Raw genomic sequence first — 56,759 nt, forward strand, 5'->3', positions numbered from 1 at the left:
GGGTGGGGCCCCGGGCGGACGGGAAGACCCCGTGATCGGGCACTGTTGTCACCGAGACACGACAGTGCCCGATCACGGAGGTCCCGCATGAGCCTGTACGACATCCCGCTGCACACCCTGTCCGGTGAGGAGACCACCCTCGACGCGTACCAGGGCAAGGCGGTGCTGCTGGTCAACGTCGCCTCCAAGTGCGGTCTGACGCCGCAGTACTCGGGCCTGGAGCGGCTCCAGCAGCAGTACGGGGACCGCGAGTTCACCGTGCTCGGGGTGCCCTGCAACCAGTTCGCCGGGCAGGAGCCGGGCAGCGCCGAGGAGATCCAGACCTTCTGCTCCACCACCTACGGGGTCTCCTTCCCGCTGCTGGAGAAGATCGACGTCAACGGCGAGTCCCGGCACCCGCTCTACGCCGAGCTGACGCAGACGCCGGACGCCGACGGCGAGGCCGGGGACGTGCAGTGGAACTTCGAGAAGTTCCTGCTGTCGCCGCAGGGCGAGGTGGTCGGCCGGTTCCGCCCGCGCACCGAGCCGGAGGCCCCCGAGGTGGTCGCCGCGATCGAGGCGCAGCTGCCGGCCTGACCCCTTGCGGTGCCCCGGCCCGGGCCCGGCCTAAGCTGGTGATCATGACGGATCATCTCTTCAGGCCGGCCGTGGTCGGGGACGTCCCGGCGATCGTGGCGCTGCTCGCCGCCGACCCGTTGGGCGCGGGCCGGGAGACCCCCGACGATCTGACGCCGTATCTGGCCGCCTTCGACCAGCTCGCGGCCGACCCCAACCAGCATCTGCTGGTCGCCGAACGCGGGGGCGAGGTCGTCGGGACGCTGCAGCTGACGGTGATCCCCGGCCTCTCCCGCGCGGGTGCGACCCGTACCGTGATCGAAGCGGTGCGGGTCCGCTCCACCGAGCGGGGCCTGGGGCTGGGCACCCGGCTGATGGAGCACGCCGTCGAGGAGTCCCGGCGACTGGGCGCGAGCCTGGTCCAGCTGACCTCCGACACCAGCCGGGTCGATGCGCACCGCTTCTACGAGCGGCTGGGCTTCACCGCCTCACATCTGGGCTTCAAGCTGGCGCTGGGTTGACTCAGGCTGCCCTTACGGAAAATATGAGCCAAGCTCTGCAATGTCGCCAGGACCCGCAGGAGACCCCGTGGCCGCCCCGAACCCCGTACCCGCCGAGGTCGACCTCGCGGACGCCGTCATGCGCGCGGCCAAGCGGATCAGGCGGGGCACCTTCAACCGGCTGGCGCCCTTCGGCATCACCCCCTCGCAGGGGCGCGCCCTGGACGTACTGGCGCGGGGCGCCCAGCGCGGCGGCCAGATGATCCGGCTGAACCAGCTGGCCGAGCGGCTGCACATCGCGCCCCGCTCGGTCACCACCGTGGTGGACGCGCTGGAGACGGCGGGCCTGGTCGGCCGGGTGCAGGACCCCGACGACCGGCGGGCGATCCTGCTGCAGCTGACCGAGGAGGGCGAGCGGATGGTCGCCCGGATCGGCGAGGTCCGCCGGGAGGTGGCCCGCGAGTACTTCGAACCGATCAGTCCGGACGACCGGACCGCGCTGCTGCGGCTGCTGCGACTGACGGACGAGGCGTACGAGCAGGCGCACCCGCATGCACATCCGCACGCGCACCCGCAATCGCAGCCGCACCCGCAGTCCGGGCCCGGCGGAACCGGCCGGGCGTGACCGAGGACAGCCCGATACCGGCGATGACCAGCAGCGCCGCAGCGCCCGCCACCGGGGTGACCGGCTCGCCGAGCAGCAGCCAGGACGAGGACATCCCGAAGACCGGCACCAGCAGCGAGAACGGCGCCACCACGGTCGCCTCGTGATGCCGCATCAGATAGCCCCAGGCGCCGAAGCCGAACAGGGTGGCGCCCCAGGCCACGTAGAGCAGCGCACCCACTCCGCCCGGGCTCAGCGAGCGCAGCGCGGCGAGGTCCGCCGCGCGGCCCTCGAACAGCAGCGACAGGCCCAGCAGCGGGAGCGGCGGCACCACGCTGACCCAGACCATCCAGCGGAACAGGTCCGGCGGCGCGGCCTTGCGGGTGAGCACATTGGACAGCCCCCAGGCCACCGCGGCGGCCACCACCAGGGCGAAGGCCCGCATCGGCCCGGAGCCGCCGCCCGCGGAGCCCTGGTCGAAGGCGGCGAGCACGATGCCGGCCACCCCGACGCCGAGACCGACCAGCCGCCGGCGGCCCGGCCGTTCACCCAGCAGCAGTGCGGCGAAGGCGGCGGTGAAGACCGCCTGGCTCTGCAGCACCAGCGAGCTGAGCCCGGCCGGCATCCCGGCGTGCATCCCGATGAACAGCAGCCCGAACTTCACCACTCCGAGCACCACCCCGACCGCCAGCACCCAGCGCCACGGCACCCGGGGCCGACCGACGAAGAAGACCGCGGGAACCGCCGCCACGGTGAACCGCAGCGCGGAGAACAGCAGCGGCGGGAAGTGCGCCAGGCCGATGTCGATGACCACGAAGTTGACGCCCCACACGGCTGCGACGGCGACGGCCAGGGCGAGATGACGGGGAGGCATGGACCGATCCTGACCCCGGGGATCGTTGAGCACCAGCGAATAGTTCTTCAGCGATCCCGTTAGCAGTGCTGAACGATTGGCTGATGCCCCGTCACCCGGCTGCGCTCCGACGGTGGCGGCCCACTGCAGCTGTCAGAACAATACGGTCATATGACGCATCGTTTCCCCGCGCTCGCGCCCCTGCTCGGTGTACTCGCCGCCGCCATAGCGGCCACCACCCTTGCGGCCCCCGCCCCGGCCGCGGCCTCGGCGCTACCCGCCTCCGCACGGCCCGCCTCGGCACGACCCGCCTCCCTGCTGCCCGCCTCCGTGGCCTTCGCCGGAGTGCCCCGGGTGGGCGCCCTGTTCAACTCCGCCGGAGGCACCCTGGGCGGGCACTACTGCACGGCCTCGGTCGTCGACAGCCCCGGGCACGACCTGCTGGTCACGGCGGCCCACTGCGCGGTGGCCCCCGGCACCGGCAAGGCCAGGAACGGCATGGTCTTCGTCCCCGGCTACCACGACGGGATCCAGCCCTACGGGCAGTGGTCGGTGAGCCGGGTCACCACGGACGTCCGGTGGTCCAAGCAGGGCGACCCGGACTACGACGTGGCCTTCCTGACGACCCGTCCGGGAGCGGGAGCCGGCGGCCGGCGGGTCCAGGACGCGGTCGGCTCGGAGGCCGTCGGCTTCGGCACCCCGCGCACCGCCGGCGCGGTGGCGGTGGGCTATCCCCGCCGGACCCAGCGCCCGGTGTACTGCGGGAACGGGCTGCGGGCCCGCAGCGCCACCCAGCTGGAGTTCGACTGCCCCGGCCTGCCGGGAGGCACCAGCGGCAGCCCGCTGCTGACCGGGGTCGGACCGACCGGGGCAGGGCGCGGCACCGTGGTCGGCGTCATCGGCGGCTACCAGGCGGGCGGCCTGACCGACGACATCTCCTACTCGCCCTACTTCGGCGCGGCCATCGCCGCCGTCTACCGGGCCGCGGTGCTCCAGGGCTGACCGGCCGCAGGTCCGCCGCACAGGGCGCCGCACGGGGGCGGCACACGGGACCGGCCCGCGGCCGATGCGCATAGGCTCGTCCGCATGATGGATCTCGGGCGCCTGCGGGCGCTGCACGCGGTCGCGGTGCACGGCTCGGTCGGCGCGGCCGCGGCCGCCCTCGGCTACACCCCCTCCGCGGTGTCCCAGCAGATCACCAAGCTGGAGCGGGAGACCAGGACCGAGCTGCTGGAGAAGCGCGGCCGGGGCGTGGTGCTCACCGACGCGGCCCAGGAGCTGGTCGGCGCCGCCCGCCAGGTGCTGGCCCTGGTGGAGCAGGCCGAGGTCTCGCTGGAGCAGCGCCGGGGCCGGGTCTCCGGGCGGCTGTCGATGGCGGCCTTCGCCACCGCGGCCCGCGGCCTGCTCCCCGGCGTGCTCGCCGACCTCGCGACCCGCCACCCGGAGCTGGAACTCAGCCTGCTGGAGAGCGACCCCTATCTGATGGCCGACCTGGTCGCCCGCGGCGAGATCGACCTGGCGGTGGTTCAGGACTGGCCCAACACCCCGCTCGGGGTGCCGGAGGGGGTGGCCAGGATGCCGCTGGGCGAGGACCCGGTGGATGTGCTGCTGCCGGCCGACGACCCGCTGGCCGCGCTGCCGGTGCTGCCGGTGGAGGCCATGGCGGGGCGCCCCTGGGTGAGCGTGCCGGCCGGCAACATCTGCCACGACTGGCTGGTGCGGACCATGCGCGAGGCCGGGCAGGAACCGGACATCCGCTACCACGTCGGCGAGTTCGAGACCCAGATCGCGCTGATCGCGGCGGGCCTCGGCCTGGGTCTGGTCCCCAGGCTGGGCCGCGGGACGCTGCCGGGCTCGGTGGTGGCGCGACCGGTGCACCCCGCGCCCAGTCGCCGGGTGTTCGCGCTCTGGCGGCAGCACGCCTCCCGGCGTCCGGCCATCGCCGCGGCCCTGGACACCCTCAAGGAGCACTGGCCGCAGCGGGTCTCGGCCGCCGAACCGGCGTCCGAGCCAGCATCGGAGCCGGCGTGCGAGCCGGTGCCGGAGGCGGCGCCCCGCTCCCGCTAGTTGGCCAGGCCGATGACCAGCCACATGAAGCCGGCGCCGGCGATGGTGCAGAGCAGGGTGGAGCGGGAGGGGTGCGGGCTGTGCGCCTCGGGGAGGATGTCCGAGGTCGCCAGGTACATCAGGAAGCCGGAGAAGAAGCCCAGGTAGAGCCCGACGACATGCTCCGGGATGGTGAACAGCAGGGTGATCCCCGCGCCCAGCACCGGGGCCACCGCGTCACAGCCCAGCAGGATCAGCGCACGGCGCCGGTCGTTCCCGTAGAGCCGGGTGATGGTGTACGTGTTGAAGCCGTCGGCGAAGTCGTGGGCGATCACCGCGATCGCGACCACGGTCCCGAAGGAGTCGCCGACCTGGAAGGCCGCGCCGATCGCGAACCCGTCCATCACGCTGTGCAGGCACAGTGCGGAGGCGGCGGCGAGTCCCAGCTTCTCGCTCCGGCCGTGGCTGTGCCCGGTGAAGTCGGAGGGCGCCGGCGCCGGTGCCGTTCCGTGCTGGTGCCCGTGCTGGTGTGCCGCGTACTCGGCCTCGTGGGCCCGGTGGATCGCCACCGAACGCTCCACCACGTGCAGCACCAGGAAGCCCAGCACGAACATCAGCAGTCCCTGCGGAACGCCCCACAGGTGGCTCGGCGCCGCGTCCAGCGCCTCCGGCAGCAGGTCGAACCCGACCACCCCGAGCATCAGTCCGGCCGCGAGGCCCAGCACCAGATGGCGCTTGTCGCCGACCTTCCCGGCCACCAGGCCGCCCACCAAGGTCATCAGGAAGGCCCCAGCGGCCACCAGAACCGGCATTCCCGCACGCTCGCTCTCATCGCGTCCCGCTGCGCGCAAGCGGGTGGTCCCGTGCGTCGTTCCCAGCAAGCGGTAATGATAATGCTTATCGTTAGTAGGATCGTACCTGGCCCCGGGAGCGCGCCCGCACCCGCGACCCGGCCGGTGTCCTCAGCTGCGTCCGCACGAGCGGGAGGCGTCCGCACGAGCGGGAGGGCGGCGGCGCCCTGCCCAGTCGCCGCCGCCCTCGGGAGTGGCCCAACCCGCGCCCTCACCGCAATCGTGCGCGACCCCGCACTCCCGCGCGCCCCGAACTGCGCCGGACGGGTCACCGCCGACGTACTTACCGGACCGTACGGTGCTGCGTACGCTGTCGGGGGGCATCAACCGCAGGGGGGCGGGGGCCATGGTCGGGGTTGCGCCAGAGGGAGCAGGGCGGGGACGGCGGCACGGACGGGCGGGGGCACGGTTGCTGACGCCCGGTCTGCTGCTGGGCCTGGCCATGGCGGTGCTGACGCTGGGCGCCGGCTGCGCGGTCGGACATGTCGGCGGCACCGGGGCGGGTTCGTCCCGGGTCGAGGTGAGCCTGGTACCGCAGGGACCGTCGACCGGCTCCGACCGGCCCGGCGCGGCGCGCTCCGGTTCCGGCAGGCGCGCGTCGGCCTCAGGCGCGGCCTCCGGGCAGCGCACCGCCGGAGCACGTCCGTCGCCCGGCGCCTCGACCCGCCGTTCCACGACCGCCGTCTCCCGGGGCGCCCGGCTCAGCGACGCCGCCACCAGCGCCTCCGCCGCCCGCTCCGGCGCGGATTCCGCGACCTCGGCGGCCCCCGCCGCCTTCCTCCCGGTCGGCGCCTGCGTCGCGGCCGTCACCGGGTCCGCGGGCGCCTCCTACAGCCAGGTCGACTGCGGCAGCGGTGCCGCGTCCGCCGTCGTGATCCGGCGGCAGGCAGCGGGAACGCCCGCAACCTCCTGCCCGAGCGGCACCGACTTCGCCCTGCAGATCACCAGCATCGGCACCGACGCCGCGGCGACCACCGGCTCGAAGGCCCAGGTCACCGGTGTCGCCTGTCTGCGCAACCTGCACGCACCGCATCCCGGGGACCCGGGCGGCGGGGGCGGCTTCGGGATCGTCGTCGGCGACTGCATGGAGGACACCGGCGGCGGCACCCTGCGGGAGACCGCCTGCGACGCCACCGGAGCCGATCGGCCCGACTACCGGGTCATCGGGCTGGTCGCCCGCAACGTCGACTGCCCGAACGGCACCACGGCGTACATCACGGTGCACAACCCGGGCTCCCCGGTCCAGGTGGCCTGCGCGGTGTCGGTGCGCAGCGGCGGGTAGCCGGGGCCCCGGCCGGCCCAGCCGCGCTCAGCCGCTGTCGAGTTCCGTGTAGACCGCCGACAGTTCGGGCGAGCCCTCGGCCGCCCAGCCCTGGCCCATCGCCACCACGTCCAGTTCGCGTCCGCTCGCCAGCACCACCACCGGTCGGCCGTCGGGCAGCTGCTGCCAGCGGGCGCCGTCGATGCTGTGGACGATCACGGTGCCGAGGTACAGGCCGGCGTCGTGGCCGAGCCCCTCGGAGGTCTCCGGGTCAGGGTCGTCCCGCCATCCGGGCATCAACTGGTCCAGCGCCTGCAGCGAGGCGGCCGAGTCGTCCAGCACCAGACCGGCGTCGGAGGCCTGCTCGCGCAGCATCGCGCACTCGGACAGCATCTCGTCCAGGGTGCCGGGGTCGGGCGCCCCGGAAGGACCGGCGGTCCCCGGGTCACGCCGTGTGCGCCAACGGTCCAGAAAAGCGAAGCCCATGGCTACAGCGTGACAGCCCCCGGGCCGACGAGCGATAGGACGGTCAACCGCCCAGCTCAGCGCCGAGATGCGCGCGGACCAGGGCGCGCAGTTCGCCGCCGTCGATCAGCCTGAGCTCGGGGCAGGCCGCTGCCGCGACCACGGCGTCCGCCTCGAAGCTGCCGGTGGTCGCCCAGATGCCGCCCGCGGCTCCCTCGTCCGCGACCACCTCGGCCACGTCCCGTACCGCGTCGGCCCCCACCGTCATCGGACGGCGGGCCGCGAACACCACGTGCCGCTCGGTGCTGAACCCGCGGCCGTCCCCCTGGGCGAAGGCCAGCAGCCCGTCCCTGCCGCGCAGCTGGAGCTCCCAGTCCTCCAGTCCCATCTGCTCGAACAGTTCGGCGATCAGCGCGGTGAACTCACCCGGGGACAGTTCCTCGGGAGCCGGAGGTCCGGAGCGGCCGATCGCGAACGGCGGCACCGGCACCGGGGCGAACGGGTCCGTGGAGAGCACGCAGGTCAGCTCGGACAGCCGCTCGACGGCCTCGGCGTCGGTGTCCGGCAGCAGCGATCCGGCGAACAGGTCCTCGCGCCGCGCGTCTACGCTGACCAGGCAGGACTCCCCCGCCTCCGCCGTCACCGCGCGGCCGTTGACGACGATCCCGTCCAGCCGGGACTCGGTGTCGGCGGCCAGCAGCGCGTCCAGTGCGCGCAGCACCAGACGGGCCGTCAACTGGCGGTAGCGGGCCAGGCACTCGTTCCGGGGCCGGGGCACGGCCTCCACGCCCCCGTCCGGCGCCACCTGGAACCGCAGCGCGGCGGGGACCACCGCGGGCCCGGGCAGTACCAGGTCGACCACGGCGGTCCGGGTCAGTTCGCGGTAGCTGACCCGGGCCGGGACCTCCAGCCCCGGCAGCCGGCCGGCCGCGGCCAGCGCCCGTTCCAGCACCGATTCGACGGCGGCGGGGTGGCCCTCCTCGTAGGACCTGCGGTAGCCCTCCAGGCGCTCGTTGTACTCGCGCACGCTGCGGGCGCGCTGCTGCTCCTCCTGCTCGTGCGCGAGCCGGGCCTGCTCCGCCTGGGCGCGCAGGTCCCGTTCCTGGTGCCGGTACTCGCGCAGGGCGCGCTGGTGCTTCAGCCGGGCCTCGGCCAGGATCTGCTGGTAGGGGCCGCTGAGCAGGGGGCGTCCTGGCGCCTCGGAGCTGACCTGACCCGGGTCCGGTGCGTAGTCGGCCCAGCGCGGCGGCTCGACCACGGCGTCGGCGGGCAGCGGCCGGGGCTCGTAACTGCGGCGCAGCGCGTCGAAGTCCACGGCCGGGGACGGCTCGGCGGCCAGCGCGAGCAGTTCCTCCAGGCGCTGCTCGGCGTCCTCGGCCACCTCGGTGTACTGCTGGGCGAGGTAGGCCCGCCCGCCGCTCCTCCCGGTGCCCGCGACCCCGCCGACCGGCCGGCCCTGCACTCCGTTCGCCCCCTGACCGTTCTGACCGCCCTGACCGCCCGACGCCATCGCCGCTCCCCCGTGCCCCGATCCCCGTTCACGCAAGGGGCCAAGCATCTCATCGGCCAGGCTGTTCATCGACTCAATCGCCACGTCCGCCGGGCACAGCAGTTGGTCCAGGGGCGTGAGCGGCCCCTCGTCGTCCTCCTCCATCCACCTCTCCTCCCCGGAGGGATCGCCCTCGAACCCGGGTCGGCCGCGGTCAACCGGACGCGGTGTTCTCGGAGTAGACCGCGATCAGGACGTTCAGCGGGATGCCGTCCGCATCGTCCTCCTCGTCCAGGTACTCGGCGATCAGCGCGGAGAGCCGGTCCCGGAACCGCGCCGCGCGCCCCGGCGAGACGCGTACGTCGCCGAGCATCATCAGCGGCCTGCGCAGGGCCTCCGTGCCCTGCGGGTCCAGGCGACCGCCGCGCGCCGCGGCCAGGTACTGCCGCCGGAAGCTGTCGATCGCGGCGCCGAAGGCCTCGGCCTGGTCGTCCCGGTCGGCCCGGGTGTCCAGGAAGTCCCTGCTGAACTCCAGGGTGGTCTGCCCGGCGACATAGCGCTGCTCGGTGATGCCGGAGACCACCCGGGTCTCGGCCACCCGGAGCAGTCCGCGCTCCTCCAACTGCTTGAGGTGCCGGTACAACTTGGTCTGCGGCTCCCTGAGTTCGGCCGCGAGATCCTTGGCGGTCCAGCCGCGCAGGCCCTGGGCCGCGCGGTCCATCATCACCCGCAGGATGGTGACCCGCAGCGGATCGGCGAGGGCCTTGAGGGTGTCGGTGTCGTCCACCACCCGCACGCCCGGCACCGCCGTGCGGGTCTCCTCCGCTGCTCCTGCTGCCGCGCGCGCTCCGTCCATGACCACATCTTGCCAGGGGCTCACGCCTGCGCAATCATTCACGCAAGAGTGAATGGTTTTGTGTGCGTGAGCGTTCACGCAGTCGGGAGGAGCTTCGTGTCCAGTACCAGCACCGCCGCCACCACCGCCCAGGCGCCGCCGTCGGTCCCACTGCTCCGCAACTGGCGCTTCCAGACCCTGTGCGTCGGCTCCGGAGCCGCCCTGATCGGCGTCTACGCGACCGATGTGGCCTATCCGCTGATCATCCTGGCGCTGACCGGCTCACCCGCCCTGGCCGGGGTGTTCGGCCTGGTCCAGGCCGCGGCGTCGGTGCTCTGCACGCTGCCCGCAGGACAATTGGTGGACCGTCACGACCGGCGCAGGATCCAGATCGCCGCCGAGAGCGTCCGGGTCGCCGCCACCGCGAGCGTGGCGCTGGCCTTCGCCCTGCACCACGTCACCTTCGTGCAGCTGCTCATGGTCGGCGCCCTGGTCGGCGGGGCGCAGCCGTTCGTCGGCGCGGCCAGGATGCTCACGGTCCGCGCCGTGGTGGAGCCCGAGCAGCTCAGCGCGGCGCTCACGCAGGACGAGGTCCGGGTCAGTACCGCCGAGCTGACCGGCCCGCCGCTGGGCGGACTGCTCTACGGCATCGCGCGGATCCTGCCGTTCCTGCTCAGCTCCCTGGGCTTCGTACTGTCACTGACCGCGGCCGTCGCGGTGCGCCCCGCCGGCGCCTCCGGCGCCCCGCGCGGCAGGGAGCACCGGGGCGGGATGTTCGCCGGGGTCAGGGCGTTGTGGCAGGACGCCACCCTGCGGCCGGTGGTGGTGCTGCTGTTCGCCTTCAATGTGGCCGGCGTCCCGCTGACCCTGGCCGCCGTCTACCAGCTGCACCGCCATTCCGCGCCGTCCTGGTCGATCGGCCTGGCGCTGGCCGGCTCCGCGGTCGGCGGGCTGATCGGGGCCGCCCTGGTGCGCCCGCTGCACCGCCGGTTCCGCCCGGGGACGCTGCTGCTGGCGGCCTCCGGCTGGGCCGCCCTGACGGTCGCGCTGCTCGGACTGGTGTCCGGGCCCTGGCAGATCGGCCTGGTGCTGCTGGGGACGAGCCTGGGCTCCCCGGCGATCATGGTGCTGCTGGACGTGCTGATCTTCCGTCAGGTGCCGGACGGGCTGCGGGGCCGGACCATCGCCGCGACGATGTCGCTGATGGGGCTGGGGGTGCCGCTCGGCAGCGGGCTCGGCGGTCTGCTGCTGCAGTACCTCGGCGGCACCGGGGCGCTGCTGGTGCTGGGCTCGCTGCTGGCCTGCGCCACGGCCTGGGCCGCCGGGCAGCGCGGGCTGCGGACCGCGGTCTGGCCGGCGCCGTGATCCCCGGCGGCGTGCACCCGGTCGCCGTGCACCCTGTCGCCGTGATCCGGGTCAGGCGGAGGGGTTGAGTGCCCGCGGCTCGGTGCCGCGGGCGACCACCGCCATCGGCAGCGCCACCAGCAGCAGCACCGCCGCGAGCACCAGTCCCATCACCGGGAATCCGGCGTCCACCGACAGCAGGGTTCCGGCGATCGGCCCGCAGGCGACGCCCAGGGCGGTGGCGGAGCCGATCATTATCGCCCAGCGGCCCTCCCCGTCCAGGCGTGCGGCGAGGCCGAACAGATGGCTCAGAACGAAGGGGTAGACGGCGTTCCAGGCGATCTCCCCCAGCGCGAAGGGGGCCGCGGAGTGTGCGGCCCCGCTGATCGCCACGAAGCCGGCGATGGCCACGGTGCCCACCCCGATCGGCAGGGTCCGCCCGAAGCGGTCGCCCAGCGAGCCCGCGGCGGCGATGCCGAGCAGCCCGGCCCCGAGGGCCAGGGCGAAGACCAGGCCGAGCGGCGCCTCGGCCAGGCCGACCCGGTTCAGCCCGATCCGTCCGCTGACCCCCCACAGGGCGTTCTGGGCCATCGACCAGAACAGGATGCAGCAGGCCAGGGTCACTCCGGCGGCACGCGCGGGAAGCGGTCCCGACCGGCGCACCGGTCCGGTCGCCGGGGAGGGCGGCCCGGCCTGGCGCTCGGCCAGCCCTCCGGTCCAGAGCAGGGCGAGCGCACCCCATCCCGCGATGCAGGCGAAGGGCAGCCAGTGGCCGCCGCCGAGTTGAGGCAGGATCAGGTAGAGGGCGACGGCCACGCTCGAAGCCAGCAGCAGCCCGTGGACCGAGATCCGGTGCGGGTCCCGCTGCCCGGCGATGCCCGCGGTGGCGACCGCGGCCACCGTCCCCGATCCGGCACCGCCCAGCAGGCAGCCGAGGACCAGCAGCGGCAGCGAGCCGGCCGGGGCGACCGCGGCCAGGCCGAAGCCGACGACGACCAGGGCCAGGCCGACCCGGGCCTTGCCGACGGCACCGTTCGCCGCGCCCCTGGACATCAGCGTCAGCCCGGCGACGGCCGAGGCCAGCAGCAGGGCGCTGCCGATGGCCCCGGCCGGGGTCGGCGCGAGCCGGTAGTCGGCCGTGAGTCGTCCGACCAGCGTCGGCAGCAGGTAGGGGGCCAGATAGCCGGCGGAGAAGAGCATGGTCAGTGAAGGCGTGACGGAGCGCGCAGACATGGACGGACCCTTGCGACGGGGGTTGACCGAGTGAAGCGCACGTTCGTCCGGCGACAGGAGATACGCCAGCATGCTTCACCGAACGGCAGTCCATCTGCCGAACAGGGGTTTGACCTGCCCAAACGCGCTCTTTTCAGCCAGCTCCCAGGTGACTGTCCGTCAGTGTGCCGCGGCGGGCTCCTCCTCGCCCGCGAAGGCGTGCCAGAGCCGGGCGTACGCCCCGCCCATGGCCAGCAGTTCCTCGTGCGGTCCGTCCTCGACCACCCGGCCGTGGTCCAGCACCACCACCCGGTCCGCCCGGGCGGCCGTGCTGAGCCGGTGCGCGATGACGATCGTGGTCCTGCGACCGCGGCCGTTCTCGCGCTGGGCCAGCCGGTCGGCGGCCCGGTTGACGGCAGCCTCGGTGGCCAGGTCCAGCGCCGCGGTCGCCTCGTCCAGCAGCAGCAGGTCCGGATCGACCAGCTCCGCCCTGGCCAGCGCGATCAGCTGGCGCTGCCCCGCGGACAGGTTGCGGCCCCGCTCGCTGACCCGGTGCAGGTAGCCGCCGGAGAGACCCGCGATCATCTGGTGCGCGCCCACCGAACGCGCGGCGGCCTCCACCTCGGCGTCGCTCGCGCCGGGACGGCCGTAGGCGATGGCGTCGCGGACCGTCCCGGCGAAGAGGTAGGCCTCCTGCGGGACCACGCCGAGGCGGTGCCGGTAACCGGTCAGGTCGAAGGCGCGCAGATCGGTCCCGTCCACCCGGACCGCGCCGCCGGTGACGTCGTAGAACCGGGCCAGCAGCTTGACCACCGTGGACTTGCCCGCCCCGGTCTCGCCGACGAGGGCGACGTTCTGGCCTGCGGGGATGTGCAGGTTGAGGCCGGCGATGACCTCGGGCTTGCGGGACCCGGCGGCGCGCCCTTCGGTGTTGTCGGCGCCGGCGTCCAGACCGGTGTAGCTGAAGTGGACGTCGTCGAAGTGGACGTCCCCGCGCAGCCGCCCGACCGGCCTCGGGTCCGCTGCCTGCGGGGTCGAGGTCGGCGTGCGCAGCAGCTCGCGGATCCGGCTGAGACCGACCGCTGCCTGCTGGTAGCCGTCGAACACCTGCGACAGCTGCTGCACCGGCGAGAAGAACAGGTCGATGTAGAGCAGGTAGGCGACCAGCGCGCCGGTGGTGAGCGTCCCGGCGTCCACCCGGTGCGCCCCGGCGATCAGCACCAGCGCCGCGGCGACGCTGGACAGGAACTGGACGAAGGGGAAGTAGAGCGAGATGTAGAGCTGCGCCCGGACCCTGGTGGTGCGGTAGTCGCTGCTGCGCTCGGCGAAGCGGGCCCGGTTGCGGTCCTCGCGCAGGAACGCCTGCACGATGCGCATGCCGGCGACGTTCTCCTGGAGGTCGGCGTTGACCGTGCTGACCTTCTCCCGGGCCAGCTTGTAGGTGGCCGAGGACTTCTTGCGGAAGACCAGCGTGGTGAGCACCAGGACCGGCAGCACGGCGAAGACGTACAGCGCCAGCTGCACGTCGAGCACCAGCAGCACGACGAAGATCCCGAAGAAGGTCAGCAGGCTGACCACCGCGGTGACCACACCGGTCTGCAGGAAGGAGCTGAGCGCGTCCACGTCGGTGGTCATCCGGGTCATGATCCGGCCGCCGAGCTCGCGCTCGTAGTAGTCCAGGCCCAGGCGCTGCAGATGCGCGAAGATCCTGATCCGCAGCGAGTACAGCACCCGCTCACCGGTACGTCCGCTGACCTGCGTCTCGGTGGCCTGCACCAGCCAGTCCAGCAGCACGATGGCCAGGGCGGTCAGCGAGGCCGCCGCGACCGCTCCGGAGGCCGCCTTGGTGACGCCCTCGTCGATGCCGTGGCGGATCAGGATCGGCAGCGAGAGCGAGGCCAGCGCGTCCAGGGTGACCAGCAGCAGGGCCAGCAGCAGCGGCCTGCGGAACGGGGCCAGCATCCGGCGGAGGTTGAACTGCGGGTCGGGGCGCCGGGCCTCGTCCAGGTCGATGTCGGGGACGCCGTCGGCGGGGGGCAGCGCGGCGACCCTGGCCAGCAGTTCGGGGGTGGCCGGCATGCCGCCCATGGCCCCGTGCACACCGCCGGCACCGCCGTGGCCGGCACCGGCCTGTCCCGCAGCTCCGGAACTGCGGCCCAGGGCGTCGGAGTCGGGCTCGGGGAAGCGCTCGCGGTCCCACAGCTCCGGGGTGACCGCGGCGACTGCGTGGACTCCGTGGTCGCCGTGGACTCCATCGGCTCCGGAGTCCGCGGCGGTGGTGCCGGGCTGGTCCCCGGCGTCCGCCACCTCGGCGAGCAGGCTGGCGACCGGGTCAGCCGTGCGGATGTCGCCGGCCAGCGCGTCGGGGTCGGTGAGCAGCGAGCGGTAGAGCGGACAGCGGGCGTCCAGCTCCTGGTGGGTGCCGATGTCGACCAGGCGGCCGCGGTCCAGCACCGCGATCCGGTCGGCGAGTTGGAGCGTGGACCGGCGGTGGGCGATCAGCAGTGTGGTGCGGCCGCTCATCACGGTCCGCAGGGCCTCGTGGATCTCGGCCTCCACCTGGGCGTCGACGGCCGAGGTGGCGTCGTCCAGGAGCAGGATCCGGGGGTCGGCGAGGATCGCCCGGGCCAGCGCGACCCGCTGGCGCTGGCCGCCGGAGAGGGTGAGGCCCTGCTCGCCGACCACGGTGTCGTAGCCGTCCGGAAGTTCGCGGATGAACCCGTCCGCCTGGGCCGCACGGGCGGCCGCCTCGACCTCGTCCCGGGTCGCGTCCGGGCGCCCGTAGCCGATGTTGGTGTGCACCGACTCCGAGAACAGGAAGCTGTCCTCGGGCACGATGCCGATGGCGGAGCGCAGCGAACGCAGCGTCAGGTCGCGGACGTCGTGGCCGTGCACCAGGACCCGGCCGGCACTGGCGTCGTAGAAGCGCGGGACCAGCATGCCGACGGTGGACTTGCCCGAGCCCGAGGCCCCGACCAGGGCCACCGTCTCGCCCGGGGCGAGGGCCAGGCTGAGGTCGCTGAGGACCGGCTCGGTGGAGCCGCCGTAGCCGAAGTCGACGTGCTCGAAGGCGAGCGCGGGGGTGACGGCGGCGGACCCGGCCGCGACCGGGCCGGGCTCCGTGGCCTCGATCTCGGCGGGGTCCAGTTCCACGGCGTCCGGGCGCTCGGTGACCACCGGGCGCTCGTCGATGAGCTGGAACACCCGCTCCACGCTGGCGCGGGCCTGCTGGCCCACGGTGAGCAGCATGGTGAGCATCCGCACCGGTGCGGTCATCTGCGCGACATAGGTGGAGAAGGCGACGAAGGTGCCCAGGGTGACCTCGCCGCGCACCGCCAGCCAGCCGCCCAGGGCGAGCACCGCGACCTGGCCGAGCGCGGGGATCGCCTGCATCGCGGGGCTGTAGCGGGCGCTGAGCCTGATGCTGCGCAGCCGCATCGCGAACAGCCGGCGGCTGGCCCGCTCCAGCCGGTTCAGCTCCTGCTCCTCCTGGCCGAAGCCCTTGACCACCCGCACGCCGGAGACTGCGCCGTCGACGGCGCCGGCGACCGCACCCGCCTCCTGCTGCGCGGTCCAGGTCGCCGGGAAGAGCTTCTTCCGGCTGAGCGTGGCGAACCACCACAGCGCCGGGGCCATCGCCAGGGCGATCAGGGTGAGCAGCGGCGACAGGAAGAGCATCACCACGATCGAGAGCAGGAAGAGCAGGAAGTTGCCGGTCATCATCGGCAGCATCGACAGCAGGCCCTGGATCATCTGCAGGTCGGAGGTGGCCCGGCCGACCACCTGGCCGGTGTCAAGGCTGTCCTGCCGGGTGCCGTCCAGGCGGGAGAGCGACTGGAACAGGTCCAGGCGCAGGTCGTGCTGAACGTCCAGGGCCAGCCGGCCGCCCCAGTAGCGGCGGACCAGGGTCAGCACGAAGACCAGCACAGCCGCCCCGATCAGGGCGAACGCCCAGGGGGCCAGCGGCTTGCTGTGGGTGGTGATCACATCGTCGATGATCAGACGCGGGATCAGCGGGACCAGGGCGCTGACCGCCATCCCGAGCAGCGAGGCGCCGAAGGAGAGCAACACGTTGCGCCGGTAGCGCCAGCAGTACGAGCTGAGCCGCCGCAGCCAGCCGGGGGCTATCGGTGCGGCCGGGGCAGCCGGTTCAACGGCAGGAGACTTTTGAGCCTTGGGCATATTTAGCGATGCTAACTGTATGGCGGTGGGTCGTCCACCAAGTTTCGACGTACGACGCTTCGACGGACGACCCGATCGCGACGGCCACTGCTGGTACTCACAGCATTCCCGGGGCGCCGTCTGTTCCCCGAGGTCACCCGGCGGACCGACGGCGGGCCGGCGACGGACCGACGGCGGACTGACGGCCGGTCAGGCCTCCGCCGCCTGCGCCGCCGCACCCAGCGCGCCCAGCGCCAGGCGGTGCAGCAGGGCCGCCATCGCGGTGCGGTCCGCGGCGTCGCCGCTCTGGCCCGCCGCACTGTGGGGCGTCGAGTTGAGCAGGCCGAAGACGGCGTGGACGGCGGCCCGGGCGTCCTTGCCGAGGCCGGGGAAGCTGTCCCCGGCGACGGTGACCCAGAGCTCCACGTACTGGCGCTGCAGACTGCGGACCCGGTGCCGCTCCTCGTCCGGCAGGTGCAGCAGCTCGCGGTCGTGCAGGGTGATCAGTGCGCTCTCGTCCAGGGCGAAGTCGATGTGGCCCTGCAGCAGCGCGTCCAGCGCGGCCCGGGCGTCCGCGGCCTCGTCGACCCGGCGGCGGCCCTCGTCCAGCAGCCGTTCGCTGATGCCGACGAGCAGATCGGCGAGCATGGCGTCCTTGCCGGCGAAGTGCCGGTAGAGGCCGGGCCCGGAGATGCCGACGGCGCGGCCGATCTCGTCCACGCCGACCCCGAGGAAGCCACGCGCGGCGAACAGACGTGCGGCTTCGCGCCGGATCTGCTGGCGGCGCGGGTTCTCGACGGGGCTCGGGGGTGTCGGCATCCCATCATCCTAGACAGCGGGGTTAGAGGTCGTTAACCTGGCCAGTGCTGTTAACAGTCGTTAACATGCGCCGGTGAGCAAAGGAGCTCGTGGCCATGACACCCGCGACCGCAGCGGCGACCGTGCCGGGTGCCGCTGCCCCGGCGCCGGTCCTCGGCACCGCCGTGGACCCGGCGTCCGAGACGTTCCGGGCCAACTCCGAGGCCCAGCAGGCGCTGGTCGCCGAGCTGCGGACCCGGATCGCCGGCGCGGCCCAGGGCGGCGGCGCCCGGGCCAGGGACCGCCACACCGCACGGGGCAAGCTGCTGCCGCGTGACCGCGTGGACACCCTGCTCGACCCCGGATCGCCGTTCCTGGAGCTCTCGCCGCTGGCCGCCGACGGCCTCTACGGTGGCGACGCCCCCGCGGCCGGGCTGATCACCGGTGTGGGGCGGGTGGCCGGCCGGGAGGTGGTGGTGGTCGCCAACGACGCCACGGTCAAGGGCGGCACCTACTACCCCATGACGGTGAAGAAGCACCTGCGCGCCCAGGAGGTCGCCCAGGACAACCGGCTCCCCTGCGTCTACCTGGTGGACTCCGGCGGCGCCTTCCTGCCCATGCAGGACGAGGTCTTCCCGGACCGGGACCACTTCGGCCGGATCTTCTACAACCAGGCCCGGCTGTCCGCCGCCGGCATCCCGCAGCTCGCCGCGGTACTGGGCTCCTGCACCGCGGGCGGCGCCTACGTCCCGGCCATGAGCGACCAGGCCGTGATCGTCCGCAACCAGGGCACCATCTTCCTCGGCGGTCCCCCGCTGGTGAAGGCCGCCACCGGCGAGGTGGTCACCGCGGAGGAGCTGGGCGGCGGCGAACTGCACGCCCGGACCTCGGGCGTGACCGACCAGCTGGCCGAGAACGACACCCACGCCCTGGCGATGCTCCGCACCATGATCGCCGGCCTGGGCCCGCGCGCACCGCGACCCTGGCCGGTGCTTCCGGTCGAGGAGCCGGCCGTCGACCCGGGCGGACTGTACGGTGCGGTGCCCGCCGACCCGCGCACCCCCTACGACGTCCGCGAGGTGATCGCCCGGCTGGTCGACGGCAGCCGCTTCGCCGAGTTCAAGGCCGAGTACGGGCCCACCCTGGTCACCGGATTCGCCCGGCTGCACGGCCACCCGGTCGGCATCGTCGCCAACAACGGCATCCTCTTCGCCGAGTCGGCGCTGAAGGGCGCCCACTTCATCGAGCTGTGCGACCAGCGCGGCATCCCGCTGGTCTTCCTGCAGAACATCTCCGGCTTCATGGTCGGCCGGCAGTACGAGGCCGGCGGCATCGCCAAGCACGGCGCCAAGATGGTCACCGCCGTGGCCGGGACCAGGGTGCCCAAACTGACGGTGGTGGTCGGCGGCTCCTACGGCGCCGGCAACTACTCGATGTGCGGCCGGGCCTACTCACCCCGCTTCCTGTGGATGTGGCCGGGGGCCAAGATCTCGGTGATGGGCGGCGAACAGGCCGCCTCGGTGCTCGCCACGGTCCGGCGGGACCAGCTGGAGCTGCGCGGCGAGGAGTGGTCGGCCGAGGCCGAGGAGGAGTTCCGCCGCCCGGTCCGGGACCAGTACGAGCAGCAGGGCAACGCCTACTACGCCACCGCCCGGCTCTGGGACGACGGCATCATCGACCCACTGGACACCAGGACCGTGCTCGGCCTGGCCCTCAGCGCCTGCGCCAACGCCCCGCTGCCGGAGCCCCGCCCCTACGGCGTCTTTCGCATGTGACCGACAGCATCTGACGGAGGATCATCCCCATGTTCGACAGTGTGCTGGTCGCCAACCGCGGCGAGATCGCGGTCCGCGTCATCCGTACCCTGCGGCGTCTCGGCGTGCGCTCGGTCGCGGTGCACAGCGGCGCGGACGCCGACGCGCCGCACGTCCGCGCCGCGGACACCGCGGTGCTGCTCGGCCCGGCCGACAGCGCCTCGGCGGCCGAGAGCTACCTCCATGTCGAGCGCATCCTCGCCGCGGCCCGGCGCACCGGCGCCCAGGCGGTGCACCCCGGCTACGGCTTCCTCGCCGAGAACGCCGGCTTCGCCCGGGCCTGCGCCGAGGCCGGGCTGGTCTTCATCGGCCCCTCTCCCTCCTCCATCTCGCTGATGGGTGACAAGATCCACGCCAAGGCGGCGGTCCAGGCCGCCGGGGTACCGGTGGTCCCCGGCAGCGAGGGCGACGCCCTGGACGACGGCGAACTGCTGGCCGCGGCCCGGTCGATCGGCCTCCCGGTCCTGCTCAAGCCCTCGGCCGGCGGCGGCGGCAAGGGCATGCGGCTGGTCCGGGAGGACGCGGCGCTCGCCGAGGAGATCGCCGCCGCCCGCCGCGAGGCCCGCACCTCCTTCGGCGACGACACCCTCCTGGTGGAGCGCTGGATCGACCGGCCCCGGCACATCGAGATCCAACTGCTGGCCGACACCCACGGGAACACCGTCCACCTCGGTGAACGCGAGTGCAGCCTGCAGCGGCGGCATCAGAAACTGATCGAGGAATCCCCCTCCGTCCTGCTCACGCCCGAACTGCGCGCGGCCATGGGCGAGGCCGCCGTACGGGCGGCCCGGGCCTGTGACTACGCCGGCGCGGGCACCGTGGAGTTCATCGTCCCCGGGGACGATCCCTCCTCCTACTTCTTCATGGAGATGAACACCCGGCTCCAGGTGGAGCACCCGGTCACCGAACTCGCCGTCACCGTCGACGGCGCCCGGATCGACCTGGTCGAGCAGCAGCTCCGCGTCGCCGCGGGCGAACCGCTCGCCTTCACGCAGGGGTCCGTCGCCTTCCAGGGCCATGCCGTGGAGGCGCGGATCTGCGCGGAGGACCCCGCCCGGGGCTTCCTGCCCACCGGCGGCCGGGTGCTGCTGCTGCGGGAGCCCGAGGGCGAGGGCGTCCGGGTCGACTCCGGTCTCGCCGAGGGGACCACCGTCAGCAGCAGCTACGACCCCATGCTGTCCAAAATCATCGTCCACGGCCCCGACCGCGCCACCGCCCTGCGAAGGCTGCGCGCCGCCCTCGCCGAGACCTGCGTGCTCGGGGTCACCACCAACGCCGGCTATCTGCGCCGGCTCCTCACGCATCCGGATGTGGTCGCGGGTCGCCTCGACACCGGCCTGGTCGAGCGCCACCCGGAACTGACCGTAGCAGCGGCCACCGACAATCCCGGCGCGGAGCCCGGTAGCGGGGCCGAGGCGGAGCCCGGCACGGGGGCTCTCGGGCCCGAGTCCGAGGTGCTGGTGGCCGCCGCGCTGGCCCGGCAGGCGGCGCTGGAGCCGGCGCCGGGCCGGGACGGCTGGGTCGACCCGTTCGCCCGCCCGTCCGGCTGGCGCACCGGCGGCCGGCCCGCCTGGACGCCGCACCACCTACGGATCGTCGGCGCCGAACCGGTGACCGTCCTGGTCCGACCCGTCCCCGGCGGCGCGGAGGCCCCCGGCGGGCCGGGCGGCTTCGAGGTCCTGCTGCCGGAGCGGGCCGCGTTCGCCGCACGCGCCGTCCAGGACGGCGACCGGCTGCTGCTCACCGTCGACGGGGTCACCCGCGGCTTCACCCACGCCGTCGACCGGCACGGCGCCGGCCCCGCCACCCACTGGCTGGCCAAGGACGGCGACAGTTGGGCCGTCCGTCCGCACGACCCGCTGGAGCAGCTGGCCCTGGGTGGCGCGGGCGGCGCCGGCGCCGCCCTGAACGCGCCCATGCCCGGCACCGTCACCGTCGTCAAGGCCGCCGTGGGCGACAAGGTGACCAAGGGTCAGCCGTTGATGATCCTGGAGGCGATGAAGATGGAGCACGTCATCACCGCCCCCTACGACGGCACGGTCGAACAGCTGCGGGTCGCCGCGGGCGGCACGGTCGCCATGGACGAGCTGCTCGCCGCCATCACGCCGGCCGGGGACGCCCCTTCCGGGAGCCCCGCGATCGAGGAGGATGCGCGATGACCACGCCCGAGCCGAGCACCACGCGGCCGGAGCCCGCCGAACCCACCGTCACCCAGCTGGGACTGCCCGACCGGGTGCCGCTGGGCGGACTGCCCGCGAGCGTGCGGATCCACGAGGTCGGCCCGCGCGACGGCCTGCAGAACGAGAAGGCCACCCTGCCGGTCGCCGTCAAGGCCGAGTTCATCGCCAGGCTGGCCGCCGCCGGGCTGCGCACCATCGAGGCGGCCAGCTTCGTGCACCCGAAGTGGGTGCCCCAACTAGCCGACGCCGAGGAGCTGTTCCCGCAGCTGGCGGAGCTGCCGGCGAAGTATCCGGTGCTGCGGCTGCCGGTGCTGGTGCCCAATGAGCGCGGCCTGGACCGCGCACTGGCCAACGGCGTCGGCGACATCGCGGTCTTCGCCAGCGCCACCGAGAGCTTCGCCCGACGCAACCTCAACCGCGGCGTCGCGGAGTCGCTGGAGATGTTCGCCCCGGTGGTGCGGCGCGCGACGGAGGCCGGGGTCCCGGTCCGCAGCTATGTGTCGATGGCCTTCGGCGACCCCTGGGAGGGCCCGGTGCCGATCGACCAGGTGGTCTCGGTGGGCTGCGCGCTGCTGGAGCTCGGCAGCACCGAACTGAGCCTCGGCGACACCATCGGCACCGGCACGCCGGGCCAGGTGGCGGCACTGCTGGCGGCGTTCGCCGACCGGGGCGTCGGTCCCGAACGGCTGGCCGTGCACTTCCACGACACCTACGGGCAGGCCCTGGCCAACACCCTGGCCGCGCTGCAGGGCGGGGTCCGCACCGTCGACGCCTCGGCCGGAGGGCTGGGCGGCTGCCCCTACGCCAAGAGCGCCACCGGCAACCTGGCCACCGAGGACCTGGTCTGGATGCTGCACGGACTCGGCATCGAGACCGGTGTCGACCTCGACGCGCTGGCCGCGACCAGCGCCTGGCTGGCCGGGGAACTCGGCCGTCCCAGCCCCTCCCGCGCCGTCCGCGCGCTCACCGGCTGACCCGCACATCCCGCGGGCCCGTCCCACCTTCTCCACACCCTCAGGAGACCACGATGCTCGACCACCGCCTCGCCCCCGAGCACGAGGAACTGCGGCGGACCGTCGCCGAGTTCGCCCACGACGTCGTCGCACCGAAGATCGGCGAGTACTACGAGCACGACGAGTTCCCCTACGAGATCGTCGCCGAGATGGGGCGGATGGGCCTTTTCGGGCTGCCCTTCCCGGAGGAGTACGGCGGCATGGGCGGCGACTACCTGGCGCTCTGCCTGGTCCTGGAGGAACTGGCCAGGGTGGACTCCTCGGTGGCGATCACCCTGGAGGCCGCGGTCTCGCTGGGCGCCATGCCGATCCACCGCTACGGCACCGAGGAGCAGAAGCGCACCTGGCTGCCCCGGCTCTGCTCGGGCGAACTGCTCGGGGCGTTCGGGCTGACCGAGCCGGAGGGCGGTTCGGACGCCGGGGCCACCCGCACCACCGCGCGCTACGACGCGGACACCGACGAGTGGGTCATCAACGGCTCCAAGTGCTTCATCACCAACGCCGGCACCGAGATCACCGGTCTGGTCACCGTCGCCGCCCTCACCCTTTCGAGCGAAAAGAACCCCGACGGCTCGACCCGGCGCGAGATCTCCACCATCATCGTGCCCACCGGGACCCCGGGGTTCTCGGCTTCCAAGAAGTACTCAAAGGTCGGCTGGAACGCCTCGGACACCAGGGAATTGTCCTTCGCCGACTGTCGCGTACCGGCCGCCAACCTGCTCGGGGAGGCAGGCCGCGGCTACGCGCAGTTCCTCCGCATCCTCGACGAGGGCCGTATCGCCATCGCCGCCCTGGCCACCGGCCTGGCCCAGGGCTGTGTCGACGAATCACTCAGCTATGCCGCGCAGCGGCGGGCCTTCGGCAAGCCCATCGGTGCCAACCAGGCCATCCAGTTCAAGATCGCCGACATGGAGATGCGCGCCCACACCTCCCGGCTGGCCTGGTACCACGCGGCCTCCCGGCTGCTGTCCGGCGAGCGCTTCAAGAAGGAGGCCGCGATCGCCAAGTTGCACTCCTCCGAAGCCGCGGTCACCAACGCCCGTGAGGCCACCCAGATCCACGGCGGCTACGGCTTCATGAACGAGTACCCGGTCGCCCGCTTCTGGCGCGACAGCAAGATCCTGGAGATCGGCGAGGGCACCTCCGAGGTCCAGCGCATGCTCATCGCCCGCGAGTTGGGCATGGAGGACAGCCGCCCCTGAAGCTCGGAGGACGAATTCAGGAGGACGAGTTCAGGGGATGACCACGACCGGTCGGTTGGCACGACGCGCCAGCCGGCCGGCCACCGAGCCGAAGAGCCTGCCCAGGAAGCCGTGGGTGCCACCGACCACGATGGCGTCCGCGGCATACTCCCGCGCGACCTCCTCCAGTTCGTGGCAGATGTCCCCGCCGCGCTCCACCAGCACCCAGGGGACGTCACCCAGGAAGTCCGAGCAGGCGAGTTCCAGGCCGAGCACCTCGGTGCGGTGGTCCGGGACGTCGACGAAGACAGGGGGTTCACAGCCCGCCCACACCGTGGCGGGAAGCCGGTTGGCCACATGCACGATCACCAGGCCGACCCGGGAACGCCGGGCCATGCCGACGGCGTAGGCCAGGGCACGCTCGCTGGAGACGGAGCCGTCGAAGCCGACGACGACTCCGTGCAGGAATGCCGGATCGCAGGGGCGGACAGTCTGCGACTGCAATTCGAAACTGGGCATGGAGGATGTGGATCCCGTCGGGGACGCGGGCGGGGGCAGGGAATTCGGCGCCGGGCTCTTCGATGGCTCGGACTTCGACGACTTCGACTTGGGCCAGGGCAGCCTGGGTTGCTGCGGCGCCGGCCCCGCGGGGCGCGCCGCCGGGTTGCCTTCACTGGGCTCTGGAAGGTCGTAACCGGCCATGACGATGGTCGTTTCGGCGAGGTGGGATACGGGGTGTGGTGCGTGGTCACACCCAGGGACTGTGGGACCGGGGAAACCATCACGGTGCGCCCGATCCTGATCGGATTAGGCCGGGTGACGGCTTGCGTGACCTCTTCCCTCCAGGGTACGGCGACAATCTGTCCGCGCCCAGATACGGAGCGCATGGATCGTGCGGTTACCGCTAACGGCGGACGCGCACGCGGAGGCGTTCGCGCCGCCGCAGCGCTTCAGCACGTCCGCGCTGCGCCCTGGGCGTGCATGGAGCATGCCTGAGGAGCCGCGCTTGTGCAACGGTGTCTGCAGGGTTCTGAGCTGTTGCTTATCTGATCTGCACATACCGGGTTCCTTCCACGCACATCGGTTGACGTCTGCACGGCCCTTCCGCTCGGGTCCGGTCGCACGGTGTCCTGGACTCATGGGTGCGCAGGCCGCTTTTCGGTCAGTCCAGCCCATATGCCTCGTGCATATGCCAAAGGATTGAGACGATGCCGCCCATGTCACCCCTGCTGCTCTTCGACCTCGACAACACCCTGGTCAACCGGAACCAGGCATTCCAGGGCTGGGCCATGCGCTTCCTCTCGGAGCGGGCGCTGCCGCCGGGTGATCTCCGCTGGTTCACCACCCTGGACTGCGGTGGCTATCTCGACCGTGCCGTCCTCATCAGGGCGGCGGTCGACCGCTACGGCCTCTCCGAACCTATCGACGACCTGTTGGAGGACTACCGGACCACTGTCACCGAACTGATCGCCTGCCCGGCCGACCACCTGGAGGCGCTGCGCCTGGCCCGGACGGAGGGATGGGTCCTCGGGATCGTCTCCAACGGGGCCACCGAACAGCAGTGGGCCAAGATCCGGCGGACCGGGCTGGACGAACTCGTGGACGGCTGCACCGTCTCCGAGGAGGCGGGCTGCGCCAAGCCCGACCCCCGCATCTTCCATCTGGCCGCCGAGCGCTGCGGGATGGACACCGCGGCCGACTGGACGGCCTCCGCCTGGATGGTCGGCGACCACGCCCCGGCCGACATCGCCGGGGCCGCGGTGTCCGGCATGCGCAGCGTCTGGATCGACCACGGCCGCTCCTGGGGCGAGACCGGCTACCGCCCCACCCTCACCGCGCGGAACCTGCCCGAGGCGGTGGCCCTGGTACTGGCCGAGGAGGACCTGCACCGGACCGACCGGGGGCGCTATCCCCGCGGCTACTCCTGGCGGTCCGGATCCCGCCCCGGGAACCGCTCCGGGCCGGGGTCCGGAGGGCCCGTAGGGCCCGGGATGCTGCCCCGGGCAGTTCCGGGAGTTCTTCCCGGGGCCCTTCCGGGATCGCGCTCGGCGCCCTGAGGCGGGTCCGCAGGCCGTGTCCGGAGGCCGTGTCCCCGGGCCCGGCTCCGGGCCCGGTCTCCGGTCGGTGCGCGGCGGTTCAGGGTGCGGCGGTCGGCCCGGGGGCGCCCATTCCCGTCCCCGGGTACCGCCACCAGGTGGCCACCCCCTGCTCGACGAAGCCCAGTCGGCGGTAGAGCGGCTCGCCCAGCAGCGTGGCGCTGAGCACGGCCGGACGGTCCGGGTGGGCCCGCAGCACCGCCGCCATCAGTTCCCTGGCGATCCCACGGGAGCGGTGCTCGGGCAGGACCGCCACCCAGTACACGCCCACCGAGGCGCCGTCGTCCCAGGAGACGCAGGCGCCGACCGGTTCGCCCCGGAGCCGTGCCAGCCAGGAGCGGCGCCCGGCCAGGACGTCCCAGCCCGCGGGGAAGGTCGCTCCGCGCCGCCAGGGCAGCCTCGGGGCGACCGGGAAGCCCTCGACCACCACCCGCTCCACATCGGCGAGTTCGCCCTCCGTGGCGGCCTCCACGACCTCCACCGCCCCGACCGCTACCGCCCCGCCCGCCTCCGGACCGACCACCGCTGCCGCGACGACCACTTCCTCAACCGCCGACGGCCCCGCCGCCCCTCCGGCCGCTGCGCGCCGTCCCCCCGGACGCGAGGGCACCGGCCCGGGGTCGCGGACCATCACCGGCGTCGGCAGGGTCCGCTCGCAGCCGAAGCGCGAGAGGTCGACCGCACCGTAGGGGTCGACCAGGGAGAGCCAACGGGTGTCCCACTCGCGGAACAGCGCGACCAACTGCCCGGTCAACTCCGCCGCGTCGGCCGGCGCCCGGGTGAGTTGGACCTGGTGCGCGTTGCCGGTACCGTCCCCGCAACGGACCGCGGCCCAGCCGGTCCCGCTGCGGGTCTCCCAGCCCTCGACGCCGGCGAGTGCCAGCCACTGCCCGGCCGCGTTGTCATTGGCCAGTTCGAGGCGACTGCGAGGCTCCATCGGCCGATGCTATCCGCCGCTCCGGCGATCCGGATCATCCCGGATCGGCACCGTGGCCGGGCCGTTGGCCTTCCGGTTCGGCCGGTTCGGCGGTTTCACCGCGCATGGGGCGCCGCTGACGCCGATCCATGCGCCCCATGCGCGCCCCACGCACCTCCGTGCACCCTCTCGTGCTCCCGATGGCTGTTTTTCGGTCAACTTCAGGACGCCCCATCCTGATTGCGCTTCGCCGCAGCCCAGACGCACCGGCTGAGCAGCGGAATCTCCCAGGGCGGGCGGGCACCCGTGCGACAACTGGCCAGTGCCTGACACGCCCTCTTCCCCGGGGCGCCGGTGGATGCCACTCTCGGTGATCGAATGCTTCACGCCAAATTGCCTTATCGACATAGCGTCGGATGGTGAACTTGTCGCACCAGCAACCCTGGACCCAGTAGATTCGATCTTGGCAAGAGCGGGGGGCCGCGAAGTGCAGCACAGGACCGGACAACCATGACGTCGCAGGCGTGGACCGTGCGGACGGCAGCCCCGGAGGTCGACCGGGGACTCCGCACGACTCACCAGCCACGTCGGGCAGACACACGACCGAGGGGGGCCGGAGCGCCTTGAGCAGGGTCAGCAGGAACGCCGCGTCAGCGGACGGCTCGGTCTCCCCCCATGCCCGCGGCAGCGCCCCGGGCCCGGGCGTCGAAACAGCCCCGCCGGGCGGCGGCAGCGGTGAGCCGGCGGCTCCGACCCCGGCCGGCGCGGCCCGCAAGCTCTCCGGTCGGCGCCGCCCCGAGATCGTCGCGGTGCTGCTGTTCAGCGGTGCCCCGATCTTCGAGAGCTCCATCCCGCTCTCGGTCTTCGGCGTCGATCGGCAGGACGCCGGCGTGCCCCGCTACCGGCTGCTGGTCTGCGCCGGCGAGGAGGGTCCGCTGGCCACCACCGGCGGGCTGACCATGACCGCGCCGCACGGCCTGGAGTCCCTCGCCAGGGCCGGCACCGTGGTCGTGCCCGCCTGGCGCTCCGCCGCCCAACTCCCGCCGCCCGAGGCGCTCGCAGCCCTGCGCAAGGCCCACCAGGAGGGCGCCCGGATCATCGGCCTGTGCACCGGCGCCTTCGTCCTCGCCGCAGCCGGACTGCTCGACGGACGGCCCGCCACCACCCACTGGATGTACGCGCCCACCCTCGCCAAGCGCTACCCGCAGGTCCAGGTCGACCCCAGGGAACTGTTCATCGACGACGGCGACGTGCTCACCAGCGCCGGTACCGCCGCCGGGATCGACCTCTGCCTGCACGTGGTGCGGACCGACCACGGCGCCGAGGCGGCCGCCGCACTGGCCCGCCGACTGGTCGTCCCGGCCCGCCGTTCCGGAGGACAGGCCCAGTACATCGACCGGTCTTTACCTGAGGAAATCGGCAACGACCCGCTCGCCGAGGTCGTGACCTGGGCCCTGGACAACCTCTCCAAGCAGTTCGACGTCGAGGCCCTGGCCGCCCGCGCCTACATGAGCCGGCGCACCTTCGACCGCCGGTTCCGCTCCCTCACCGGGAGCGCCCCACTGCAGTGGCTGATCTCGCAGCGCGTGCTGCAGGCCCAGCGGCTGCTGGAGACCACCGAGGCGTCCGTGGACGAGGTGGCCCGGCGCTGCGGCTTCCGCTCGCCGGTGGCGCTGCGCGGTCACTTCCGGCGGCAGTTGGGGATGTCACCGGCTGTCTACCGGACCGCGTTCCGGGCCCGCCGCCCGCAACCCGGTGCCGCCGACGGCGCCACCGCACCCTCGGTGGCGGCCGTCGGACTGGGCGGCCTCGGCGGCCTGCCACCGTTCACCGCGGAGGAGGGCGGCACGACCATGCCCGCTCCCCAGCCCGGACCGCAGGGCCCGAACCCGGCGGCCCCGGACGCCCGCGCCGACCAGGGCCGGGTCCCGGCCCAGGCCCGGACGTCCCGTACCGGTCGGGTCGGCGCGCGGCCACGGGGCGGACGCCCGGACCCGACCGACCACGCCGCGACGGAGGACGGCCGAACGGAGGCGGGCGCTCGGGGTCGCCGCGAGTCGGCCGCCCCCGAGCCGGGGGACGGTACCCACCGCAGCGCCTCAGCCGGGCCCGCGACCGCGTCGCCCGGAGTGCTGCCCGCGCGCGGACGTCCCGACGGCGGACGTCCTGACGATGGACGTGCCAATGCCGGACGTCCCGACGGCGGACGTGCCGACGCCGGCCCGGCGGATCCGGCCAGGGTGCCGGTGCAGCAGCGGTCCGCGGACTGACCCGCGGCCCTCTCGGATCGGGAACCGACCCCTGAGGGCCGCGCCGGGTTTGCTTTGGGCGCGATCCGACAGATGATCGACCCTGCGGGGCCGCCCGGTCCTGGCACAGGCGCACTCCCACCAGGACGGTGAAGGCACGTGAACGATCGCATGGTCTGGATCGACTGCGAGATGACAGGGCTCAGCCTCGAGACCGACGCACTGGTCGAGGTCGCCGCCCTGGTCACCGACTCCGAGCTCACCGTCCTGGGTGAGGGGGTCGACATCGTCGTCCGTCCCCCGGCCGAGGCGGTCGCCAACATGCCCGACGTGGTGCGCGCCATGCACACCGCCTCCGGCCTGCTGGAGGAGTTGGAGCACGGGGTCACCCTCGCCGAGGCCGAGGCCCAGGTGCTGGCCTATGTGCGGGAGCACGTCCCGGAGGCGGGCAAGGCCCCGCTCTGCGGCAACTCGGTCGCGACCGACCGGGGCTTCCTCGCCCGGGACATGCCCGCGCTGGAGGGCCACCTGCACTACCGGATCGTCGACGTCTCCTCGATCAAGGAGCTGGCCCGGCGCTGGTACCCGCGGACCTACTACAACAGCCCCAAGAAGCAGGGCAACCACCGGGCCCTGGCCGACATCAGGGAGAGCATCGCGGAGCTGAAGTTCTACCGCGAGGCCGTCTTCGTCCCGCAGCCGGGCCCGGACACCGACGCGGCCCGGGCCATCGCCGCCCGCTACCAGCTGCCCCCGGCCTGACCTGCCGAGACGCCGACCGAACCGGGGCCGCGGCCACGCCGAAAGGCGGTCGTGAGCACTCGGTCCGATCCTGTAGAGTTATCTCCGTCAGCGCGACAAGCGGCTGGCGGATGGTGGGTGTAGCTCAGCTGGCAGAGCACCGGGTTGTGATCCCGGGTGTCGCGGGTTCAAGTCCCGTCACTCACCCCATGGGCTGCGGCCCCTGGCCTCGGACGAGGTCAGGGGCCGCAGCTTTTTCGCGTACGGGTCGTCAGTTCTCCTCCGACTGCTGCTTCTGCGGCTCGCCACCGGTCAACGGCTCGCCGCTGCCGAACGGCTCGCCGCTCTCCAGCTGCAGATCCGCCACCGCGGCCTCCGGGATCTCCGGCACCGGCGGCACCGACCCGTTCAGCTCGTCCGTCAGATCCTGCTTGATCAGGGCCGCCGCGGCAGCGGCCGCCGCCTTCGCGGCCTCGGAGACCAGCGGCGGGGACTTGGACGAGTCCGGGGTCGCACCGTCCAGGAAGCGGAGCAGCTCCACCGGGAAGGGCAGCACCAGCGTGGAGTTCTTCTCCGCTGCGACCTCCACCACCGTCTGCAGCAGCCGCAGTTGCAGCGCCGCAGGGGTGCTGCTCATGATCGCGGCCGCGTCCGACAGCTTGCGGGAGGCCTGGAACTCGCCGTCCGCGGTGATGATGCGCGCCCGGCGCTCACGTTCCGCCTCGGCCTGCCGCGACATCGAGCGCTTCATCGACTCGGGCAGGGCGACGTCCTTGATCTCCACCCGGTCGATGTGGATGCCCCAGCCCGCGGCCGGGCTGTCGATCATCAGTTCCAGTCCCTGGTTCAGCGGCTCGCGGTTGGTGAGCAGATCGTCCAGTTCGCTCTTGCCGATGATCGAGCGCAGCGAGGTCTGCGCCACCTGGGACATGGCGAAGGTGTAGTTCTGCACGTTCACGGTGGCCAGGATCGGGTCCTCGACCTTGAAGTAGACCACCGCGTCGACCCGGACCGTGACGTTGTCCCGGGTGATCCCCTCCTGGGCCGGCACCGGCATGGTGATGATCTGGACATTGACCTTGCGCAGCCGGTCGGCGATCGGCACCAGCAGGGTGACGCCGGGCTGCCGGACCGCACGGCGGACCCGGCCGAAGCGGAAGACCACTCCCCGTTCGACCTGCTGGACCACCCGCACACCGGTGGCCAGCCACAACGCCCCCGCCCCCAGTACACCGAGCAGTACATCCACCACGATCATCGCGGTCACCCCACGTCGACAAGAGGAAGGCGCTCACCGAGGGCCCCTTTCCACGCTACTCGCCGGTCGTCCCGGTCGGAACAGGCCGACCGAGGCAGTGCGACGGCCGGGCCTCAGGCCGACTCGCGGCGCACCAGTTCGGTGGTGAGGATGATCTGCCGGTGCGTCCGGCTCGGGGCCGCGATCTCCTCCAGCAGCAGCCGGGCCATGGCCCGGCCCATCTCCTCGCTGGGCTGGCGCACGGTGGTCATCGCCGGGTCGGTGTGCCGGGCCACCGGCGAGTCGTCGAAGCCGACCACCGCCACGTCCTCGGGGATGCGCCGGCCGGACTGGCGCAGCACCCGCATGGCTCCGGCGGCCATCAGGTCGGAGGCGCCGAAGACCGCGTCCAGGTCCGGCCGGCGCTCCAGCAGCTCGTGCATGGCCCGGACCCCGGACTCCTCGCTGAAGTCGCCCCGTCCGAGCAGGGCCTCGTCCTCCGGCAGGCCGGCCTCCTCCAGGGCGCGCCGGTAGCCGTCCAGACGGCTGCGCGCGCCCTCCATGTCCGGCGGCCCGGTGATGGTGGCGATCCTGGTGCGGCCGAGCCCGGCCAGATGGCGCACCGCGGCCCAGGCGCCGCCGAAGTTGTCCGGGTTGACGTAGCTCAGCGACTCCAGCTCGGAGCGGCGGCCGCCGAGGACGGCCGGCAGGCCGGTGCGTTCGAGCAGGTCCACCAGCGGGTCCTCGGAGTGCACCGAGACCATCAGCACCCCGTCCACCCGGTGGCCGCTGAGGTAGGCGGCGAGCCGGTCGCGCTCCTGCGCGGTGCGGACCAGGATGAGCAGCAACTGCATCTCGGTGTCCGAGAGTTCGCTGGCGACCCCGCGGATGATCTCGGCGAAGAAGGGTTCGGAGGCCAGCCGGGTCTCGGTCTCCGGGATGACCAGGGCGATGGCGTCGGTGCGGCTGGTCACCAGGGTCCGGGCGGCCCGGTTGGGTACGTAGCCGAGCTCGGCGATGGCGCGCTCCACGACGGCACGGGCCTGGTCGCTCACCCCGGGGGCACCGTTCACCACGCGGGACACCGTGCCCCGGCCGACGCCGGCCAGCTGTGCGACGGCCTCCAGGGTGGGCCTGGCCGATCCCCGGCGCGCGGGCCTCTCGCCGACGTGGGTCATGGTGCGTCCTCCGTTCCGCTCTGCTCGCGTCGCACACTAGTCCCTGAGCCCGCATGGAATCCCGTGGCCGGCGCGTGCATTTCGACAGGAAGGGACGGTTGCGGAAGCCCACGTCCCGGTCGCGCAGCGGCCTTCGTCCCAACTGCTTGACACTCCATCATCCAAGCACGACCATGTCGACAGAGCAATGGGAGCGCTCCCAGACTGTTGCACCAGCCTGGAGGCACCTCCCGCATGGGCGCCCGCGCCTGCATCCTCGCCCGCAACTGGACCGCAGTTGCGCTCCGGCGCCGCCGAGGCCCCGGCAGCGTACGACAGCGCCTGGTACCCGCCCTCGCGAACCGCACCTACCCCTGGGAGCGCTCCCGTATGACCGCAGTCCACCCCCTCCCCGCCGCCCCGCCCCGAACCGGGCCGGTCGGCGCAGACGACGGACTACTCCACTTTCCGAGCGGATTCCTGTGGGGCGCCGCGACCGCCGCCTACCAGATCGAGGGAGCGGCGGCCGAGGACGGCCGGACCCCTTCCATCTGGGACACCTACAGCCACACCCCCGGACGGGTCCGCAACGGCGACACCGGTGACATCGCCGCCGACCACTACCACCGCTACCGCGACGACGTCGCCCTGATGAGCCGGCTGGGCCTGAACTCCTACCGCTTCTCGGTGTCCTGGTCCCGGGTGCAGCCCACCGGACGCGGCCCGGCGGTCGAACGCGGCCTGGACTTCTACCGCAGGCTGACCGACGAACTGCTCGCCGCCGGGATCACCCCGGTCGCCACCCTCTATCACTGGGACCTGCCCCAGGAGTTGGAGGACGCCGGCGGCTGGCCGGCCCGCGACACCGCCGAGCGTTTCGGCGAGTACGCAACGCTGCTCGGCGACGCCCTCGGCGACCGGGTCCGCTACTGGACCACCCTCAACGAGCCCTGGTGCACCGCCTACCTGGGCTACGGCTCGGGGGTGCACGCCCCGGGGCGCACCGATCCCACCGACGCGCTGCGCGCCGCGCACCACCTCAACCTGGCCCACGGCCGGGCCGTCGCCGCGCTGCGCTCCGCCCTCCCCGCCGCTGCGGACCCGCAGCTCTCGATCACCCTCAATCTGCACGCCGTCCGCCCGCTCACCGGCAGCGACCGCGACCTGGACGCGGCCAGGCGGATCGACGCCGTGGGCAACCGGGTCTTCCTGGGCCCGATCCTGGACGGCGCCTACCCGGCCGACCTGCGCCAGGACACCGCGAACCTGGTGGACTGGGACGAACTGGTGCGGCCCGGCGACCTCGCCGCCATCTCCGCGCCGATCGACCTGCTCGGGGTGAACTACTACAACCCGACCGTGGTCTCCGCGGGCGGCGACCAGGGTGCGGCCGGCGAGGCCGCACGCAACGACGGCCACGGCAGCAGCGACTTCTCGCCCTGGCCCGGCTCCGAGAACGTGGTCTTCCACCAGCCCCCGGGCCGACTCACCGCGATGAACTGGAGCATCGACCCGTCCGGCCTCTACGACCTGCTGACCGGGGTGGCCCGGAGCCACCCCGACCTGCCGCTGATGGTCACCGAGAACGGCGCCGCCTTCGACGACTACATCAGCCCCGAGGGCGAGGTCCGCGATCCGGAGCGGATCGCCTACGTCCACGGCCATCTGGCGGCGATCCACGCGGCCATCCGGGACGGCGCCGACGTGCGCGGCTACTTCCTCTGGTCGCTGATGGACAACTTCGAGTGGGCGTACGGCTACGGCAAGCGCTTCGGCGCGGTGTACGTCGACTACTCCACCCAGCGCCGGATCCCCAAGGCCAGTGCGCACTGGTACGGGGAGACGATCCGGCGCGGCGCGATCTCCCGATCGGAACCCTGACCCCGACCGGGATGCGTGGGCGGCACCGTTGAGGGTCGGTGCCGCCCACGACGCCGTCCTGCCCCGGCGAACCGCCTTTCACCTGCGGGAAGTCGTAACCGCCTGCTACGGACGGTCGTTGCACCAGTGGGACGCGCCGGCAGCGGCGGCGCTCCCGTCCGTCGCAGCCTTCCCGGGGAGTCAACCGACCATGCAGCTCTCCCGCGGACCGCGAACACCGCTGCGCCGCCGCGCCGCTGCCGCCGCGCTGCTGCTCTGCTGGGCCGGCGGGCTGTCCGCGGCCTCCGGCCCCGCACTGGCCGGCACGGCACTGGCCGACACCGGGCCGACCGGCCACCCTGCCGCAACCGCGACCGCCGCCGCCCGGCCCACTCCCGCTCCCGCGCGTGCGGCCCGGCCGCGTCCGCCGGCCAGTGAGAACGCCGCCGACCCCGGTGACGGCACGCCCGGGGTCGTCCCGATCATCCTGGGACTCGTGCTCACCGGCATCGCCGTGTACAAGCACCGGGGTCTGCCGCGCGGCCACTGAGGCCCTGCCTGCGACAGGTCGGCTGATCGTTCCAGTAAGCGCTTCCAGACGCATCAGCACACGGCTGCCACGCTTCGTGCACGGCCGGGCCCGACGCCGGGTCCGGTCCGCCAACTAGGCAGCGGGTGTCGGCCCGAAACTTCACAGCTTCAATCCGCAGCGATCGTTCGAAATGCCGTCACAAAGCCCGCAAATCAACGATAACTCCAGGTCAGACCAGTATCATCGGCATCCGAACGAGCTTCTTGAGCCGCCGCCCATTCCCCCTGTCTGTTCATTTGGTGAACACACAGGAGCAATGCAGGCCACACTTCCTGAAGAAAAGTCACATCAGCGTAACGGCAGCGACATCCACTCTTGCGGCGGCTGCACCCCCGTCCTACGGTCAACCCAGAACATTTCCAGTAAGCGCTTACGCCAGTCTCCGGACACACTCCCAGGAACCAGAGGACAGCCTCCGATGGACGCACGACCCACCTCCGGCGCGACGCCGACGATCTACGATGTCGCCCGCCGTGCCGGGGTCTCCATCGCGTCCGTGTCCCGGGTCCTCAACGGACGGGACAATCCGCGTCCGGCCACCCGCGACCGGGTGCTCAAGGCCATCAGCGAGCTGGGCTTCGTCCCGGACGGAGCCGCGCGGGCCCTCAGCAGCCGGCTGAAGCAGGTGGTGGGAGTGGTCTTCCGCCGGGTGTACGGCACCGACGACGGCGGCATGTTCGAGGACGAGTCCGAGAGCCTGCTGTTCGGCGACCAGATCAACCGGGGTATCGAGATCGTGGCGCAGCGTCGCGGATACGACCTCCTGGTGAGTTCGGTCAACATCGACGAACACACCCTTCCCAACCGGATCATGACCATCGCCGGCAAGTGCGACGGCCTGATCCTGCACGACCAGGTGCTCTCCCCCGCCGGGATCGCGAGCATCGCCCGCACCGTGCCGGTGGTCACCCTGGCCGGTGCCGAGGGCGGCCCGGTGGCCAACGTCCGCGGTGACAGCGCCACCAGCATGCGGGAGATGGCACGCCACCTAGTGCAGGACCACGGCTACCGCCGGCTGGCCTACATCGCCGGCCACGCCGACAGCCCGGACAACATCGTCCGCGGCCGCTCCTTCGCCTCCGAGGTCCACGCGCTGGGGGGCGAGTGCCTGACCGGCCCCGCCTGGCAGGGCGACTACTCGGCCGGCAGCGGGGTGCAGATCGTCCGGGGGCTGATCGCCCTGGGTGCGACCCTGCCGCGTGCCATCGCCTGCGCCAACGACCAGACCGCGCTGGGCGTCATCTACGCCCTCGCCGAGCACGGTCTCGACGTCCCCGGGGACGTCGCCGTGACCGGCTTCGACGACCTGCCCTTCGCCCGACACCTCCGCCCCCAGCTGACCACCGTGCGCCAGCCCATCCAGGAGATCGGCGCCAAAGCCTTCGAGGTCCTCCACAGCATGATCTCTGCTGATGCCCCCCAAGACAGCGACGCCGTACAGGATTTCGTCCTGCCGACCCGTCTGATCCGCCGCGAGAGCTGCGGCTGCCCACCCGACTCCCGCCCCGCCGTGTGGCGCCAGATCTCCTGAGAGGAGCCGACGATGACCACCATCCTGCGCCGACTCGGCTTCTACGTGCTGGCCGCGTTCGCAGCCGTCACGCTGAACTTCTTCCTGCCCCGGATGCTCCCGGGCAACGCCCTGCAGGCGCTGCTCGCGAAGATGCAGACCACCACCATCACCCCGCAGCAACTGCAGGCCCTGGCCGACCAGTACGGGCTGAACAGCAAGCAGAGCACCTTCTCGCAGTACATGACCTACCTGGGCCACCTGTTCCAGGGCGACCTGGGGCACTCCACGTCCAAGTCCGTGGCCGTCACCCAGATCCTGAGCAAGGACCTGCCCTGGACCATCGGCCTGGTCGGTTCGGCCACCATCGTGGCCTTCGTGATCGGAACCCTGCTGGGGATCGTCGTCGGCTGGCGCCGCAGCGGCCTGCTGGACGCGCTGCTGCCGGCGGCGACCTTCTTCCAGGCGGTCCCCTACTTCATCCTGGCCTCGCTGCTGCTGATCACCGGGGGCTTCTACTGGAAGCTCTTCCCCTACGCCAACGGCTACGACACCGGCCGCAACTCCAATCTGACGCAGGGTTGGAACGGACCGTTCGTCACCAGCGTGGTGGAGCACGGGGTGCTGCCGGCCGCGACGGTCGCGCTGGCCTCCATCGCCGGCTGGATCATCGGCATGCGCAATATGATGATCACGACCATGGACGAGGACTACGTCCTGGTGGCGGCGGCCAAGGGCCTGCCCCGGTGGAAGGTGATCGCGGTCGCGGCCCGCAACGCGATCCTGCCGACCATCTCCAACTTCGCCCTGTCGATCAGCCTGGTGGTCACCGGCTCGATCGTCACCGAGATCGTCTTCTCCTACCCGGGCATCGGCTACCAGGTCTACCTGGCCGTCCTCGACGCCGACTACCCGCTGATGCAGGGCATCCTGCTGGTGGTCACCTTCACCGTGCTCGGCGCCAACCTCCTGGCGGACATCGCCTATGTGATCCTCGACCCGCGCGCCCGCAAGGAGGCCTGACCGATGGCTGTTCCCACCGAGACCACCGGTCCGGCCACCCCGGGCACCACCCCCGCCGTGAAGCCGGCCCGGCTCCGCCGCGGCTCCCGAATACCGCTGACGCCCAAGGTCCTCGTCGGCGCCGTGATCCTGATCTTCTTCGCACTGGTCGCGATCTTCGGGCCGATGGTCGCACCGCACTCCCCCGACTGGCAGGCCAACTCCACCAGCAGCACCCCGCTGCCGCCGTCCGGGAAGTTCCTGCTCGGCACCGACCAGCAGCAGCACGACATCTTCTCGCAGGTCCTGGCCGGGGGGCGGGACACCCTGCTGATCGCCTTCGTGGCCGGCCTGATCGCCACCTGCCTGTCGGTGCTGATCGGGGTCACCGCCGGATACGTGGGCGGCTGGGTGGACGAGGTCCTCTCCATCCTGTCGAACATCTTCCTGGCCCTGCCCGGGCTGCTGATCCTGATGGTGGTGATGACCCCGCTGCCGCCGGCCGACACCGACAACCCGCTGCTGATCGGCGCGGTGATCGCGCTCACCGCCTGGGCCTGGGGGGCCCGGGTGCTCAGGGCGCAGACCCTGGCCCTGCGGAACCAGGACTACGTGGAGTCGGCCCGGGTGATCGGCGAGCGCAAGCCCAGGATCATCGTCTTCGAGATCCTGCCGAACCTGCTGCCGATCCTGGCCTCCTCGTTCATCTTCACGGTGATCTACGGCATCGGGACCTATGTCTCGCTGTCCTGGCTGGGCGTCATCAGCCCGGCCACATCCACCTGGGGCACCATGCTCAACACCGCCCAGCAGGACAGCGCCATGCTCGGCGGCTACTGGTGGTGGTACGTCCCGCCGGCGCTCTGCGTCGCGCTGGTCGGCATCGCCCTGGCACTGCTCAACTTCGGCATCGACGAGATCATCAACCCCCGGCTGCGGTCGGCCCGTGACAACCGCAAGGGCGTCAGGTACACCCTCGGGCTGACCCCGGTGCTGCGCACGGCCGGGAACGGCAGCCCGCCGCGCAGTCACCGCGCCACCGCCGGCTCGGCCGACCTGCCCACCCCCGTCGCCGCCGCCTCGGAAGGAAAGTCCAAGTGAGCGCGCCCACCGCAGTCCCGGCACCGCGTGCCGCGACGGCCGACACCGTCCTCGAGGTCCGCGACCTCTGCATCGACTACGGCGTCGGCGCCGGAGCGGTCCGCGCCGTCACCGACGCGACGCTGACCCTGCGCCGGGGCGAGGTGCTCGGCCTGGCCGGGGAGAGCGGTTCCGGCAAGTCCACGCTGGCCTACGGGCTGACCCGGCTGCTGCGCGCTCCCGGCGTGATCAGCGGCGGCGAGGTGCTGTTCCACAACAGGCCGCAGTCCTCGGCGTTCGGCGCCGCACCCAACGAGGTGGTGTCGGCCGGTACCGAGATCGTCGACCTGCTCGGCGCCGACATGGCCAAGCTCCGGGAGATCCGCTGGTCGCAGCTGGCCGTGGTGTTCCAGAGCGCCATGCACGCGCTCAACCCGGTCGCCAGGATCGACGCCCAGCTCACCGACGTGCTCAAGGCGCACCGCAGGCAGATGAGCCCGACCGAGCGCCGGGAGCGGGCGGTGGAGCTGCTGCGCATGGTCGGTATCAGCGCCGACCGGCTCCGCAGCTACCCGCACGAGCTCTCCGGCGGGATGCGGCAGCGCGTGATGATCGCGATGGCGCTGGCCCTGGAGCCACAGCTGGTGATCATGGACGAGCCGACCACGGCCCTGGACGTGGTCACCCAGCGGGAGATCCTGGAGGAGCTGATGCAGCTCCGGGAGCGGCTGGGCTTCGCCATCATCTTCATCACCCACGACCTGTCGCTGCTGATCGAGCTGGCGGACTCCATCGCCATCATGTACGCGGGGCGGATCGTCGAACGCGCCGGCGCGGACGAGCTGTTCCACGCCCCGCGGCACCCCTACAGCCTGGGTCTGCTCAACTCCTTCCCGGCGCTGCACGGCGACCGGGTCAGGATGGAGGGCATCCCCGGCTCACCGCCCTCGCTCACCGCCCTTCCCGGCGGCTGCGCCTTCCATCCGCGCTGCCCCTACGCCATGGACCGCTGCCGCACCGAGACCCCGCAGCTGGTGCGGCCGGTGTCCGATCCGGTCCGTACCGACGGCGAGGACCGGGTCGCCGCCTGCTGGCTGCAGGACGGACTCCAGGAGCCGCCGGCGCCGCTGCACCGCGAGGCGACCGGCAACGGGGCCCCCGCCACCGACGACACCCATGGGAGCGACCAGTGACGCCCACCCTCAGCGACGGGACCACCGTCGTCCACGGGCCGAAGCGCCCCGGCATCCCCGCCCTGGAGGCCCGGCACCTCACCAAGCACTTCCCGGTGCACCAGATCGGACCGTCCCGGACCCGCCAGGTCGTGCACGCCGTCGAGGACATCTCGCTGGCCCTGCCCGAGGCCACGGTCACCGCCGTGGTCGGCGAGTCCGGCTCCGGGAAGTCGACCCTGGCCCGGCTGCTCACCCAGCTGATCGCGCCGACCTCCGGCGAACTGCTGCTGGACGGCGTGCCGGTGGGCAGCAGCGCCAAGGCCCGCCAGGAGTACACCCGGCTGGTGCACCTGGTGCTGCAGGACCCGTTCTCCTCGCTCAACGCCGTGCACAGCGTCCGCTACCACCTGGAGCGGCCGCTGAAGCTGCACAAGCGGGCCGGCCGGGACGATCTGGACACCAAGGCGCGGGAGTTGCTGGAACGCGTCTCGCTCAGCCCGTCCGAGCGCTTCATCGACAAGTACCCGCACGAGCTCTCCGGCGGCCAGCGGCAGCGCGTCGCCATCGCCCGCGGCCTCGCCGTCGAACCCCGGGTGCTGCTGGCCGACGAGCCCGTCTCCATGCTGGACGTGTCGATCCGGCTCGGCGTCCTCAACCTGCTGGACGAGCTGCGCGAACGCGAGCGGCTGGCCATCCTCTACGTCACCCATGACATCGCCTCGGCCCGCTACCTGGCCGACACCGCACTGGTGATGTACGCCGGGCAGGTCGTCGAGTCCGGTCCGGCCACCCAGATCACCGACGCGCCGGCCCACCCCTACACCCAGCTGCTGCTGAGCGCCGCACCCGACCCGGCCAGGACCGAGCCGCCGGTGCTGCGCGGCCGCGGCGCCCCGCCGAGCCTGGTGAACCCGCCGAGCGGCTGCCGGTTCCACCCGCGCTGCCCCTTCGCGATGGCGATCTGCAAGGAGGCCGCGCCGCCACCGCTGCCGGTCGCCACCGATCAGGTGGCCGCCTGCTGGCTGCACAGCGCCGAACACACGGCTCCGGCGGATCCCCCGGCCGCGGCCGGCACCGGCGCAGATCTCTGAGGACGCGGTTCACCGCACAGCTTCACCACAGTCCGTACTCAACGAGGAGTCGACGACATGGGAGACCCAGCCAGACCCGGCCGGCGCCGGGGCCCGCCTTCCGCCCCGGCGCCGTCGGGCCCGCTCCCGGACGAGGTGCAACTCGTCCGGGGCAACCGCCCGCAGCGCAGCACCAGGCAACAGCAGCAAGGCACGCGATCTCGTTCGGAACCACCCAATCAAGACCCGTCACGCCATGACGGAGACCGTCATGGCCGCTCACCACTGGCCGATACCTCGTCGGCCGGACACAAGGAGCGTACGCAATGAGTCGCAACACCACCATCAAGGGCCTGGCCCTGGTGGCAGTCGTGGGCCTGGGCCTCACCGCCTGCACCAGCTCCGGCGCCACGTCCAATAGCGGGAGCAGCAGCAGCGCTTCCGGCAGCTCGGGCTCGTCCAAGGCCAAGACCCTGGTCATCGAGGACAAGCCGGTCCCCTCCTTCGACGAGGACTTCAACCCGTTCGACGGCAACGCCTTCGGCGCCAACGAGAACGCCGTCTCGCTGACCTACGAGCCGCTGTTCATGTTCAACAGCCTCAAGTCCGACCAGGCGCCGATCCCGTGGCTCGGCAAGAGCTACGCCTGGTCCAACGGCAACAAGACGCTCACCATCCAGCTCCAGTCCGGAGTCAAGTGGAGCGACGGCCAGGCCTTCAGCTCGGCCGACGTGAAGTTCACCTTCGAGCTGCTGCAGAAGACCGCGGCCGCCAACACCGGCGGCGTGCCCGCCACCACCAGCATGACCACGCCCGACCCGAACACCCTGGTGATGAACTTCTCCACGCCGCAGGCGTCGAACTTCGTCGCCATCGGCAACCAGGTCATCGTGCCGCAGCACCTGTGGTCCAGCATCAGCAACCCGGCGACCGCGCAGATCACCTCGGCACAGGCCATCGGCACCGGCCCCTACCTGGTGGACAAGTTCAGCTCGCAGAACGTCACCTTCAAGGCCAACCCCAGCTACTGGGGCGGTGCGCCCAAGGTCCAGGAGATCTCCTTCCCGGCCTACGCCACCAACGACGCCGCGACCATCGCCCTGGCCTCCGGCCAGATCGACCTGGCCGGCAACGACATCAACAACGTGCAGACCGTCTTCGTCGCCAAGGACCCGGCCAACAACCACCTGTTCCAGAACACCGCGCCGTACTTCCCGGCCGGGAACACGGTCTCGCTGCTGCTCAACCAGAAGAGCAGCACCGCCCCGGCCCTGGCCGACGTGGCCGTCCGCAAGGCGATCAGCGCCGCGGTGGACCGGCAGTCGCTGGCCGCCCAGTGCGAGACCAACTACGAGAACCCGGCCACCTCCTCCGGCGGCCTGATCGCCACCGGCCCGGACCAGGCCTCGGTCTCCTCGGCCACGACCAACGACCTCAAGGCCAACGCCGACACGGCCAAGGTCACCTCGCTGCTCACCGCCGACGGCTACGCCAAGGTCGGCGGGAAGTGGACCAAGAACGGCAAGACGATCAAGTTCACCATCATCGACCCCAACTCCTTCAGCGACTACTGGTGCGACGCCCAGGCGATGGTCAAGGGCCTGAACGCGCAGGGCTTCGACATCAACGACAACGGCGCGTTCACCTACGACACCTGGAACGCCGCGATCACCACCGGGAAGTACGACGCCGCCCTGCACTGGGGTCAGGGCGTCACCGCCTTCCAGCGGCTGCAGTTCATCCTGGACCCGAGCACCACGGCCGACGTCGGCAAGACCGCGGCCGGTGACTTCGGCCGCTACACCAGCGCGAAGGCCAGCACCGCGATCGCCGCTTACCAGAACGCCACCACGCCGGACGCGCAGAAGACCGCGCTGGACACGCTGCAGCAGATCTTCTCCGACGACGTCCCGGCCGTGCCGGTGCTCTACGGCGCCGCCTGGTACGAGTACAGCTCCGCCAACTTCACCGGCTGGCCGACCTCCGACAACCCCTACATCAACCCGTCGCCCAACAGCCAGGCCTACGAGTACCTGATCCTGCACCTGACCCCGGTCTCCTGACCCAGGTCTCCTGACCCCGGTCCTCCCTCCGAAAAGGTCGATCAAGAAGTGAAAGCGCCCGGTGGCGGCGCGGGTGAGGGGCCCGCGCCGGCATCGGCGACCGGCACGGCCCCCGCCTGGAAGTCCGTCAGGCCGGGGCCGTGCTCCATGCGTCCCGGGTGCTGGTCGGTGGCGATCAACCGGGTCAACTGCTCCAGCGGCAACGGCTGCTGGGCGGCGACCAGGACCAGGTTGCCGAACCGGCGACCGCGCAGCACCACCGGGTCGGCGATCAGCGCCACCTCGGCGAAGGCCGCACGCAGGGTCGCCACCTGGCCCCGGACGAAGTCCAGCCGGCCGCCGTCGGTGACGTTGACGGCGTAGCGCCCCTCCGGCCGCAGGGCCCGCGCCGCCAGCCCGGCGAACTCCACCGAGGCGCAGTGCGCCGGGGTCCGGGCACCGCTGAAGACGTCCGCCACCACCAGGTCGGCCTGGGCCTCGGGGGCGCGGGCCAGGATCTCCCTGGCGTCACCGCCGCGGACCCGGAGCTGCCAGCCCCGGTCCAGCGGGAGGGTTCGCCGGACGAACTCGGTGAGCGCGGTGTCGATCTCGGCGACCTGCTGCCGGGACCGCGGCCGGGTGGCGGCGACGTAGCGGGCCAGGGTCAGCGCCCCACCGCCCAGGTGCAGCACGGTGATCGGCTGCCGGGGCGGCGCGGCGAGGTCCACCAGGTGGCCGAAGCGGCGCTGGTACTCGAAGGACAGCCGGGTCGGGTCGTCCAGGTCCACATGGGACTGGGGCGTGCCGTCCAGCAGCAGGGTCCAGGCGTTCGGCCGGTCCCGGTCCGGGACCAGCTCGGCCCGGCCCGAGGCGACCTGTTCGGCCGTGTCCTGCGGTACGGACTTCTTGGGGGTGGGGTGCTGCTGCTTCCTGGCCACCTGCCAAGTATGCGGGCAGCCGAGTGTCAGGGCAGCGACGGATCCGCTGGTCAGGCCCCGTCCGCGGCGGCCGCGCCGGAGCCGGAGGCGGCCAGCGTCCGGGCGGCCTCGCCGAGGGCTGCGCACAGCTGCGCCGGGTCGGTGAGCGCGCGCTCCGGGGAGGGCGGCAGCAGCCAGGCGCCGTCGTCCTCCGGCGCCAGCGCCTCGGTGCAGGAGCCGCCGGGCAGTTGCCAGGTGTCGACCGCGCCGGCCGGGACCAGGAAGGAGAGGGTCGCGTCGGCGTCCTCCAGCAGCACCGGGCCGCAGGCCCCGCGCAACCGCAGGATGTCGACGGTCTCCAGCCCCTGCCGCTCCGGAACCCTCACCAGATCGCAGGAGGGAGTGGGCAGAGCCGCAGGGAACGGGTCCGAAGGGAACTCCGCTGCGAACATGGACGCCTCCATCATTGACCGCTCGCCGTTGAGTGGTGTCGGCGGTTACTGCCAAGCACAACGCATCAGGGGGCACCGGGGCCACGGTTGTCATGCCTGGCAGAGCATGGCATTTCATGGCATCTTTCCGGCGCATGCCCGGTTTGTCCAGAAACCCTGAGTGTTCGAATCATTGCAGAGGGTACTGTCGTGGCGTCTGAGAGCAAGGGGGCCGACATGACCAACACCCTCACCAACCACACCGCAGCACTCACTGTGAACCAGGCGATGCGAGCACTGCGCGGGGACCGCTCGGCGGGCGAGTTCGCCACCGCCGTACGGCGGGCCGGGCGGGAGATCGGCGAGCACGTCTCCTGCGACGCGCGCTATGTGGGACGGGTCGAGTCGGGTGCCATCAGACGCCCCAACTACGCGTACGAGAGGGTCTTCCTGCATATGTTCCCCGGCTCCTCCCTGGAGGACCTGGGTTTCGCCCCGCGCGCCGAAGCCCGGCGCGCAGGCGGCATGCGGGAGACCACGGACCAGAACCACGAGGAGAACGACGACGTGCACCGACGCACGTTCCTGTCCGGCGCCCCGGTCACCATGGCCGCGGTGCTGGGCCTGGACCAACCCTTACCGGCGGCTGCCGCAGCCCCGGGGACCGTGGCCCCGGGCCGCAAGGTCGGCGCGGCCGACGCCCGCCGGGTCGAGGCGGCCGTCAGGGAGATCCGGCTGCTCGACGACGTCCAGGGCGGGGACGCACTCTTCGACCGCGCCGGACGGGTCCTGCGGACCGCCTACCAACTGCTCAACTGCGGCTCCTACGGCCGGGGGGTGGAGCAGCGGCTGCAGTCCGGCGCCGGGGAGCTGGCGATCTCGGTCGGCTGGCTCGCCCATGACTCGGGGCGGCTCGCCGATGCCCGTTCCTTCTACGCCGAGGCCCTGGCCACCGCGCGGATGGCCGACGACCCGGCGCTGGAGGCGCATGCGTTCTGCAACAGCGCCTTCCTGGCCCGGGACGCCGGCCGCCCCCGCGAAGCGGTCCGGGCCGCCCAGGCCGCGCACCAGGTGGCCCTGAAGCTCGGCTCCCAGCGGCTGTGCTCACTGCTGGCCATGCGCGAGGCCGGAGCCTGGGCCCAGCTCCAGGACCGGGGCGCCTGTGTGCGCTCGCTGCAGCAGGCCCAGCGGCTGTACGCCGCCGGCCCGGCCGAGGCGGATCCCGAGTGGATGTCCTTCTACGGCGAGGCCGAACTGGCGGGCCTGGAGGCGCAGTGCTGGTCGGCGCTGGGCGAGTGGGAACGGGCCGAGGGCTGCGCCCGCAGCGCCATAGAGCTCCAGCAGCCCCACTTCGTCCGCAACAGGGCGCTCTACACCGCCGAGTTGGCGCACGACCAGCTGGGACGGGGCGAGCTGGCCGCCGCCGCGACCAGCGGCGGCCAGGTGGTGGCGCTGTTGGGCGAGGTGCACTCCACCCGGATCAGGTCCATGGTCGCCGACACGGCGTCCCGGCTGCGTCCGCACCGGGCGGTACCGGAGGTGGCGGAGTTCATCAGCCGCTACGACGTCTCCATGGCGAGCTGACGGGACGTCACCCACCGTTCGGCTGCTGCTGGTTCGCCGGTGCGACGGTTCGCCGGCGCGTCGGCTCAGTGCAGGTGCGAGCCGTCGTTCCAGAGCTCGACGGCTCTGGCGCCGTACTCCCAGGTGAGGATGGAGAGGGTGGCCGGCCCCAGCTTGAGCCGCTGGCCGTGGGTGGCCGGGAGGCCCAGCCAGCGGGCGGCGAGGATGCGCAGGAAATGACCGTGCGCGAAGACCAGCACGTCGTTGTCGGCGCTGTGCATCACCGTGGTGTCGGGGTCGGGCACGCCGCCATGCTCGGCCGTCCAGGCGATGAAGGCGTCGGCGCGGGCCGCGACCTGCTCCAGCGTCTCCCCGTCCGGGACGCCGTCGCGCCAGATCAGCCAGCCCGGGTGGTCCTCGGCCCGGATCGCGGGTCCGGTCATGCCCTCGTACCGCCCGTAGTCCCACTCCAGCAGGTCGGGGGTGTCCAGGGCGCGGTCGCCGAAGCCGGCCAGCTCACAGGTCTCCCGGGCGCGCCGGAGCGGGCTGGTGCGGATCTCGGCGGCCGGGAGGCCGCCCCAGGGCTCGCGCTTCAGCCGGTCGCCGAGGCGGCGGGCCATCTCGCGACCCTCCTCGGTGAGCGGGATGTCGGTCCGCCCGGTGTGCCGACCGCCGGCGGACCACTCGGTCTCGCCGTGTCGGACCAGAAGGATGCGCGAGGGCACAGGGGTCTCCCTTGGATGGCAGTGCTGGTGTACCCGTCCATGATCCCTGATCCACGACCGGATCAGGACTGCGGCGCCGCGCAGTCCGAGCCGGCGAGCTCCCGCAGGCCGCACAGGATCAGGCCGAGGCCGAAGGTGTACTGACCCTCGCCGTCCTCGCGGGCGACGGTGAGTTCGGGGGCCAGGTCGGTGAGCGCGGGGTGGCGTTCCGGCGACAGGGCGGCGAAGCGCCGCCGCAGCAGCTCGGCCTTGGCCGTCATCTGCCCCTCCTCATCGCATTCGCGCACCTGGCGCAGGGCCGAGCCGATGGTGAAGCCGATGAGCGTCCCGGCGGCGCGGGCCGCCGCCTGGCGGTCCAGGCCGGACCCGCAGAGCAGCTTGACGACCTGCTCCATGGTGACCGAGGCGGCGTCGGCGAAGTCGCCCTCGGCCTTGCCCTCGGCCAGCAGTTGCAGCACCGAGGGGCGGCCCGTGAACAGTTCGTACATGGAGAGGCAGAGGGCGCGCAGCTGCTCGTCCCAGCTGCCGCTGGTGCAGGGCGGCTGGTAGGTGCCGAGCACCCGGTCCCGGGCGGCCCGGAACAGCTCCTCCTTGCCGCGGAAGTAGGTGTACAGCGCCATGGTGCCGACCCCGAGCTCCTCGGCCAGGGCACGCATGGAGAAGGCCTCGATGCCCTTCTGGTCCAGCAGCGCGAGGGCACGGTCGACGATCAGCTCCGCGCTGAGGGAATTGCGAGGGGCACGACGGCGGGGCACTGACTGCGACATGGCCTTCCGGACGCTGCGGGGACGGGGGGCTGTCTGGGCCCTGGGAGGGCGCTGTGTCGGAGATTACAGGGCCCAGGTGAGAACCAGATGTGACCCGGAGATGATTTCTCCCTAACGTACAGCGTACGGTAGAGCGTACGCTTTCGCTCGAACGTCCGGAGTGGTCATGGCACGCACCCTTCTCAGGAGGCGACCGGGGCACTGGCAGCTGGAACTGCTGCTGGTAGCCGCGATCTACCTGGTCTACGACGGCAGCCGGCTGCTGGTCAGCGGCGGCTTCGGCGAAGCCGTACAGGACGCGCGGAGTCTGATCGACGTGGAGCAGTGGCTCCACCTCGACCCGGAACGCTGGCTGAACAGCACCTTCAGCAGCCAGCAGTGGCTCGGCGTACCCGCCGACTACGCCTATGCGACGCTGCACTACCTGGTCACCCCGGCGGTGCTGGTGTGGCTCTGGCGGCACCACCGCGACCAGTACCGCCGCGCCAGGACCTGGCTGGGGATCACCACGGTGCTGGCCCTGGTCGGCTTCATCCTGTTCCCGGCGGCCCCGCCGCGGCTGATGCCCTCCTCCTACGGCTTCACCGACACCATGGCCCAGCACGCCAACCTCGGCTGGTGGAGCGGGGCGGCGAGCGCGCCCAAGGGGCTCGGGTCGATGACCAACGAGTTCGCGGCGATGCCCAGCCTGCACGTGGGCTGGTCGCTGTGGTGCGGGCTGCTGCTGTTCCGGCTGGCGCGGGACCGCACGGTGCGGACCCTGGGGCTGCTCTACCCGCTGGTGATCACCATGGTGGTGATGGGCACCGGCAACCACTACCTGCTGGACTGCGTGGCCGGCGCGGTACTGCTGGGCGTGGGCGCGCTGCTCACCGGCCCGGCACTGCGGCTCACCGACCGGCTCCGGGGGACCTCGGGATCCCGCACCCACATCGTCCACCTGCCGATCCATCTGCCGGTCCGCCACCCGGTTCCCGACTACCAGCAGGTCCCGACGTCCCGTCAGACCGCATCCAGCACAGCCAGCACATCCACCGCACCCGGCACCGCCGTCGCCTCCGGCATACCCGCCGCACCCGTCGAACGACGAACTCCGGCGCTGCACTGACCCGTACGGCGCTCCCCTTGTCAGTCGTGGGTGCAAGACTGATCCGCACCATGAACGACTTCATCCCCGGGCGTCCGGCACCGGAGCCCCCGCAGTCGCCGAGGCTGTCCCCGAGTCCGTTGGAACGCCGGCTCGCCGGCCTCCGCGGCGACGCGCCGCAACGCAGTCTGGACGCCCGCGCACTGGCCGCGCTGGCGGCCAATCCCGGGTGCGGCCGGCGGGCGGTGCTGGACGCCGCCGGGGTGGACAAGACCGATCTGGCGACCCGGCTCGGGAACCCGGCGCCGTTCGGTCAGTCGCCGTTCGCGATCAGCCGTGGCCTGGGCTTCGAGCGCCGGGTCAAGGCCGACGGCTGCACCGTGCTGCTGGACCTGCTCAGGGAGCAGCTGCGGCTGCCCGAGGACAGCGCTCCGGTGGTCTTCGCCGAGCTGGTCGACGACCCCGGACTGCCGGCCGGACGGGTCGCCAGCGCCCGGGTCGCGCTGGCCGCTGCCGCGGCCCGGCCCGGCGTGTGGACGGTGCTGGACCAGCCGCTGCTGCGGCTGGAGGTCGCCGGTTCGACCGCGCATCTGGAACCTGACCTGGTGGTGGTCCGCCCCGACGGCCGCTGGACCGTGGTGGAGATCAAGTCCTTCCCGATCCTGGACGGCGGAGCCGATGCCGCCAAGGTGGGCGCGGCGGCCCGGCAGGCGGCGGTGTACGTGCTCGCGCTGCGGGAGACCGCGGCCGCGCTGGCCGGCGTCGAGCCGGTGCGCGACCCCTACCGGGAGCCCGAGGGCCTGGCCGGCGCCCCCGACAGTACGGCGCTGCTGGTCTGCCCCAAGGACTTCGGCAACCAGCCGACCGCCGCCGCGGTCGACGTCCGCAAGCCGATGGCGGTCACCCGGCGCCAGCTGGACCGGCTGACCCGGGTCGAGCAGCTGCTGGACGTCCTCCCGACCGGCACCGGCTTCGGCCGGGACCGCTCCGACGGGCAACTGGCCGCCGCCGTGGGCGCGTTGCAGGCGGTGTACTCCCCGGACTGCCTCTCCGCCTGCGAACTGGGCTTCCACTGCCGGGCCGAGGCCCGCTGCGCCGGATCGGTGGAGACCCTGGGCCGCGGGGTGCGCGGCGAACTGGGCAGCTTCCACACCGTCGAGCAGGCCCTGGCCGCAGCCGCAGCCGCAGTCACCGCACCCAGCGGAACTCACGCCGACACCGCCACCAGCACCCCCTCCGACACCCTCGCCGACACCCCCGACGACGGCGACGCCGAGTCCGCCCTGCGGCTCGCCCGCGCTGCCGCACTGCGCGCCGAGGCGCTGCAGGCCGCTGCGCTGCAGGCCGCTGCCTCCGTGGGCGGTGCCGGATGAGCCTGCTCTCCACCCTGGCCCGGATGGAGGCGGTCCGCGACGGTCGGGCCGTGCCGCTGGCGACGGTACGGCACCGGCACCTCGCCGACCGGCCGATGGTCCTGGTGCCGCTGGCCGCCGCCGGTGAGGCCGGGGCGCCGCTGGCGGTGATGCTCGGTCAGGACCGGGATTCACCGGTGCTGCTGACGCTCCCGCAACCACTGGACCGGGACCGCCGGTTCGCCCTGCTCGCGGACCTCGCCGCCGAGCTGCTGCCCTGGCTGGAGGGGTTCGGCACCGAGGTCGACCTGCTGACCAGGGAGGTCAAGGACCCGGCGACCGGGGAGAAGACCGAGCAGGTGCGCGAACTGTGCACCGACGCCCCGCAGCTGCTGGTTCCCGGCCCGGCCGCGGTGGAGTTCCTGGGGCTGCTGGGCCGCTCCACCCGCTTCCGCCGCAGCGCCGAGACCGCGCTCGACGAGGGGGTCGACCCGGGCCCCTACCCGGTGCCGGCCCGGGTCCCGCTGCTGGGCCGCTGGCTGACCCACCTGCGGGACCGGGCCCAGGTCCCCGGCTCCTCGCTGCTGCTCGCCATGACCGACCTGCTGGGCCGGCACTGGGCCACCGGGCAGAGCCGGCTGGAGGACCAGCACCTGGGCGCACTGCTGGCCTGGATCGACCCGCCCGCCGGCCTCACCGGCGCCGAGGCCGCGCTGCTGGCGGAGACCGCCCGGGACGGCCACGGCCAGCTGCTGTGCCCGCCGGCCGGGCCGACCACCGACCCGCGCTTCGACAGCGGCCTGCTGGCCCCGGCGATCACCCGCTACGACGCCGCCCGCAAGCTGGACGACGCCGTGGCCGCGCGGGCCCGCGAGGCGGAGATCGCCGCACTGCTGGAGGCAGTGCTGCGACCGACCTGGGACCGGCTGTGGCAGGGCCTGGACCTGCTCCGGGCGCTGCCCGCCGCCGCGCACCTGCCGGAGCGCTGGGAGGGCGACCGCTGGTCCTACACCTCGCACCGGGACCGGATCGCGGCCGGCGAGCCCCCGCAGCCGGTACGCGACGACGCGGTGACCGCCGCCCGCAAGCTGGCCCAGCGCGAGCGCGAGCAGACCCGGCTGGACATCCAGGAGGCCCTGGACGACCCGCTGGCCATGGCCGAGCACCGGCTCGCCGGCGAGGCCCTGGCCGGACGGGTGGTCGCCGTCGAGGCGGCGTACGACGAGACCGGGCGCAGCCCCAAGCCGCGGCCGCTGGTCACGGTCCGCACCCCGGACCGTCCGCACGGGGACCCGGGGCGCGAGCTGTACCGGGCGGGCGGCCCCACCGCGCAGAAGGCCGAGCTGGTGTCCGCGGACCCGGCGGCCGGGCTGGTCACGGTGCGGCTGCTGAACGGCATGGGCCGCCGGAAGGAGCCCGAGCCGGGGAGCCTCCCCGAGCCGGGCGAGCAGGTGTGCTTCACCCTCTTCGAGTTGACGGCCCGCCAGTCCGCGCCGCTGCCCGAACCCGAGGACACCCCCTGGACCCACGGCGGCCCTCCGGTCACCCGCACGGCCACCGCCCAGCCGGACCTCCCGACCGCGCCCGCCGACGAAGAAGGGGCCTGACCTGTGCCTCCGCTCTCCCGCCCGCCCGGTGGCGACCCAGGAACCGGCCCCGGCGCGGACCCCGGCGCCGAGGCGGACCGCGCCGTCGCCGCCATCCTCGACGCCGCCCTGCACGGCACCGAGCGCGGCACCGTGGTCGACTCCCCGCCCGGGGCCGGCAAGTCCACGCTGGTGGTCCGGGCCGCCCGGGAGCTGGTCGGCGCCGGCGAACGACTGATGATCGTCGCGCAGACCAACAGCCAGGTGGACGACCTGGTGGACCGGCTGGCCACGGCCGACCCCGGGCTCACCGTCGGACGGCTGCACGGCAGCGACGCCGCGCCCGCGCCCGAGGCGCTGCGGCACCCGGCCGTGTCCGCCTCCACCAAGCCGGCCGACCTGCTGGAGTGCTCGGTGGTGGTGTCCACCGCCGCCAAGTGGCAGTGGGTCAAGGACGTCGACCCCTGGCGGCACGCCATCGTCGACGAGGCCTACCAGATGCGCTCCGACGCGCTGCTGGCCGTGGCCAGGCTGTTCGAGCGGGCCCTGTTCGTCGGCGACCCGGGCCAGCTGGACCCGTTCTCCATCGTCGGCACCGACCAGTGGGCGGGGCTCAGCTACGACCCGTCCAGCAGTGCGGTGATGACCCTGCTCGCGCACAACCCGAGGATCGTGCCGCACCGGCTGCCGGTGTCCTGGCGGCTGCCGGCCTCGGCGGCGCCGCTGGTGTCGGCCGCCTTCTACCCCTACGCCCCGTTCCGCTCCGGGACCGGGCCCGGCGACCGCAGGCTGACCCTGGCCGCCCCGGGCGACGGCTCGGCCGCCGACCGGGTCATCGACATCGCGGCCGAGTCCGGCTGGGGCCTGCTGGAACTGCCGGCCCGGCACACCGTGCGCACCGATCCGGAGGCCGTACGCGCGGTCGCCACCGTGGTGCGGCGGCTGCTGGACCGCACCGGGACGGCGGTGTCCGAGCGCGGCAGCGCCCCGCTGACCGCCGACCGGATCGCGGTCGGCACCGCCCACCGCGACCAGGCCGCCGCGGTCCGGGCCGCGCTGGTGGCGCTGGGCGTCCCGGTGGACGGCGCCGCGGCGGTCACCGTGGACACCGCCAACCGGCTGCAGGGCCGCGAGTACGACGTCACCGTGGTGCTGCACCCGCTCTCCGGGCGGCCCGACGCGACCGCCTTCCATCTGGAGACCGGCCGGCTGTGCGTACTTGCCTCCCGGCACCGGCACGCCTGTATCGTCGTTGCCCGGGCCGGAATCGCCGAGCTGCTGGACGAGCACCCCTCGACCGAGCCGGTCCAGCTGGGCGTCACGGTGAAGTTCCCGGACGGATGGACCGCCAACCACGCCGTCCTCGAGCACCTGAGCGAGCACCGCGTGCCCGGCTGAACACCGGGAGTGCCGGCTCGACCACCGACCGGCGCACCGACCCGACCTGCGGGAACACCCGGGGAGATCCGGGAATACCGGAACGGAAGGCCCTGTTCCCTCGCCGGCTGCCTGCACGCACAATGGCTCGTGGCACAGCCTTCCACCTGACCCAGCACGGAGGTGCCCCCCATGCCCGACTCCCCCGCCGACCGCTCGCCGCAGCGGAGGCTCCGCCCCGCCCCGCTGCTCTTCGAGCCCGGCCTCGCGGAGCCGGAGCAGGAGCACTTCTTCGACCTCGACGACATCGAGGACCCGCGGGAACTGCTGAGCCGTTCCACCGAGTTGACCGTGGCGTTCCGCGCCGCCGCGGAACGGGCCAGCGACTTCCAGGCGATGGCGGCGGCCCAGCTCGCCGACACCCGCCGCTTCGACAGCCTGACCTTCGAGGAGATCGCCGCCCGCGCCGACTGGACCCCGGACTACGCGGCGAAGATGGTCGAGCACGGCCGCGGGCTGCTGCGGCAGCGCCGCATCGGCTGACCGCCGGGGTGCTCCCCGCTGCGGCCCCGCTGGCATATGCCCGGGAGAATACGCCGTATCCGCTCCTTCTGTCCGGCGTTCCCCACTTCCCGTCCTGCTCCGCGTCCGGCCCCCGTACCAATGGAACGGTGGATATGTGGACGCATGAGTCGATCGAGTACGTCACCGTGGCCGGGGAGGCCTGGCTGGCTTCGGCCAGCGAGTACCCGCGCAGCATGCGGGCGCTGTGGGAGTCGCGCCCCTGGGCGCCGACCGTGCTGCCCTGCGGGCGGACCTTCGACGTGGTGAACCTGCCCGGCCTGTTCGGCCGCCGGGTGCTCGACGAGTTGTGGGAGTCGGGGCCGGGCTGCGGTCCGGTGGCCACCCACCGCGGCCGGATCCTGGTCTTCGCCGAGGTCGGCGCGGCCCAGCGGCTGCGCACCCTGCTGGTCTGGGAGGAGTGGGCCCGCGGCGTCCCGCCGGTGCTCTGCCACGGCGCCGGCGACGCCATCACCGTGCCCCCGGTCCAGCGGATGGCGGACGCCCCGGAGGGCCCCAACCGCTGGATCGTCGCCCCGGACACCCGTGAGCCCTGGCTGCCCGGGGCCTCCGTGCTGCTCTGGGCCTGCGTCCGCGCCGCCCGCGGCGGCTCCGCACCGGCCGCCCCGTCGGAGCCGGTGGAACTCCCGTGCGCCGAACCGTCCGAGCCGTCCGAGCCCGCCGGGACCGCCGCCGCGTCCACCGACGGCGCCGCGCAGACCGTGGTCAGGATGACCGTCTCGCACCTGCCGACCGCGTGAACGGGACGGCCCGCACACGAGTCGCAGGGACGGCCCCGGAAACGGACCAGGGGCCCATCACTCCCCAGTGATGAGCCCCTCCCCCGTCCCCCGATTCCGCGTCCCCCCCGAGACGTGGCATCGCGGATGCGGCACCTATTCCTGGCTGCGCACCCGATCCGGGTCGACCACAGCGTCGGTCCCCTCGGCCGACGCTGTGTCGTCCGACGTCAACTCCTCGACAACCACTTCCGCCGAAGTCGACTCGGCCTCCCCCGTGGCGGTCGAGTCGGACTCCGTTGCGTCGTTCTGCGGCGTGGTCATGCTGCTCCTCGTGATGCGGTGAAGCGGTGAGGCATCGAGTTGATGTGGGCTCTCATCATGCCCCGCTCGGATCAACGTTCGTTCAACGCCCCGGAGGATCGGGTACGTCGGAAGAGTCGGAGCCTTCCGTGCGTCAGTGCTACCGTCCCGACTGGTGTACGGGCAATTTCCAGCGCTCTGGGGAGAAAACGGATGCGCAGCGGAACGAACGGGATGGAAACCGGATTGAGGTTCCGGGTGCTCGGCGAGGTCCGTGGGCAACTCGGGGACCGGGCGCTGCGGCTGGGGTCGCCGCAGCAGATGGCCGTCCTGGTCAGGCTGCTGCTGAACCACGGTCACAGCGTCTCCATCGACGAGTTGGTGGACGGCATCTGGGGCAGCGAGCCGCCCCCGCGCGCCATCGGGACGGTGCGCACCTACATCTCCCGGCTCCGCACCGAACTCGAACCCGACCGGGCCAGCCGGACACCGGCGCAGGTCCTGCTCTCCACCGGGGACGGCTACACCCTGCGGATCGACCCGGACTGCCTCGATCTGCACACCTTCGAACGGCTGCTGTCCGACAGCGACCGCTCGGCCGCGGCCGGGGAGCCGCAGCGGGCGGTGGACCTGCTCACCGAGGCCCTGGCGCTGTGGCGCGGCGGCGCGCTCTCCGGAGTGCCGGGCGGCTACGCCGAGGGCCAGCGGCGCCGGCTGGGCGAACTCTGGCTCTCCGCCGTCGAGTCCCGGATCGGCCTGGACCTGGAGCTGGGCAACACCAACCAGGTGATCGCCGCACTGGGGCCGCTCACCGCCGAGTTCCCGCTGCGGGAGCGGCTGCGGGCCCTGCTGATGCTTGCGCTCTACCGCAGCGGCCGGCAGTCCGAGGCGCTCGGTGTGCACGCGGACACCCGCCGGCTGCTGATCGACGAGCTCGGCGTGGAACCCGGCCCCGAACTGGCGGTGCTCCAGCGTCGGATCCTGGCGGCCGACCCCGAGTTGACCCCGGCGACCAGGCCGACGACGGCCGGCGCCGCGTCGGCCGACGGCGGCCCCGGCGGCGGCTCCGCCCCGGCCACCGTCCCGGCCCAGCTCCCGCCCGACATACCGGACTTCAGCGGACGCACCAAGCTCGTCGAGGAGATCGTCGACGCACTGCACCGCTCGCCGGGTCAGGCCGTGGCGATCTGCGCACTGGCCGGTATCGGCGGGGTCGGCAAGACCACGCTGGCCGTGCACTGCGCGCACGAGGTCCGCGGCTCATTCCCGGACGGGCAGCTCTACCTGGACCTGCGCGGCGCCGGCTCGAACCCGGTGGACCCGGCCGCGGCGCTGGCCGAGTTCCTGGAGGTGCTGGGCATACCCCCGGCCCAGCTGCCCGACACGGTGGAGCGGCGGACCGCGCTGTACCGCTCGCTGCTGGCCGACCGCCGGGTGCTGGTGCTGCTGGACAACGTCCGCGACTCCACCCAGATCCGGCCGCTGCTGCCGAGCACCGGCAGCAGCACCGTGCTGATGACCGGACGCGGCCGGCCCGCCGGGCTGCCCGGGGTGCGGCTGGTGGACATCGACGTGTTCCAGGAGGAGGAGGCCGTCGAGCTGTTCGCCGCGGTGGCCGGGGCCGCCCGGGTGGCCGCCGAGCCGGCCGCGGTGCGGGAGGTCGTCGGCGCCTGCTCGCTGCTGCCGCTCGCGGTGCGGATCGTCGCCTCCCGGCTCGCGGTCCGCCCCTCCTGGACGGTCGCCTCACTGGCGCGCCGCCTCGCCGACCAGCGCCGCCGGCTGGACGAGCTGCAGGTCGGCGACCTGGCCGTGGAGGCCACCTTCCAACTCGGCTACCTGCAGCTGAGCGAGGACCAGGCCCGCGCCTTCCGGCTGCTCTCGCTCCCGGACGGCGCCGACTGCTCGACCTCCGACGCGGCGGCCCTGCTCGGCCTGCCGGTCGCCGAGGCCGAGTCGCTGGCCGAGTCGCTGGTGGACGCCGGGCTGCTGGAGAGCGAGGAACCCGGGCGCTACCGCTACCACGACCTGCTGCGGCTCTTCGCCCGCCGCCGGGCGGAGGAGACCGACCCGGAGCCGGTCCGCCGCCGCAGCCTGCTGCTACTGCTGGACCACCTGCTGGCCTGCGTCCGCAACGCCTCGCGGACGCTGGAGGGCGACGACCTGCTCAGCTGGAGCCTGCACCGCACGGTCGGCGCCGGCGAGCCGCTCACCGACCCCGACGAGGCCCGCGACTGGCTGCGGGCCCAGCGCGCGCTGCTGCTCGCGGTCCTGGGCCAGTCGCTGCGGCAGGCCCCGGAGGAGTCCCTGCCGGCGGTGGTGGACCTGCTGCTCGGCTGGATGTGGGTGGGCGCCCCCACCCCGCACGCCGAGGACTTCCACGCGGTGCTGGCCCAGGCCCTGTCGGTGGCCCGGCGGACCGACGGCTTCCCCGAGCGCCGGGACGCGCGCGGCGAGGCACGGCTGCACTACCTGGTCGGCATGCTGCACGGGCTCTCCGGGGACGGCGCACCCGCCGAGGCCTCGCTGCGCCGGTCGCTGGAGTGCCTGGACCCCGCCAGGGGCGGGCTGGAGGACCACCCCGAGATCCACTACACGGTGGCGGCCGAGCTGGCCGTGGTGCTGAACGCCGCCGGCCGCTCGGAGGAGGCGCTGCCCTATCTGGAACTGGCCCGGGACCTCTGCCGCGGACTGGGCCACCAGGCCGACGAGGCCCGGCTGCTGGGCAACATCGCCCGGGCCCACCTCACCGGCGGCAGGCCCGGACAGGCCCTGGACGCGGCACGGGAGGCGGTCCGCACCGCCCGGGCCGCCGAGCACCCCAGCTGCCTGGCCGACGCGCTGTACCAGCTGGGCACCGTCCTGCTCGGCAACGGGCAGTACGGCGAGGCGAGCACCCGGCTGATCGAGGCCGTGGAGATGCTGCGCCGCCAGGAGCGCTACTCGACCGAGGGCTGCGCCCTGGCCCGGCTCTCCTCCTGCTACCTGGCCATGAACGCTGCCGCGGAGGCGGTCCGCTGCGCCGAGCAGGCGCTGGAGCTGGGCCGCCAGGTCAGCGCCCGCTACTGCCAGGGGCTGGCCCAGGAGGCACTGGGCCGGGCGCTGGTGGCGCTGGGGCAGAGCGCGCGCGGACGGGGGTGCCTGACGGAGGCTCAGCGGCTCTTCGAGGAACTGGAGGTGACCGAGGCCATCGGCGTCCGGAACCTCCTGGACACGCTGCCCGCCAGCGCCTGATGCCACCACCGGTCCCGGCCCGGGGTCCATCCCACCGGGTAGGCGTTGCGCTGCACCACCAGCACCGAGCCAACGGTGCCGTCCGTGCCGGTGCCGCGCAGCGCCCGGTCGACCGCGGCCTTCGGCGACTGGAGCCGGCCGTTCAGCAGGACCGCGTCCGCGGTCACCACGACCTGGGGGCGCTCCACCCGGATCAGCTCCCGCAGCGCGGCGGTCGCACCGGGGCCGGC

Annotated in this window: 46 protein-coding genes, 1 tRNA gene and 2 pseudogenes (1 of these 49 cut by a window edge); 31 read left to right on the forward strand and 18 right to left on the reverse strand. The window is 72.9% G+C overall.

Annotation, left to right across the window (positions count from 1 at the left end; all coding sequences use genetic code 11):
* Positions 1-87: 87 nt before the first annotated feature.
* The 3 genes and pseudogenes from ABUW04_RS35005 to ABUW04_RS35015 all read left to right on the forward strand — a co-directional run.
* Positions 88-576 (forward strand): glutathione peroxidase, encoded by a 489-nt coding sequence (locus tag ABUW04_RS35005; RefSeq protein ID WP_030250333.1) that lies wholly within the window; start codon positions 88-90, stop codon positions 574-576.
* A gap of 44 nt (positions 577-620) precedes the next feature.
* A complete protein-coding gene (locus ABUW04_RS35010; protein ID WP_380568453.1) occupies positions 621-1,076 on the forward strand; it encodes a GNAT family N-acetyltransferase in 456 nt (151 codons plus the stop codon).
* Positions 1,077-1,194: 118 nt separating this feature from the next.
* Positions 1,195-1,407 (forward strand): annotated as a pseudogene (locus ABUW04_RS35015) (MarR family winged helix-turn-helix transcriptional regulator); the annotation flags it as partial.
* A 124-nt stretch (positions 1,408-1,531) separates the two neighbouring features.
* Here the strand turns inward: ABUW04_RS35015 and ABUW04_RS35020 are convergent.
* Positions 1,532-2,533 (reverse strand): EamA family transporter, encoded by a 1,002-nt coding sequence (locus ABUW04_RS35020; protein ID WP_380568454.1) that lies wholly within the window; start codon positions 2,531-2,533, stop codon positions 1,532-1,534.
* 150 nt (positions 2,534-2,683) lie between these two features.
* Between ABUW04_RS35020 and ABUW04_RS35025 the strand changes: the two genes are divergently transcribed.
* Entirely contained in the window at positions 2,684-3,514 is an 831-nt protein-coding gene (locus tag ABUW04_RS35025; RefSeq protein ID WP_380568455.1) for a trypsin-like serine peptidase, read from the forward strand.
* Between the two features lie 84 nt (positions 3,515-3,598).
* Complete coding sequence (locus ABUW04_RS35030) at positions 3,599-4,579, forward strand: LysR family transcriptional regulator (RefSeq protein ID WP_380568456.1); 981 nt, start codon at positions 3,599-3,601, stop codon at positions 4,577-4,579.
* Here the strand turns inward: ABUW04_RS35030 and ABUW04_RS35035 are convergent.
* Positions 4,576-5,370 (reverse strand): ZIP family metal transporter, encoded by a 795-nt coding sequence (locus ABUW04_RS35035; RefSeq protein WP_030250317.1) that lies wholly within the window; start codon positions 5,368-5,370, stop codon positions 4,576-4,578. The two genes, ABUW04_RS35030 and ABUW04_RS35035, sit on opposite strands and share 4 nt — an antisense overlap.
* Positions 5,371-5,818: 448 nt before the next feature.
* Between ABUW04_RS35035 and ABUW04_RS35040 the strand changes: the two genes are divergently transcribed.
* Positions 5,819-6,691, forward strand: a complete 873-nt coding sequence (locus ABUW04_RS35040) for a hypothetical protein (RefSeq protein WP_380568457.1) — start codon at positions 5,819-5,821, stop codon at positions 6,689-6,691.
* Between the two features lie 27 nt (positions 6,692-6,718).
* Here ABUW04_RS35040 and ABUW04_RS35045 read toward each other — a convergent pair whose 3' ends face one another.
* The 3 genes from ABUW04_RS35045 to ABUW04_RS35055 are packed head-to-tail and all read right to left on the reverse strand — an operon-like array spanning position 6,719 to position 9,480.
* Complete coding sequence (locus ABUW04_RS35045) at positions 6,719-7,156, reverse strand: DUF6278 family protein (protein WP_380568458.1); 438 nt, start codon at positions 7,154-7,156, stop codon at positions 6,719-6,721.
* A 43-nt stretch (positions 7,157-7,199) separates the two neighbouring features.
* Complete coding sequence (locus tag ABUW04_RS35050; protein ID WP_380568459.1) at positions 7,200-8,789, reverse strand: restriction endonuclease; 1,590 nt, start codon at positions 8,787-8,789, stop codon at positions 7,200-7,202.
* Positions 8,790-8,838: 49 nt separating this feature from the next.
* Complete coding sequence (locus ABUW04_RS35055) at positions 8,839-9,480, reverse strand: helix-turn-helix domain-containing protein (RefSeq protein ID WP_380568460.1); 642 nt, start codon at positions 9,478-9,480, stop codon at positions 8,839-8,841.
* A 96-nt stretch (positions 9,481-9,576) separates the two neighbouring features.
* Between ABUW04_RS35055 and ABUW04_RS35060 the strand changes: the two genes are divergently transcribed.
* Positions 9,577-10,824, forward strand: a complete 1,248-nt coding sequence (locus tag ABUW04_RS35060; RefSeq protein ID WP_380568461.1) for an MFS transporter — start codon at positions 9,577-9,579, stop codon at positions 10,822-10,824.
* 51 nt (positions 10,825-10,875) lie between these two features.
* Here ABUW04_RS35060 and ABUW04_RS35065 read toward each other — a convergent pair whose 3' ends face one another.
* The 3 genes from ABUW04_RS35065 to ABUW04_RS35075 form a co-directional block, all read right to left on the reverse strand.
* Positions 10,876-12,036 carry an MFS transporter gene (locus tag ABUW04_RS35065; protein ID WP_380568462.1) on the reverse strand — a complete coding sequence of 387 codons (1,161 nt, stop codon included), beginning with the start codon at positions 12,034-12,036 and terminating at the stop codon, positions 10,876-10,878.
* Positions 12,037-12,195: 159 nt separating this feature from the next.
* On the reverse strand, positions 12,196-16,197 hold the full coding sequence (locus tag ABUW04_RS35070; RefSeq protein ID WP_380568463.1) for an ABC transporter ATP-binding protein: 4,002 nt from the start codon (positions 16,195-16,197) through the stop codon (positions 12,196-12,198).
* Positions 16,198-16,386: 189 nt separating this feature from the next.
* On the reverse strand, positions 16,387-16,995 hold the full coding sequence (locus tag ABUW04_RS35075) for an SACE_7040 family transcriptional regulator (RefSeq protein WP_030250294.1): 609 nt from the start codon (positions 16,993-16,995) through the stop codon (positions 16,387-16,389).
* A gap of 95 nt (positions 16,996-17,090) precedes the next feature.
* On the opposite strand from ABUW04_RS35075, the gene ABUW04_RS35080 reads away from it, so the two are divergent.
* Genes ABUW04_RS35080 through ABUW04_RS35095 form a run of 4 tightly spaced genes read left to right on the forward strand, consistent with a single transcriptional unit; the run spans position 17,091 to position 23,183 of the window.
* A complete protein-coding gene (locus tag ABUW04_RS35080; protein ID WP_380568465.1) occupies positions 17,091-18,749 on the forward strand; it encodes a carboxyl transferase domain-containing protein in 1,659 nt (552 codons plus the stop codon).
* 29 nt (positions 18,750-18,778) lie between these two features.
* The gene (locus tag ABUW04_RS35085) at positions 18,779-20,947 is read left to right on the forward strand and encodes an acetyl/propionyl/methylcrotonyl-CoA carboxylase subunit alpha (RefSeq protein WP_380568466.1); all 2,169 of its coding nucleotides are present in this window, start codon (positions 18,779-18,781) and stop codon (positions 20,945-20,947) included.
* On the forward strand, positions 20,944-21,942 hold the full coding sequence (locus tag ABUW04_RS35090; protein ID WP_380568467.1) for a hydroxymethylglutaryl-CoA lyase: 999 nt from the start codon (positions 20,944-20,946) through the stop codon (positions 21,940-21,942). The genes ABUW04_RS35085 and ABUW04_RS35090 overlap by 4 nt, the downstream gene beginning before the upstream one ends.
* Positions 21,943-21,995: 53 nt before the next feature.
* Positions 21,996-23,183: an acyl-CoA dehydrogenase family protein gene (locus ABUW04_RS35095; protein WP_030250283.1), complete on the forward strand. Its 1,188-nt coding sequence runs from the start codon at positions 21,996-21,998 to the stop codon at positions 23,181-23,183.
* Positions 23,184-23,213: 30 nt separating this feature from the next.
* On the opposite strand, the gene ABUW04_RS35100 is transcribed toward ABUW04_RS35095, so the two are convergent.
* Positions 23,214-23,681 (reverse strand): universal stress protein, encoded by a 468-nt coding sequence (locus ABUW04_RS35100; protein WP_051724919.1) that lies wholly within the window; start codon positions 23,679-23,681, stop codon positions 23,214-23,216.
* Between the two features lie 698 nt (positions 23,682-24,379).
* On the opposite strand from ABUW04_RS35100, the gene ABUW04_RS35105 reads away from it, so the two are divergent.
* Positions 24,380-25,219 carry an HAD family hydrolase gene (locus ABUW04_RS35105; RefSeq protein ID WP_380568468.1) on the forward strand — a complete coding sequence of 280 codons (840 nt, stop codon included), beginning with the start codon at positions 24,380-24,382 and terminating at the stop codon, positions 25,217-25,219.
* 79 nt (positions 25,220-25,298) lie between these two features.
* Here ABUW04_RS35105 and ABUW04_RS35110 read toward each other — a convergent pair whose 3' ends face one another.
* Complete coding sequence (locus tag ABUW04_RS35110) at positions 25,299-26,195, reverse strand: GNAT family N-acetyltransferase (RefSeq protein WP_380568469.1); 897 nt, start codon at positions 26,193-26,195, stop codon at positions 25,299-25,301.
* 734 nt (positions 26,196-26,929) lie between these two features.
* Between ABUW04_RS35110 and ABUW04_RS35115 the strand changes: the two are divergent.
* The 3 genes and pseudogenes from ABUW04_RS35115 to ABUW04_RS35125 all read left to right on the forward strand — a co-directional run.
* Positions 26,930-27,932 (forward strand): annotated as a pseudogene (locus tag ABUW04_RS35115) (GlxA family transcriptional regulator); the annotation flags it as partial.
* 650 nt (positions 27,933-28,582) lie between these two features.
* Positions 28,583-29,185 carry an oligoribonuclease gene (orn, locus tag ABUW04_RS35120; protein ID WP_037594411.1) on the forward strand — a complete coding sequence of 201 codons (603 nt, stop codon included), beginning with the start codon at positions 28,583-28,585 and terminating at the stop codon, positions 29,183-29,185.
* A gap of 113 nt (positions 29,186-29,298) precedes the next feature.
* Positions 29,299-29,374 (forward strand) — tRNA-His (locus tag ABUW04_RS35125).
* A 61-nt stretch (positions 29,375-29,435) separates the two neighbouring features.
* On the opposite strand, the gene ABUW04_RS35130 is transcribed toward ABUW04_RS35125, so the two are convergent.
* A complete protein-coding gene (locus ABUW04_RS35130) occupies positions 29,436-30,422 on the reverse strand; it encodes a slipin family protein (RefSeq protein ID WP_380568470.1) in 987 nt (328 codons plus the stop codon).
* A gap of 113 nt (positions 30,423-30,535) precedes the next feature.
* Positions 30,536-31,579, reverse strand: a complete 1,044-nt coding sequence (locus tag ABUW04_RS35135; RefSeq protein WP_030250266.1) for a LacI family DNA-binding transcriptional regulator — start codon at positions 31,577-31,579, stop codon at positions 30,536-30,538.
* A 369-nt stretch (positions 31,580-31,948) separates the two neighbouring features.
* On the opposite strand from ABUW04_RS35135, the gene ABUW04_RS35140 reads away from it, so the two are divergent.
* The 8 genes from ABUW04_RS35140 (at position 31,949) to ABUW04_RS35175 (ending at position 41,910) form a co-directional block, all read left to right on the forward strand.
* Positions 31,949-33,439, forward strand: coding sequence for a GH1 family beta-glucosidase (locus ABUW04_RS35140; RefSeq protein ID WP_380568471.1), 1,491 nt, complete (start codon positions 31,949-31,951; stop codon positions 33,437-33,439).
* 190 nt (positions 33,440-33,629) lie between these two features.
* A complete protein-coding gene (locus tag ABUW04_RS35145; RefSeq protein WP_380568472.1) occupies positions 33,630-33,968 on the forward strand; it encodes a hypothetical protein in 339 nt (112 codons plus the stop codon).
* Positions 33,969-34,428: 460 nt separating this feature from the next.
* Positions 34,429-35,541 (forward strand): LacI family DNA-binding transcriptional regulator, encoded by a 1,113-nt coding sequence (locus ABUW04_RS35150; protein ID WP_051724917.1) that lies wholly within the window; start codon positions 34,429-34,431, stop codon positions 35,539-35,541.
* Between the two features lie 12 nt (positions 35,542-35,553).
* Positions 35,554-36,543 carry an ABC transporter permease gene (locus ABUW04_RS35155; protein WP_030250257.1) on the forward strand — a complete coding sequence of 330 codons (990 nt, stop codon included), beginning with the start codon at positions 35,554-35,556 and terminating at the stop codon, positions 36,541-36,543.
* Positions 36,544-36,546: 3 nt separating this feature from the next.
* A complete protein-coding gene (locus ABUW04_RS35160) occupies positions 36,547-37,623 on the forward strand; it encodes an ABC transporter permease (RefSeq protein WP_051724916.1) in 1,077 nt (358 codons plus the stop codon).
* Positions 37,620-38,795 (forward strand): ABC transporter ATP-binding protein, encoded by a 1,176-nt coding sequence (locus ABUW04_RS35165; protein ID WP_380568473.1) that lies wholly within the window; start codon positions 37,620-37,622, stop codon positions 38,793-38,795. Before ABUW04_RS35160 ends, ABUW04_RS35165 begins: the two co-directional genes overlap by 4 nt.
* A gap of 53 nt (positions 38,796-38,848) precedes the next feature.
* Complete coding sequence (locus ABUW04_RS35170; RefSeq protein ID WP_380568489.1) at positions 38,849-39,868, forward strand: ABC transporter ATP-binding protein; 1,020 nt, start codon at positions 38,849-38,851, stop codon at positions 39,866-39,868.
* Between the two features lie 305 nt (positions 39,869-40,173).
* Positions 40,174-41,910: an ABC transporter substrate-binding protein gene (locus ABUW04_RS35175; RefSeq protein WP_030250244.1), complete on the forward strand. Its 1,737-nt coding sequence runs from the start codon at positions 40,174-40,176 to the stop codon at positions 41,908-41,910.
* A gap of 41 nt (positions 41,911-41,951) precedes the next feature.
* Here the strand turns inward: ABUW04_RS35175 and ABUW04_RS35180 are convergent, their stop codons facing one another.
* Both ABUW04_RS35180 and ABUW04_RS35185 read right to left on the reverse strand, forming a co-directional pair.
* Positions 41,952-42,743 carry a spermidine synthase gene (locus ABUW04_RS35180; protein ID WP_380520835.1) on the reverse strand — a complete coding sequence of 264 codons (792 nt, stop codon included), beginning with the start codon at positions 42,741-42,743 and terminating at the stop codon, positions 41,952-41,954.
* Between the two features lie 134 nt (positions 42,744-42,877).
* On the reverse strand, positions 42,878-43,258 hold the full coding sequence (locus ABUW04_RS35185) for a hypothetical protein (RefSeq protein WP_051724915.1): 381 nt from the start codon (positions 43,256-43,258) through the stop codon (positions 42,878-42,880).
* Between the two features lie 216 nt (positions 43,259-43,474).
* Here ABUW04_RS35185 and ABUW04_RS35190 point away from each other — a divergent pair, with 216 nt between their 5' ends.
* Entirely contained in the window at positions 43,475-44,821 is a 1,347-nt protein-coding gene (locus ABUW04_RS35190) for a tetratricopeptide repeat protein (RefSeq protein ID WP_380568474.1), read from the forward strand.
* A gap of 65 nt (positions 44,822-44,886) precedes the next feature.
* Here ABUW04_RS35190 and ABUW04_RS35195 read toward each other — a convergent pair whose 3' ends face one another.
* Together ABUW04_RS35195 and ABUW04_RS35200 are read right to left on the reverse strand one after the other, a co-directional pair.
* The gene (locus ABUW04_RS35195) at positions 44,887-45,525 is read right to left on the reverse strand and encodes a histidine phosphatase family protein (RefSeq protein ID WP_030250236.1); all 639 of its coding nucleotides are present in this window, start codon (positions 45,523-45,525) and stop codon (positions 44,887-44,889) included.
* A 62-nt stretch (positions 45,526-45,587) separates the two neighbouring features.
* Positions 45,588-46,292 (reverse strand): TetR/AcrR family transcriptional regulator, encoded by a 705-nt coding sequence (locus ABUW04_RS35200; protein WP_051724914.1) that lies wholly within the window; start codon positions 46,290-46,292, stop codon positions 45,588-45,590.
* Positions 46,293-46,458: 166 nt separating this feature from the next.
* On the opposite strand from ABUW04_RS35200, the gene ABUW04_RS35205 reads away from it, so the two are divergent.
* The 6 genes from ABUW04_RS35205 (at position 46,459) to ABUW04_RS35230 (ending at position 53,016) form a co-directional block, all read left to right on the forward strand.
* Positions 46,459-47,400 carry a phosphatase PAP2 family protein gene (locus ABUW04_RS35205; RefSeq protein ID WP_380568475.1) on the forward strand — a complete coding sequence of 314 codons (942 nt, stop codon included), beginning with the start codon at positions 46,459-46,461 and terminating at the stop codon, positions 47,398-47,400.
* 50 nt (positions 47,401-47,450) lie between these two features.
* The gene (locus ABUW04_RS35210) at positions 47,451-48,752 is read left to right on the forward strand and encodes a hypothetical protein (protein ID WP_380568477.1); all 1,302 of its coding nucleotides are present in this window, start codon (positions 47,451-47,453) and stop codon (positions 48,750-48,752) included.
* The gene (locus ABUW04_RS35215) at positions 48,749-50,338 is read left to right on the forward strand and encodes a hypothetical protein (RefSeq protein ID WP_380568478.1); all 1,590 of its coding nucleotides are present in this window, start codon (positions 48,749-48,751) and stop codon (positions 50,336-50,338) included. Before ABUW04_RS35210 ends, ABUW04_RS35215 begins: the two co-directional genes overlap by 4 nt.
* Positions 50,339-50,341: 3 nt before the next feature.
* Complete coding sequence (locus ABUW04_RS35220; RefSeq protein ID WP_380568479.1) at positions 50,342-51,715, forward strand: AAA family ATPase; 1,374 nt, start codon at positions 50,342-50,344, stop codon at positions 51,713-51,715.
* 171 nt (positions 51,716-51,886) lie between these two features.
* Positions 51,887-52,237: a hypothetical protein gene (locus tag ABUW04_RS35225; RefSeq protein ID WP_030250222.1), complete on the forward strand. Its 351-nt coding sequence runs from the start codon at positions 51,887-51,889 to the stop codon at positions 52,235-52,237.
* Between the two features lie 134 nt (positions 52,238-52,371).
* Positions 52,372-53,016 (forward strand): bifunctional DNA primase/polymerase, encoded by a 645-nt coding sequence (locus ABUW04_RS35230; RefSeq protein ID WP_380568480.1) that lies wholly within the window; start codon positions 52,372-52,374, stop codon positions 53,014-53,016.
* Positions 53,017-53,151: 135 nt separating this feature from the next.
* Here the strand turns inward: ABUW04_RS35230 and ABUW04_RS35235 are convergent, their stop codons facing one another.
* Complete coding sequence (locus ABUW04_RS35235) at positions 53,152-53,319, reverse strand: hypothetical protein (protein ID WP_157623618.1); 168 nt, start codon at positions 53,317-53,319, stop codon at positions 53,152-53,154.
* Between the two features lie 192 nt (positions 53,320-53,511).
* Between ABUW04_RS35235 and ABUW04_RS35240 the strand changes: the two genes are divergently transcribed.
* Entirely contained in the window at positions 53,512-56,529 is a 3,018-nt protein-coding gene (locus ABUW04_RS35240) for an AfsR/SARP family transcriptional regulator (RefSeq protein ID WP_380568481.1), read from the forward strand.
* Here ABUW04_RS35240 and ABUW04_RS35245 read toward each other — a convergent pair.
* A protein-coding gene (locus tag ABUW04_RS35245) for an AMP-binding protein (RefSeq protein ID WP_380568482.1) crosses the window boundary here: on the reverse strand, positions 56,448-56,759 show its 3' portion. The gene runs 306 nt beyond the window's last position; 312 of the gene's 618 nt are visible here — the last part of the coding sequence; the start codon falls outside the window, past its right edge — the gene reads right to left on this strand; the stop codon is at positions 56,448-56,450. The two genes, ABUW04_RS35240 and ABUW04_RS35245, sit on opposite strands and share 82 nt — an antisense overlap.

This window comes from Streptacidiphilus jeojiensis (assembly GCF_042510965.1).
GTDB classification, from domain to species: Bacteria; Actinomycetota; Actinomycetes; order Streptomycetales; family Streptomycetaceae; genus Streptacidiphilus; species Streptacidiphilus jeojiensis.

Bases quoted from the DNA above. Each gene is read 5' to 3' on its own strand.
- ABUW04_RS35005 (WP_030250333.1), top strand. From the start codon at position 88: ATGAGCCTGTACGACATCCCGCTGCACACCCTGTCCGGTGAGGAGACC.
- ABUW04_RS35010 (WP_380568453.1), top strand. From the start codon at position 621: ATGACGGATCATCTCTTCAGGCCGGCCGTGGTCGGGGACGTCCCGGCG.
- ABUW04_RS35020 (WP_380568454.1), bottom strand. From the start codon at position 2,533: ATGCCTCCCCGTCATCTCGCCCTGGCCGTCGCCGTCGCAGCCGTGTGG.
- ABUW04_RS35025 (WP_380568455.1), top strand. From the start codon at position 2,684: ATGACGCATCGTTTCCCCGCGCTCGCGCCCCTGCTCGGTGTACTCGCC.
- ABUW04_RS35030 (WP_380568456.1), top strand. From the start codon at position 3,599: ATGATGGATCTCGGGCGCCTGCGGGCGCTGCACGCGGTCGCGGTGCAC.
- ABUW04_RS35035 (WP_030250317.1), bottom strand. From the start codon at position 5,370: ATGCCGGTTCTGGTGGCCGCTGGGGCCTTCCTGATGACCTTGGTGGGC.
- ABUW04_RS35045 (WP_380568458.1), bottom strand. From the start codon at position 7,156: ATGGGCTTCGCTTTTCTGGACCGTTGGCGCACACGGCGTGACCCGGGG.
- ABUW04_RS35050 (WP_380568459.1), bottom strand. From the start codon at position 8,789: ATGGAGGAGGACGACGAGGGGCCGCTCACGCCCCTGGACCAACTGCTG.
- ABUW04_RS35055 (WP_380568460.1), bottom strand. From the start codon at position 9,480: ATGGACGGAGCGCGCGCGGCAGCAGGAGCAGCGGAGGAGACCCGCACG.
- ABUW04_RS35065 (WP_380568462.1), bottom strand. From the start codon at position 12,036: ATGTCTGCGCGCTCCGTCACGCCTTCACTGACCATGCTCTTCTCCGCC.
- ABUW04_RS35070 (WP_380568463.1), bottom strand. From the start codon at position 16,197: ATGCCCAAGGCTCAAAAGTCTCCTGCCGTTGAACCGGCTGCCCCGGCC.
- ABUW04_RS35075 (WP_030250294.1), bottom strand. From the start codon at position 16,995: ATGCCGACACCCCCGAGCCCCGTCGAGAACCCGCGCCGCCAGCAGATC.
- ABUW04_RS35080 (WP_380568465.1), top strand. From the start codon at position 17,091: ATGACACCCGCGACCGCAGCGGCGACCGTGCCGGGTGCCGCTGCCCCG.
- ABUW04_RS35085 (WP_380568466.1), top strand. From the start codon at position 18,779: ATGTTCGACAGTGTGCTGGTCGCCAACCGCGGCGAGATCGCGGTCCGC.
- ABUW04_RS35090 (WP_380568467.1), top strand. From the start codon at position 20,944: ATGACCACGCCCGAGCCGAGCACCACGCGGCCGGAGCCCGCCGAACCC.
- ABUW04_RS35095 (WP_030250283.1), top strand. From the start codon at position 21,996: ATGCTCGACCACCGCCTCGCCCCCGAGCACGAGGAACTGCGGCGGACC.
- ABUW04_RS35100 (WP_051724919.1), bottom strand. From the start codon at position 23,681: ATGCCCAGTTTCGAATTGCAGTCGCAGACTGTCCGCCCCTGCGATCCG.
- ABUW04_RS35105 (WP_380568468.1), top strand. From the start codon at position 24,380: ATGTCACCCCTGCTGCTCTTCGACCTCGACAACACCCTGGTCAACCGG.
- ABUW04_RS35110 (WP_380568469.1), bottom strand. From the start codon at position 26,195: ATGGAGCCTCGCAGTCGCCTCGAACTGGCCAATGACAACGCGGCCGGG.
- ABUW04_RS35130 (WP_380568470.1), bottom strand. From the start codon at position 30,422: ATGATCGTGGTGGATGTACTGCTCGGTGTACTGGGGGCGGGGGCGTTG.
- ABUW04_RS35135 (WP_030250266.1), bottom strand. From the start codon at position 31,579: ATGACCCACGTCGGCGAGAGGCCCGCGCGCCGGGGATCGGCCAGGCCC.
- ABUW04_RS35140 (WP_380568471.1), top strand. From the start codon at position 31,949: ATGACCGCAGTCCACCCCCTCCCCGCCGCCCCGCCCCGAACCGGGCCG.
- ABUW04_RS35145 (WP_380568472.1), top strand. From the start codon at position 33,630: ATGCAGCTCTCCCGCGGACCGCGAACACCGCTGCGCCGCCGCGCCGCT.
- ABUW04_RS35150 (WP_051724917.1), top strand. From the start codon at position 34,429: ATGGACGCACGACCCACCTCCGGCGCGACGCCGACGATCTACGATGTC.
- ABUW04_RS35155 (WP_030250257.1), top strand. From the start codon at position 35,554: ATGACCACCATCCTGCGCCGACTCGGCTTCTACGTGCTGGCCGCGTTC.
- ABUW04_RS35160 (WP_051724916.1), top strand. From the start codon at position 36,547: ATGGCTGTTCCCACCGAGACCACCGGTCCGGCCACCCCGGGCACCACC.
- ABUW04_RS35175 (WP_030250244.1), top strand. From the start codon at position 40,174: ATGAGTCGCAACACCACCATCAAGGGCCTGGCCCTGGTGGCAGTCGTG.
- ABUW04_RS35185 (WP_051724915.1), bottom strand. From the start codon at position 43,258: ATGTTCGCAGCGGAGTTCCCTTCGGACCCGTTCCCTGCGGCTCTGCCC.
- ABUW04_RS35190 (WP_380568474.1), top strand. From the start codon at position 43,475: ATGACCAACACCCTCACCAACCACACCGCAGCACTCACTGTGAACCAG.
- ABUW04_RS35200 (WP_051724914.1), bottom strand. From the start codon at position 46,292: ATGTCGCAGTCAGTGCCCCGCCGTCGTGCCCCTCGCAATTCCCTCAGC.
- ABUW04_RS35205 (WP_380568475.1), top strand. From the start codon at position 46,459: ATGGCACGCACCCTTCTCAGGAGGCGACCGGGGCACTGGCAGCTGGAA.
- ABUW04_RS35210 (WP_380568477.1), top strand. From the start codon at position 47,451: ATGAACGACTTCATCCCCGGGCGTCCGGCACCGGAGCCCCCGCAGTCG.
- ABUW04_RS35215 (WP_380568478.1), top strand. From the start codon at position 48,749: ATGAGCCTGCTCTCCACCCTGGCCCGGATGGAGGCGGTCCGCGACGGT.
- ABUW04_RS35225 (WP_030250222.1), top strand. From the start codon at position 51,887: ATGCCCGACTCCCCCGCCGACCGCTCGCCGCAGCGGAGGCTCCGCCCC.
- ABUW04_RS35230 (WP_380568480.1), top strand. From the start codon at position 52,372: ATGTGGACGCATGAGTCGATCGAGTACGTCACCGTGGCCGGGGAGGCC.
- ABUW04_RS35235 (WP_157623618.1), bottom strand. From the start codon at position 53,319: ATGACCACGCCGCAGAACGACGCAACGGAGTCCGACTCGACCGCCACG.
- ABUW04_RS35240 (WP_380568481.1), top strand. From the start codon at position 53,512: ATGCGCAGCGGAACGAACGGGATGGAAACCGGATTGAGGTTCCGGGTG.